Consider the following 56414-nt stretch of genomic DNA (forward strand, 5'->3'; position numbering starts at 1 on the left):
TCTGAGGTCGCTGCGCTCATTTTTGCAAGAGTCTTATGTCTTGGTTTCTTAAGCTCGTCCGTGCGACGAGAGGCGTTTTGTTATGAAGTTCGTTGATGAAGTTTCCATCCGAGTAAAAGCAGGCGACGGCGGTAACGGTTGCATGAGTTTCCGTCGCGAAAAATTCATCGAAAACGGTGGTCCAAACGGCGGTGACGGCGGTGACGGCGGTTCCATCTACATGATGGCCGACGAAAACCTCAACACCCTGGTCGACTACCGTTACACCCGGCACTTCGATGCCGAGCGTGGCTCCAACGGCGGCAGCACCGACTGCACCGGTAAAAAAGGCGAAGACCTGGTACTGCGCGTACCGGTCGGCACCACGATCATCGATTCCGCGACCCAGGAAGTGATTGGCGACCTGACCAAGGCCGGCCAGAAGCTGATGGTTGTGCAGGGCGGCTGGCACGGTCTGGGTAACACCCGATTCAAGTCCAGTACCAACCGCGCGCCACGCCAGACCACGCCGGGCAAGCCGGGCGAGCAGCGTGACCTGAAGCTGGAGATGAAAGTACTGGCAGACGTGGGCCTGTTGGGCTTGCCGAACGCCGGTAAAAGTACCTTCATCCGCTCGGTCTCGGCCGCCAAGCCGAAAGTCGCCGACTACCCGTTCACCACCCTGGTGCCAAACCTGGGCGTGGTCAGCGTAGACCGCTGGAAAAGCTTCGTGATCGCCGACATTCCTGGCTTGATCGAAGGTGCTTCCGACGGTGCAGGCCTTGGGATTCGCTTCCTCAAGCACTTGTCGCGCACCCGTTTGCTGCTGCACCTCGTCGACATGGCGCCGCTGGATGACACCAGCGCACCAGACGCCGCCGAAGTGATCGTCAGCGAGCTGACCAAGTTCAGCCCGGCCCTGGCCGAGCGTGACCGCTGGCTGGTACTGAACAAGTGCGACCAGATCCTCGAAGAAGAGCACGAAGAACGCGTCAAGGAGATCGTTGATCGCCTGGAGTGGGAAGGCCCGGTCTACGTGATCTCGGCCATCGCCAAAGAAGGCACCGAGCGCCTGACCCGCGACATCATGCGCTACCTCGAAGACCGTGCCGACCGCCTGGCGGCCGACCCGGTATTCAAGGCAGAACTGGCAGAACTCGACCAGCAGATCGAAGACGAAGCCCGCGCCCAGTTGCAAGCTCTGGACGACCAGCGTGCCCTGCGCCGCAGCGGCGTGAAGTCGGTCCATGACATCGGCGACGACGATTGGGACGAAGAAGACGTGGATGATGAAGACGGTCCGGAAATCATTTACGTGCGCGACTGATAGGTTGCGATAAACTCAAACGCCGCTCCCAGGAGCGGCGTTTTGGTATCCGGGTATAACGTTATGGGCCGCGCTGGGTCGCGGGGCCCTCAATCTAAGGTTGAAGATGATGCGGAGCAAAGTGACAGGTGCGCAGCGCTGGGTCGTAAAGATCGGAAGTGCGCTGCTGACGGCGGATGGCAAAGGTCTGGATCGCGCAGCGATGAGCGTCTGGGTCGAGCAGATGGTGGCCTTGCATGAGGCCGGTGTCGAGTTGGTGTTGGTCTCGTCCGGGGCCGTTGCCGCCGGGATGAGCCGCCTCGGCTGGACCGCGCGACCCAGCGCGATGCACGAACTGCAAGCCGCCGCCGCCATCGGCCAGATGGGCCTGGTGCAAGCCTGGGAATCCAGCTTTGCCGAGCATGGCCGCCATACAGCGCAGATCCTGCTGACCCACGACGACCTGTCCGACCGCAAGCGTTACCTCAACGCTCGCAGCACCCTGCGCGCACTGGTTGAGCTCAAGGTCATCCCGGTAATCAACGAGAACGACACGGTGGTCACCGACGAAATCCGCTTCGGTGATAACGACACCCTGGCCGCGCTGGTCGCCAACCTGGTGGAAGCCGACCTGCTGGTGATCCTCACCGACCGCGACGGCATGTTTGACGCTGACCCGCGTAACAACCCCGACGCCCAGCTTATCTACGAAGCCCGCGCCGATGACCCGGCGCTGGACGCCGTGGCCGGCAGTGTAGGCGGTGCATTGGGCCGTGGCGGCATGCAGACCAAACTGCGTGCGGCGCGGCTGGCCGCACGTTCCGGCGCGCACACCATCATCGTCGGTGGGCGCCTGGAGCGTGTGCTGGATCGCCTCAAGGCCGGTGAGCGCATCGGTACGCTGCTGTCGCCGGAACGCGGCATGCTGGCGGCGCGCAAACAATGGCTGGCCGGTCATCTGCAAACCCGTGGCACGCTGGTTCTGGACGACGGTGCTGTGTCAGCCTTGTCCCAGGGCAACAAGAGCCTGCTGCCGGTCGGCGTCAAGTTGGTGCAGGGCAGCTTCCGCCGTGGCGAGATGGTGGTGTGTGTGGCGCCCGATGGTCGCGAGATCGCCCGTGGCCTGGCCAACTACAGCGCCCTTGAAGCACAGAAGATTATTGGACAATCGTCCGACGCGATTGTCGGACTCTTGGGTTACATGGCCGAACCGGAACTGGTTCACCGCGATAACCTGATCCTGGTCTGAATAAAGGAAATACACGATGCGTGTCATGAAAGGATTACTCGGCCTGCTGCTGGCCATGCCGTTGCTGGCCTCGGCCGAAGAAATCGGCCAGGTGTCGACGGTGTTCAAGTTTGTCGGCCCCAACGACCGTATTGTGGTCGAGGCGTTTGATGATCCCAAGGTCGACGGCGTGACCTGCTACCTGTCGCGTGCCAAGACCGGCGGCGTCAAAGGCGGCCTGGGCCTGGCCGAAGACCGCGCTGAAGCGTCGATTGCGTGCCGTCAGGTTGGCCCGATTCACTTCAAGGGCGAGCTCAAGGATGGCGACGAAGTGTTCAAGGAGCGCACCTCGCTGGTGTTCAAGACCATGCAGGTGGTGCGCTTCCTCGACAAGAAGCGCAATACCTTGGTGTACCTGGTCTACAGCGATCGTCTGATCGAAGGCAGCCCGCAGAATGCGGTCACCGCGATTCCGATTTTGCCCTGGCCGACCGCGCAGTAACCGGCGGGCGAGTTTTTCAATCGGCGTCTATGATTGCAGGCTTGTGGTCTGTAATCTCGAACAGCCGCAACGCGAAGAACATGGGATATCTGGAGTTCGTCATGAGTGCTTTCCACGACCTGAAACTCAAAGCTTTGGACGGACAAGAGCTGCCGCTGGCGCCTTTCAAGGGGCAAGTGGTGCTGGTGGTCAACGTGGCCTCCAAATGTGGTTTGACCCCGCAATACGCCGCCCTGGAAAACCTTTACCAGCAGTATAAGGGCCAGGGATTTACCGTACTCGGCCTGCCGTGCAACCAGTTTGCAGGCCAGGAACCGGGCTCCGAGGAAGAAATCCAGGCGTTCTGCAGCCTGAACTACGGCGTGACCTTTCCGTTGGGCAGCAAGCTTGACGTCAATGGTCACGATCGCCATCAGCTGTATCGCTTGCTGGCGGGCGAGGGCGCTGAGTTTCCCGGGGATATCACCTGGAATTTCGAGAAGTTCCTGCTCGGCAAGGATGGGCGAGTACTGGCGCGATTCTCGCCGCGCACGGCGCCGGATGATCCGACGATCGTACAGGCCATCGAAAAAGCCCTGAGCTGAATCGTTCCTACACTGTGGCGAGGGAGCTTGCTCCCGCTGGGCTGCGCAGCAGCCCTAAACCCTCATCACTTTTACCCCTTAATCACCCAGATCAATAGTGCTACCCAGCACGCGGCACGGCTCATATTATCCACATCATAAATCCCTCTTATGTGGAGTGCTCCCATGCCCGTCCAGGCTTTGTTCAAACCCTTCCAGCTCGGTGCACTGCAACTGTCCACCCGTGTGGTCATGGCGCCCATGACCCGTTCGTTCTCGCCGGGTGGCGTACCCAATTCCAAGGTCATTGAGTACTACCGCCGCCGCGCCGCTGCGGGCGTGGGCCTGATCATCACCGAAGGCACGGTGGTCGGCCATCAGGCCTCCAATGGCTACCCGAACGTCCCGCACTTTTACGGTGAGGCCGCGTTGGCCGGCTGGAAGAAGGTGGTGGACGCGGTACACGCCGAAGGCGGCAAGATCGTCCCGCAGCTGTGGCACGTGGGCAGCGTGCGCCGTATCGGCACCGAGCCTGACGCCAGCGTGCCGGCCTACGGCCCGATGGAGAAACTCAAGGACGGCAACGTCGTCGTCCATGGCATGACCCAACAAGACATCAAGGACGTGATCAACGCCTTCGCCCAGGCCGCCAAGGATGCCCAGCGCATCGGCATGGATGGCGTGGAGATCCACGGCGCCCACGGCTATCTGGTCGATCAGTTCTTCTGGGAGGGCAGCAACCAGCGCACTGACGAATACGGCGGCAGCCTGGCCAACCGTTCGCGTTTTGCCATTGAATTGATCCAGGCCACCCGCGCCGCCGTCGGCCCGGACTTCCCGATCATCTTGCGCTTCTCTCAATGGAAGCAGCAGGACTACACCGCACGCCTGGTGCAAACCCCCGAGGCGCTGGGTGAGTTTCTTAAGCCGTTATCCGACGCCGGTGTGGACATTTTCCACTGCTCCACGCGTCGGTTCTGGGAACCGGAATTCGAAGGCTCCGACCTCAACCTGGCCGGCTGGACCCGCCAGCTCACCGGCAAGCCGACCATCACTGTCGGTAGTGTGGGTCTGGACGGCGAGTTCCTGCAGTTCATGGTCAACACCGACAAGGTCGCCCAACCGGCCAGCCTGGAAAAGCTGCTGGAACGTCTGAACAACGATGAGTTTGATCTGGTCGCGGTGGGCCGTGCCCTGCTGGTGGACCCGGATTGGGCCGTGAAGGTGCGCGAAGGTCGTGAGGGCGACATTCTGCCGTTCAGTCGTGAGGCGTTAACCAGCCTGGTGTAGCGTCTGCTCCGACGCCATCGCGGGCAAGCCCGGCTCCCACAGGAAAATGCGTTCCAATGTGGGAGCCGGGCTTGCCCGCGATAGCGATCTAACGGCCAACACAGGCATCAGATCAACCGCGACTCCCCTGCAATCACCGTCCGCTCGCCGCACACCCCGCGCAATTGGCGCTCAAACTGTTCGATAATCGCCGGCCAACCCTGGCGGCTCGCATGCTGACGAGCATTCAAGCGCATGCGGCGCAAACTCTCCGCATCTTCCAGCAGCCAATTGGCAGCGTCACAAAACGCGCCCTCATCCCCTGGCATCGCCAGCACGCCATTGTAGCCATGGCGAATATGCTGGGTGGCGGCCGCCTGGTCGTAAGCCACCACACCCAGGCCGGAGGCCATGGCTTCCAGCACCACATTGCCGAAAGTTTCGGTCAGGCTGGGGAACAGGAACACATCGCCGGACGCGTAATGCCGTGCCAGTTCTTCGCCGCGCAAGGTGCCGCAGAACACTGCCTCGGGCAGTTCCTTTTCCAGCGTCGCCCGTTGCGGGCCGTCGCCGACGATGATCAGTTTCATCTGGCGCAGTGGGTAGGTGTCCTGCAAGGTTTCAAAGCAGCGCTTGAGCAGCCCCAGGTTTTTTTCCTGTGCCAGTCGGCCTACATGCAGTACGGCGATTTGATCGTTATTCAGCGCCCAGCTTTCACGCAACGCGTTATCGCGTTTGGCGGGGTGGAACAACTGGCTGTCGACGCCGCGTGACAACATGCCCAGGCGCTCGAAGTGGCGACGTTCCAACTCCAGGCGCTGGCTCGCGCTGGGCACCAGGGTCAGGGTCGAGCGGTTGTGAAACCAGCGCAAGTAATGGGTCACCATGCGGCTGAGCAGGCTCAAGCCATATTGATTGGAGTACTGCTGGAAGTTGGTGTGAAACCCGCTGACCACGCTGATCCCCAGGCGCCGCGCCGCACGTAGCGCCGACAGCCCCAGCGGCCCCTCAGTGGCGATGTACAGCACGTCCGGGCGCTGGCGTGTCCAGCGCCGCAGCAACTTGTGCATCGACGACTGGCCCCATTGCAGCCCTGGGTACCCCGGCAGTGGCCAGCCGCGACACAGCAGCAATCCATCGTCGCTGGGCCGGCTTTGATCGGTGCCCTGGCGGGGGCGCACCAACTCGACCTGATGGCCGCGCGCGCGCAAACCCTCGCACAGGCGGCCAAGGGTATTGGCCACCCCATTGATCTCCGGCGGGAAGGTTTCGGTAATCAGGGTGATGTGGAGCGAGGCTGTCGTCATGACCCACAGTGTCACCGTGGGCCATGTCGTCATTGTGACTCTAGGATGATGGATTTATGACTTGGCTATCGCCTGCCGTGCCATCGCCTCGGCCCCTTGCTCACGCACCCAGAACAGCGTAGCCCCGGCCACGGCCGCCGGCATCATCAGCAGGTTGACCACCGGCACCAGCAGCACCAGATAAACAATGCCGCCAAAGCTCATGCTCTGCCAACGCTTCTGACGCAGCCAGGCGAGCATTTCGTTCCAGCCCAGCTTGTGGTTGTCCGCCGGGTAGTCGATGTACTGGATCGCCATCATCCACACACCGAACAGTAGCCACAGCGGCGCGGCGATCAGGTTGACCACCGGAATGAACGACAGGATAAACAGGCCGATGGCCCGTGGCAGGAAGTAACCCAGTTTGCGCATTTCCCGCGCCAGGGTGCGCGGGACCATGGCCATCAACTCGCCCCAGCTGAAGGCGGGGAAGTCGTCTGTGCCGCGCACCACTACCTCGACTTTCTCCGAGAGAAAACCGTTGAATGGCGCGGCGATGATATTGGCGAGCATGGTGAAGGTGAAAAACACCATCAACACCACCAGCACCACAAACAAGGGCCACAGGATGTAGCTGAGGAAACTCAGCCAGCCAGGCAGCGTCGGCATCAAAGTGTCGACCCACAGGCTGAACTGATGGCCGGCGAAATAGATCAAGCCGACGAACAGCACCAGGTTGATCGCCAACGGCAGCAGCACAAACAGGCGCAGGCCAGGGCTCAACACCAGTTTGAGGCCTTCACGCAGGTATTGCGGGCCAGAAAGAGCAGGGGCAGGCATGGAGAACTCCGAGCAAGAAGACGAACGCGCCGACCTTACCGGCTTTGCTTCTTCGGCGAAAGCGGCGACATCAGCGGTAACATCTAGGCAACCAGGGTGTCGATTAATCGCGGCGACTGCATAGAGACCACCTATGAGCTGGATTGTTATTCCGTATTTCCTTAATCTTGCCCCCCTCTATACGCTGCACCCATTATTTTCAGGGCCTGCGAGTTCAAGCCTTCCCCAAGTGCTTCGCGGTCCTTTTTTATTCCAGCTGCCTTGTGGTCCGGGCGGTCGATAGGAGTGAGTCATGTCTGATACCCGTCATTCGCGAGTGATTATTCTCGGTTCCGGCCCTGCCGGTTACAGCGCTGCCGTCTACGCTGCCCGGGCCAACCTCAAGCCGCTGCTGATTACCGGCATGCAGGCAGGCGGTCAGTTGACCACCACCACTGAAGTCGACAACTGGCCGGGCGACGTCCACGGCCTGACCGGCCCGGTGCTGATGGAGCGTATGAAAGAGCACGCCGAGCGCTTTGAAACCGAGATCGTGTTCGACCACATCAACCAAGTCGACTTCTCGAAAAAGCCTTACAGCCTGACCGGCGACAGCGGTGTCTATACCTGTGACGCGCTGATCATCGCTACCGGTGCCAGCGCCCGTTACCTGGGCCTGCCATCGGAAGAAGCGTTCATGGGCAAAGGCGTCTCCGCCTGCGCGACCTGCGACGGTTTCTTCTACCGCAACAAGCCGGTGGCTGTGGTCGGTGGCGGCAACACCGCCGTGGAAGAAGCGCTGTACCTGGCCAACATTGCCAGCACCGTGACCCTGGTTCACCGCCGCGAGACCTTCCGCGCCGAGAAGATCCTGATCGACAAACTGCACGCCCGTGTGGCTGAAGGCAAGATCATCCTCAAGCTCAACGCCACCCTGGATGAAGTCCTGGGCGACAACATGGGCGTGACCGGTGCTCGCCTGAAAAACAACGACGGCAGCTTCGACGAGCTGAAAGTCGACGGCGTGTTCATCGCCATCGGCCACACCCCGAACACCTCGCTGTTCGAAGGCGTGCTCGAAGCCAAAGATGGCTACCTGGTTGTGCAAGGCGGCCGTGAAGGCAACGCCACTGCGACCAACATCGAAGGCATCTTTGCCGCCGGTGACGTGGCTGACCACGTGTACCGCCAGGCCATCACCTCGGCCGGCGCCGGTTGCATGGCGGCCTTGGACGCTGAGCGTTACCTCGACGGTTTGAAGGACGCTGCGTTCTAAACCCGTTGAAATGAAAAAAACGGCTGAGAGGCCGGTTTTTTTATGCGCACGATTCAAGCCGCACCACAGTGCTGATGTGTCAACCCGATTCAATGTGGGAGCTGGCTTGCCTGCGATAGCGGTGGTGGCTGACACACCGCTATCGCAGGCAAGCCAGCTCCCACCTTAAACCGGGTTATCAGATTGAATCAGCGGCGGGTCAGGGGCTGTGCGGTGAACTTCACACCGGCCAAACCATGCACAATCAACGCGCGGATATTGCCGTGATCACTGCCCTCCGGCGTTGCCACCACCGAACGGTAATGCTCACCAAACGCCAGCAGCGCTTCCTGGTCGCTCAAGCCTTCCAGCAGCGCCAAGCCCAAGGTCTTGCATGAACCTTCGTTCTGACCAGCAGCATTTTCTACGCCGCCATTGGTAAAAGCCTGCGGCTGGTAGTCGTAACCGGCAGCTACAAAAGCCAGGGTGTCGGCAAAAACGTGTTCGCCGCTGTTGAGGCTGGCGCGCAGGGTGTTCAGATCAGTCATGGGGTTTTCCTTTGGCGAACGCCGCCTGTTGGTCGGCGCTGGCTTCTTGCTGGTATTGGGCTTTCCACTCGGCATACGGCATGCCGTACACCACTTCGCGGGCATCATCGAGGCTCAGCTCGATGTGGCGCTCGTCGGCCTCGGCCTTGTACCACTTGGATAAGCAGTTGCGGCAAAAGCCCGAGAGGTTCATCAGGTCGATGTTCTGCACATCCTTGCGGCTGTCCAGGTGGGCCACCAACCGGCGGAAGGCGGCGGCTTCGAGTTCGAGGCGTTGTTGATCGTTCATAAGGCTCACTTAACTATCAGCGGCTGGCTGCGAGGGTTATCGACACCGACTCGGCAAAGCGCAGCGCATGGGGCTTGTCCACTTCGACTTCGGCGTACAGCACGGACTCATTGCTCATCACCAGGTCCAGCAACTCTTGCGTCAGGCGTTCGAGCAGCGCAAAGCGATTGCCTTCGACGTGGGCAATAATCGCCTTGGTGATGGTGCGGTAATTCAGCGCGTGGTCGATGTCATTGTCGCGCACGGCTTCCTGGGCGGCATACAGGATAGTCAGGTTGATCAGCACGTCCTGCTTGTTGTTGATCTCATCTTCATTGATGCCAATAAAGGTGCGCAGGCACAGGTCCTTGACCCGGATGCGCGCCATGCCTGGTTGAAGTTGTGGCATTGCTACTTGCTCCGTCCGATCAGTTGCAGGAACTCCATACGCGTGGTGTTCGACTCGCGGAACGCGCCGAGCATCACTGAGGTGTTCATGGTTGAATTCTGTTTTTCCACGCCGCGCATCATCATGCACATGTGCTTGGCTTCAATTACCACCGCCACGCCTGCGGCTTGGGTGACCTGCTGGATAGCGTCGGCGATCTGCCGCGTGAGGTTTTCCTGGATCTGCAGGCGCCGCGCGTACATGTCGACAATGCGCGCCAGCTTCGACAGGCCCAGCACCTTGCCGGTCGGGATATAGGCCACATGGGCCTTGCCGATAAAGGGCAGCAAATGGTGCTCGCACAGCGAATACAACTCGATGTCCTTGAGGATCACCATCTCGTCGTTATCGGATGCGAACAATGCGCCGTTGACGATGGTTTCCAGGTCCTGCTCATAGCCATGACACAGGTACTGCATGGCCTTGGCGGCGCGCTTGGGGGTGTCGAGCAAGCCTTCGCGCTCCGGGTCTTCGCCCAGGCCTTTGAGGATCTCGCGGTAGTGTTGGGGCAGGGACAAGGTCATACAACATCCTCACAAACGGCTTACTTGATATGCCGCCCGCCGTTGACGGTCAGGGTGGTTCCGGTGACATACGGGTTGTCCAGCAGGTAACGCACACTCTGGTAGATCACCGCAGGCCCAGGCTCGATGCCCAGCGCTGACTTGGCCAGCACCTTGGCGCGGTACGCCGCATCATCGCCCGCGTTGAACATCACCATCGCCGGCGCGATGCCGTTGACCTTGATCAGCGGCGCAAACTGCGCAGCGAACGAAAGTGTAAGGCTGTCGAGACCGGCTTTTGTGGCGCAGTAGGCGATGTGCTGGCGGCTGCCCTTGCGCACCACGTCATCGCTGATGTGCACGATATCGGCGGGTGTCGAGCGTTGCAGCAAAGGTGAACAATGCAGGTTGATCAGATACGGCGCAAGCATGTGCACGCTGAACATGTCGGTAAAGGCGCGGCTTTCGTCGCCAGGTGTTTCGGCAACCCACGCCGACGCGTTGTGAATGATCGCACGCAGGCTGTCGGTATGGGTTTTCAGTTCGGCGATAAAGGCCAGAATCCCGGCCTCAGTGGAGAAGTCGGCAAACACGCCGAGCGCGCCACGCGCGCGCAAGGCCTCAACGCCTGGGCGTTCGCTGCGGTAGCTGAAAATCACCGCGTGGCCTTCGTCCAGCAGGCGCTCGGCACAATAAAGGCCGACACGCTGGCCGGCACCGGTGATCAGGATCGGGGCGTTGGTTACCGTCATGGGAGGCTCGAGTCGCTGGCAGGTTGAAACTATACCAGCGACCGGCCACGCCTGTACTCAAGCAGCGGCTTGGGTAGCCTTGGGCGTTGGTGTTGGATGCAACCAGCTCGCGAGCAGATGGGTCGATAGAGGAATAAAGAAGTAAACCATCAGCGGCGTGAGTGCCAGGGTACTGACCAGCACACGCGGGAACATGTCCAACTCGCTGAGCAGCGGCCCCAGGCCGAAGTTGAACAGCAGCGACACCGGGAAAAATGCCAGCCAGATCGCCACCGCCTGTTTCCAGCGCGGTGGTCGTGCACCCACGGCACCGAACCAGCCATCGATGCCACTGACGCGATGCTCGGACGGGTCGGCAAACAGTTCGCTGCCACGGCTTAGCCAGGCGCTGCGCGAGGCGGAGAACTCCCAGGCATGCAGGGTTTTTTCATCGGCGAAGCGGAAGATGATCTGAAACTCATCATCATTGGGCGGCGGCGCAAGCACGCCGGAACCCAGGTAGCCGGGGAAGTCAGTGGCCAATTGCTCGCCTTCGCGCAGCCAGGCCATCAATTCTTCATAGCGCCCTTTGGCCACGCGGCGCGCAACCATCAAGGTGACGGGAGAGGTAGACATTGTGTATCTCCAAGTAATCAGGTGCGCCAAGCCGGGTAGGTGGCGCACTAAGGTGGCGGTCGGGTAAGACCATCACCAAAAAGCAGGCAAGGATTATTCCTGTTTTGAAGAAATACGCCAGCGGCAGTGGTCCGAAAAGTAACGGCCTTGAAAAGGACAGGTAGAAAGGCGTTAAATGGGACCCCAAATAACGTTGGCTTTTTGGCTCAAAATGCCCGTGATTAATGTGCCCATTGATAGCATTTCGCAACTGGAATCAACCGTCTCAGATGAGCTGTTTCCGATCCGTGAAGTGTCAAGACTGACAGGTGTGAACCCGGTCACACTGCGAGCCTGGGAGCGGCGGTATGGCCTGATCCAGCCAACGCGCACCGAAAGCGGGCATCGGCTCTACTCCAGCGCCGATATTGTGACCGTCAATCGTATTCTCGACTGGATTGAACGCGGCGTGGCCGTGAGCAAGGTCGGTAAGATCCTCGCCCGTGACGATCAGCAGGCTGAGACCATTCGTGCCGAGGGCGATAAGGTCGACGAGAGTGAGTGGTCACAGTGGCGACTGCGGTTGCTGCAGGCAGTCAAAGCCTTTGACGATCGCCAATTGGAAAGCCTGTACGGTCAGGTTTTCGCGACTTACCCGCTGAACGTTGCGTTCCAGGACATCCTGATGCCCCTCTGGAGCGATCTGATGCGCCACCAGGGGCATTTTGGCCAGGCCAGTGAATGGCTTTTTTACGACACCTTCCTGCGCATGCGTACCTTTGAGCGCTTGCAGCTTGCCAGTGCCCCACTCGCGCCGCGGGTGTTGCTGGCGGCCATGCCTGGCGAATGCCGTAAATTGGAACTGCTGGTAGCGGCGCTGATGCTCAGTCACGAAGACACGCCGGTGAAAGTGCTGGGCATGGGCCAGCCCTTTGATGAACTGACATTGGTGTGTGAAAAGATCCGGCCCAAGGCGCTGGTGATTTTCTCCAACCATTGGCATAACCATGATCTGGCAGCGCGCCTGAACCGTCTGGCGTTGACCCTGGATTGCCCACTGTTCCTGGCCGGTGCCGCTGCGGACCTGGCCGAGGGTGATCTGGCCGGTTCGTCTATCGGCTGCCTGGGCAGCGAAGGGCGCCAGATGCAGAGCCGTTTGCAGCAGTTTCTTGCAGGCCAGTTGGATAGTTGATTTCAGGCGTGTACGTGCGGATGGACCAACCGGTGCTGATGCAGGATGAACTGGCGTAACCGTTCGATCTCATTCGCGTCACTCTGGCTCAGGCGATAAGCGAACAGACCCCGCGCGGTTTCCCGTTCCAGCGTGCCGCGCAAGGCAATACGCTCGTAACCGGACGGGCTGAACCACAGGGAAAAGGTTTTCGGCGGTTTGACCCGTCCGCGAATTTCCACCAGTACGCCCTTGAATGACACCTCATGCACCCATAGCGCGGCAGGGTTGCCCCTGACGTTTTCCATCGCCACGGGGGCTTCAAGCGCCAGGCGCCATGGACGGATCATCGGCCCATCTTCAAAAATGCTCGGCACGCCCAAGCGCAGATGCACCGCATGAAACTCGTCTTCCACCAAATGCAGCGGGAAGGTCAGTTGCTGGTTGTCGAACTGTGCCTGGATGGTGACGTGGTCGTGAGCGGCCAGGCGCGTGAGCAAATCGCGAATCTGCGCACCGCCATTAACGGTCAGGCTCGACCAGGCATCCCGCAGGTTGAGTTGCGGGTTGTGGTGCATGTCCTGGATAAAATCCAGCTCGTCCTGCGTCAATAGCGCGTCGCGTTGCATTGATGTAGCTCAAGGGTGAGGCATTAAAAAGCCATTATCGCTCTAAAGACCGCATTTTTTACACTTTGTTAATTCCGCTCGTCGCCTTGAGTGCCGCCAGCTCATCTTTAAGCTCGGCCACTTGGGCTTCCAACTGAGCGATGCGTTGCTGCGCTTTCACCTGAACCGTAACGTCTTTTTGCACACCGACAAAATACGTTTGCTTGTCGGCCTTGTTGTAAACCGTGGAAAGCGACAGCTCATTCCAGAAGTGCGTGCCGTCCTTGCGGTAATTGCGCAGTATCTCCCGGCAGGCGCCACCGCTGTCGAGGGCTTCACGAATGGCCATCAGCGCCGGTTGGTCACGGTCACCCGCCTGCAGGAAGCGGCAATCCTGATACAGGATGTCGTCCAGGGTGTAACCGGTCAAACGCTCGAACGCCGGGTTCACGTAGATCAGCGGCTTGTCCTGGCCTTCACGTTCGGCGACGACGATACCGTCGTTAGAAGCGTTGATCACCAGTTGCATCAGGTTGGCGTTGATCATTGAGCAATCCATCGCATGTTTTTAAAGCCTGAATTCTATGGCAACTTTTGAATGTTGCACGGTGTGCACTGAAATATTTGTGTCAGCTGCTAATATCCCACGCTTTCGCTCAACTACAGGATCAGATTGATGAAAGTCGCCATCCTTTCCGGCTCGGTCTACGGCACAGCTGAAGAAGTCGCCCGCCACGCCGCCGGTATCCTCAACGCCGCCGGTTTTGAAGCCTGGCACAACCCACGCGCCACCTTGGCCGACGTGCAAGCCTTTGCCCCCGAGGCATTCCTGGCGGTCACATCGACCACCGGCATGGGTGAACTGCCGGACAACCTGCAACCGCTGTATTCGACCATTCGTGACCAACTGCCAGCCGCCTGGCGCGACCTGCCCGGTGCGGTGATCGGCCTGGGCGACGCCAGCTATGGCGACACGTTCTGCGGTGGCGGCGAGCAAATGCGCGAACTGTTCGCCGAACTGGGCGTACGCGAAGTGCTGCCGATGCTGCGCCTGGACGCCAGCGAAAGCGTGACCCCGGAAGCCGACGCCGAGCCTTGGCTGGCCGAATTGGTCACGGCACTGCGCGCTTGACCGGGAATTCACGCAGCAAGGCCCGCCACGCCAGATAAAGGCAATGCCCCAGCGCAAGCTGATGCCGGTGTTCTGGCTCGTGCTGACGGGCTTGCTCAACCTGTTCGCCGTGCCTTTATTGGCGGCACTTCTCTGACACCGTTTGTACTATTCTCATGACTGACTCGCTCAGTCATCAAGCTGGCTGCCAAGGCAACTCCTTGCGTCATCGCGCCTGACTAGACTGGCTCCTCATCCAGAAAAATAATAAGAACGCGAACCAAGGAGGTTGTTGCCGTGAGCCTAGCCCCTGTTCTATCGCCACAGAATGTCAAAGACCAGGTCAGCGCTGCCGAATGGCAGACCCGCGTCGACCTCGCGGCCTGCTATCGCCTGGTGGCGCTGCATGGCTGGGACGACCTGATCTTCACGCATATTTCCGCCAAGGTGCCGGGCACCGACGATTTCCTGATCAACCCTTATGGCTTGATGTTTCATGAGATAACGGCGTCGAGCCTGGTCAAGGTTGATCAGGCCGGCAACAAGCTGATGGACAGCCCTTACGAGATCAACCCCGCCGGCTACACCATCCACAGTGCCATCCATGAAGTGCGCCACGACGTGGTCTGTGTGCTGCACACCCACACCGCCGCGGGCGTTGCGGTGTCGGCGCAGAAGCAGGGCGTGCTGCCGATCAGCCAGCAATCCACCTTCGTCTTGTCCAGTCTGGCCTATCACGCCTATGAAGGCGTGGCGCTCAACCGTGAAGAAAAAGCCCGCTTACAGGCGGACCTGAGCGACAACAATTTCCTCATGCTGCACAACCACGGTCTGTTGACCTGCGCTGGTTCGATCGCCGACACGTTTTTAATGATGTTCACCTTTCAACGCGCCTGCGACATCCAGGTGCTGGCGCAAAACGGCGGCGCCGAATTAATTGCCATTGAGCCGCAGATTCTGGCGGGTGCCAAGGCGATGGTGGCGGTTGTCACAAAGAGCGCGCAAGGTATGGGGGGTGCACTGGCGTGGCCGGCGCTGTTGCGTAAATTGGACCTGCAAGATCCCGGGTATAAAAGCTGATGCCGCTCGCCGAGATACCGCTCAGAGCCTGGCGCAAACGTGGCCAGGAATTTCTCTTCCGTGGCCACATGATCCGTTACTGGGTGGCGGGGCAGGGCGAGCCGTTGCTATTGATTCATGGCTTTCCCACCGCCAGTTGGGACTGGCACTACCTGTGGCAGCCCCTGGCCCAGCGTAACTTGGTGATTGCTTGCGACATGCTCGGGTTTGGCGATTCGGCCAAGCCGCTGAACCACGATTATTGCCTGCTGGAGCAGGCGGACCTGCAACAGGCGCTGCTCGAACACCTGCGTGTGGAGCGGCCGGTGCATGTGTTGGCCCATGACTATGGCGACAGCGTGGCCCAGGAATTACTGGCGCGCCATTACGACGGCCGCTTCCTGATGGCCAGCTGCGTGTTCCTCAATGGTGGGCTGTTTCCCGAGACCCATCGCCCGGCATTGGTGCAGAAACTCTTGCTCAGCCCACTCGGCTGGATGATCGGCCGTGCCTTTGGGCGCAACGCTTTGTCGAACAGTTTCAGCCAGATTTTCGGCCCGAACACGCGGCCCAGTGAAAGTGCACTGGATGACTTCTGGAGCTTGATCAACTGCAATGACGGCCCGCGTATCCTGCATAAGTTGATTGCCTACATTCCCCAGCGCCGCCGTCTGCGTGAACGCTGGGTGGCGGTGATGCAACGCAATGAAGTGCCGCTGCGGGTAATCGACGGCGAAGTCGATCCCATTTCCGGTGCGCATATGGTGGAGCGTTATCGCCAGTTGGTGCCCAATGCCGACTCGGTATTACTGACCAATATCGGCCACTACCCGCAGATCGAAGCGCCGGTGCTGGTGCTCAAGCATTATTTGGCGTTTCGCGAACGTATCGGTCAGCCGGCGCCGCGAGTGGCCTACTCCTGAGGCCAATCCCGGGCTGCTGCGCAGCCCAGCGGGAGCAAGCTCCCTCGCCACAACAGCCGGTTGATCATCGCGCTGTCTTATTGAGCACCATTCAGCCTCGGCCGTGTTTATTGTGACCAAAGGCTGCGTGCGTGACACTCAACCCATTGCCAATGTCGCCAACGGAGTTCGGTATGAGTGAGTCAGTGCAGTTCCAGGATAAGGTCGTGATCGTCACCGGTGCCGGCGGCGGGCTGGGCCGTGCCCATGCGCTGCTGTTTGCCAGGCACGGGGCCAAAGTGCTGGTCAACGACCTCGGCGGCTCGACCCAGGGCGAAGGCGCGAATGCCTCGGCCGCCGACCGTGTAGTGGCGGAGATTTGCGAGGCGGGCGGTACTGCCGAGGCCAACCATGACTCCGTAACCGAGGGGGACAAGATCGTCCAGCACGCACTCGACGTGTTCGGCCGTGTCGACGTGGTGGTCAACAACGCCGGCATCCTGCGCGACAAGACCTTCCACAAAATGGACGACAGTGACTGGGACCTGGTGTACCGCGTGCATGTCGAAGGTGCCTACAAAGTTACCCGCGCCGCCTGGCCGCACATGCGCGAGCAGGGTTATGGCCGCGTGATCTTTACCGCGTCCACCTCGGGCATCTATGGCAACTTCGGCCAGTCAAACTACGGCATGGCCAAGCTGGGCCTCTACGGTTTGACCCGCACCCTGGCGCTGGAAGGGCGCAAGAACAACATCCTGGTCAATGCCATCGCTCCCACCGGCGGCACGCGCATGACCGAAGGCCTGATCCCGCCACAGGTGTTCGAACGCCTCAAGCCGGAACTGGTCAGCCCGTTGGTGGTGTACCTGGGCAGCGAGGCGTGCCAGGACACCTCGGGCTTGTTTGAAGTCGGCGGCGGCTGGATCGGCAAAACCCGCTGGGAGCGCAGCCTGGGCGTGGGGTTTGACCCTGAGGCCGGGTTCTCACCCGACGATGTGGCGGCGCACTGGGCGCAGATCTGCGACTTCGAAGGCGCTGCGCACCCCAAGGACAACATCGAAGCGTTGAAAGAGATGATGGCCAATTTGCAGAAGTTCAGCCTCTGATCGTTGCTTGAACACAGTTGAATAATACGGGGCGCTAAAGGCGCCCCGTTTTATTTTGGGTATAAAAAAGGCCGCTGCAAACGCAGCGGCCGAAGTAAGACGTTGGATCAAGGAGCGACAAATCAACGTCAGTGAACAGCGGTAATAGATTGAAACATTAGGCCAATCTATTGGAATCAGACTTTTCCTGGATTTACCCAAGCGGGCCATCTGCCCTGAAAGTGCGTTAAGAATAGTCGGTTGTAACAAAATGAGTAATAGCAGTTCAGGACAAGGACTGTTGCAATTTCAGTAATGATCGCCGGTGCGCTATCCATCCTCCTGATAATCCGCCATCTGCCTAATCCATGGTGGCGCCCAAACCGCGGCCAGAGCGCCTGTTCATCCTTTCGAGCGACACCACGAATACCCCTTTGGTGCGCTTATCGCTCCCGAGGGGCGGCAGTAGGGTGGGGCCTTCTGTCACTCACCGGGGAAGACGCATGACAAAAACAACAATGCGCGCCATCTTCACGCCACAGGCGCTGGCCACGGCGGTTGCGCTGGGTTTCTGCGCCCAGGCGCAGGCTGTTTCATTCAACATCGGCGAGATCGAAGGGCAATTCGATTCCTCGCTGTCGGTCGGCGCCAGTTGGGGCATGCGCGATGCTGACAAGAAGCTGGTGGGCATTCCCAACGGCGGCACGGGGCAGGCGTCCACCGGTGATGACGGGCGGCTGAACTTCAAGAAGGGTGAGACCTTCTCCAAGATCTTCAAGGGCATTCACGACCTGGAGCTTAAGTACGGCGACAGCGGCATCTTTGTGCGCGGCAAGTACTGGTATGACTTCGAACTGCAGGACGAAAACCGCGAGTTCAAGCAAATCAGCAACAACCACCGCGACGAAGGCGCGCGCTCGTCCGGCTACGAGCTGCTGGATGCTTTTGTGTATCACAACTATTCCATCGGCGATTTGCCGGGCGCCGTGCGGGTCGGCAAACAGGTGGTGAGCTGGGGTGAAAGTACGTTTATCGGTAACTCGATCAACAGCATCAACCCCATCGACGTCTCGGCGTTCCGCCGCCCAGGCGCCGAGATCAAGGAAGGCCTGATTCCGGTCAACATGCTGTTCGCGTCCCAAAGCCTGACTAACCAGCTGTCGGTGGAAGGTTTTTACCAACTCAACTGGGAAAACACCGTGGTGGATAACTGCGGCACCTTCTTCGGTAACGATGTAGTGGCTCACGGCTGCAATGGCAACTACACGGTCGGCAGCCCGGCGATTGCGCCGTTGCAGCCGGTGGCCGCGGCGTTTGGCCAGGGCTTTCAGGTGACGCGCGAAGGCGTGGTGGTGCAGCGCGCCAACGACCGCGAAGCGCGCGATGGCGGCCAGTTCGGTGCGGCCTTGCGCTGGCTGGGCGATGACACCGAGTACGGCCTCTACTTCATGAACTACCACAGCCGCACGCCAACGGTGGGCACGATTACCGCCAACACCAACCTGGCCACCATAGGCCGCATCGTCAGCACTGCCAACGCCATCGCGCCCGGCAGTGGTTCGGGCCTGGCCCAGAGCACCATGCTCGGGCGTGGCCAGTATTACCTCGATTACCCGGAAGACATCCGCCTGTACGGTGCCAGCTTCTCCACCACCTTGCCCACCGGCACGGCCTGGACCGGCGAAATCAGCTACCGGCCGAATGCGCCGGTGCAACTCAACACCACCGACCTGACCCTGGCGCTGGTCAACCCGATTGCCGGCCAAACCGCCTCGCCGATCCGCAGTTCGTTCGGCTCGGATAACTCAGGTTACCGCCGTAAGGAAATCACCCAGATCCAGAGCACCATGACCCAATTCTTCGACCAGGTGCTGGGCGCCGAACGCCTGACATTGGTGGGCGAGGCGGCCTATGTGCACGTCGGCGGGCTGGAAGCCAAGACCAAACTGCGTTATGGCCGCGATTCGGTGTATGGCGCCTATGGTTTCGGCGGCGACACCGACGGCTTCGTCACCGCCAACTCCTGGGGTTACCGCGCCCGCGCGATCCTCGACTACAACAACGTGTTCGCCGGGGTGAACCTCAAGCCCAACCTGTCCTGGTCCCATGACGTCAGCGGCTACGGCCCCAACGGCATTTTCAACGAAGGCGCCAAGGCGATCAGCGTCGGCGTGGATGCGGACTACCGCAACACCTACACCGCGAGCCTGAGCTACACCGACTTTTTCGGCGGTGACTACAACACCCTCACCGACCGCGACTTTATCGCCCTCAGCTTCGGCGTGAACTTCTGACTTGGTTTAAGGAAGGACAACAACCTATGCGTAAGCTATTTGCAGTGATGGCCCTGAGTGTACTGGCCGCCCACGTCATGGCCGCCGTCTCGCCCGAAGAGGCCGCCAAGCTCGGCACCACCCTGACGCCGGTCGGCGCCGAGAAAGCCGGCAACGCCGACGGTTCGATCCCGGCCTGGACCGGCGGCATTCCGAAAAACGCTGGCGCGGTGGACAGCAAAGGCTTTCTGGCCGACCCGTTCGCCAATGAAAAACCGCTGTTCGTGATCACTGCCGCCACGGTCGACAAGTACAAAGACAAGCTCTCCGACGGCCAGGTGGCGATGTTCAAGCGTTACCCCGAGACCTACAAGATCCCGGTGTACCCGACCCATCGCACGGTCAACCTGCCGCCGGATATCTACGAGTCGATCAAGCGCAGCGCGCTGAACGTGCACGCGATTAACGACGGTAATGGCCTGGAAAACTTCACCGGCAACCGTTACTACGCGTTCCCGATCCCGAAAAATGGCGTGGAAGTGTTGTGGAACCACATCACCCGTTATCACGGCGGTAACCTCAAGCGCATCATCACCCAGGCCACCCCGCAAACGAATGGCAGCTACACGCCGATTCGCTTCGAAGAAGAAGTGGCGGTGCCGCAAGCCATCCCGGACATCGACCAGGCCAAGGCGGCCAACGTGCTGAGCTTCTTCAAGCAATCGGTCACGGCGCCCGCACGCCTGGCGGGCAACGTGCTGCTGGTGCATGAAACCCTCGACCAGGTGAAGGAGCCGCGTCTGGCCTGGATCTACAATGCCGGCCAACGCCGCGTGCGCCGTGCACCGCAAGTCTCGTATGACGGCCCGGGCACCGCCTCCGATGGCCTGCGCACCACCGACAATTTCGACATGTTCTCCGGCGCGCCTGACCGCTACGACTGGAAACTGGTCGGCAAAAAAGAGATGTACATCCCCTACAACAGCTACAAGCTCGATTCGCCGACCCTCAAGTACGACGACATCATCAAGGCCGGGCACATCAACCAGGACCTCACCCGCTACGAGCTGCACCGCGTGTGGGAAGTGGTCGGCACGGTCAAGCCGAGCGAGCGGCACATCTACGCCAAGCGCCACATGTACATTGACGAAGACAGCTGGCAGGTCGCGCTGGTGGACCACTACGACGGGCGAGGCCAACTGTGGCGCGTTGCTGAAGGCCATGCGCAGTTCTATTACGACCACCAAGTGCCGGCCTACACCGTGGAAACCCTGTACGACATCATTGCCGGGCGCTACATCGCGCTCGGCATGAAGAATGAGGAAAAGCGCAGTTTCGTGTTCGGCTTCGCGGCCAAGGCGGCGGATTACACGCCAGCAGCGCTGCGGTCCGAGGGCGTTCGCTGACTCAGATATAAAATATGGGAGCGAGCTTGTGTGGGAGCTGGCTTGCCTGCGATAGCATCACCTCGGTATGCCTGTCAGACCGAGGTGTCTGCATCGCAGGCAAGCCAGCTCCCACATAAGCCAGCTCCCACAGTTGTCTGCATTCTGCCTTTAATTAATGCCCTTCAATCACCCTGCTGAATACTTCTTCAACAACCGCCAACCACAGGACTAGGGTGGCGTCAGGTTGCATAACAATAAAAACGCAGGATGCAGCAATGACCGCCATGACCCGCTGCCTGGACCGTCCTGGATTCATGCCACGGCTGTCCGCCCATCACCTGTTACGCCCGCAATTGACCGAGCCGTTGCTCGCAGCAACCGTGAGGGTGAAGTTGCTGTGCGCGCCGGGTGGCAGTGGCAAAAGCGCGTTACTGGCCGAGTGTGCCTTGCAGGCGCCCAAGGGTTGCCAGGTCTATTGGCTGCCACTCAATGGTGCGGCTTTGAGCCCCGATGAGTTGTGCCAACGCTTGGCGCACAACCTGGGGCTGGCGTTTGTCGATGAAGCTACCTTGTTGCTTGACCTCAGCCGCTGGCAGCCCACGGCGTGGTTGTTCCTGGATGATTACTGCCGCCTGCCCGCGCCCGAGCTGGATGCTTTGCTCGACCGCCTGCTCAGTGTCGCCAGCCCGGCGCTGACCTGGTGGCTGGGCGCGCGGCGGCGACCGGCATGCAACTGGCCGCGGTTGTTGCTCGACGATGAACTGTTGGTGTGCAGCGAGCTGAACTTCAGCCCGGCGCAAGTCCAGCAACTGCTCGGCGGCGGGCAAAGCTTCGACAGCGTGATGCAGTTCAGCGGCGGTTGGTGCGCCGGTGTACGCATTGCCTTGCTCGGTGATGGTCACCCGGACAAAACCTTGCTCGACTACCTGCAACACGAACTGCTGCGCACCTTGCCGGTCGAGTTGGCTGAGGCCTGGCGGGTATTGGCGCACCTGCCGCGCTTCAACCCGGGCCTGTGTGAGCACCTGTTCGGCGCTGGCGACGGCGCCCACTACCTGCGGGAGTTGCAGGCATTGGGCGCCTTTATCCAGCCCTGGGAAGACACCACCGATTGGCTGCAGGTCTTTGCGCCGCTCGCACGCTTGCTGCGCGATGAGCCCTGGCCGGCCAAGCGCGCCTGGCATCGGCGTGCCTGCCAATGGTTTACCGCCGAGTGCGATTGGCAAGCCGCGTTTGAACAGGCCTTGCTGGCCGAAGCGTTTGAGATGGCGGTGAGCCTGTTGCAACACTTCAGTTTTGAAGACTTGTTCCGTCAGCAGAATGCGCAGCTGTTGCTGCGTCTGCATGAGCAACATGGCGATGAATTGATGCTTGGCTCCGCACAACTGGTGGGGCTGGTGACGGCCGCATTGTTGTTCGCCGGGCGCTTTGAGCAAGCCGGTGTGTGCATCGACCAGCTTGCCCGGTTTGCACCACAGCCGACGGCGGCGAAACAGCGGCATTTACTGGCGCGCTGGCAGGCGCAATGGGGCTGGTTGTTGCACCTCAATGGAGATGCCGAGCGCTCCCGCGAGCATTTTCTGGAGGCTTTGCAAGCGTTGCCCGACAGCGCCTGGACTTCCCGGCTGATGTGCCTTTCGGGCCTGACCCAGCAAGCCTTGCTGCGCGGCGAGCTGGACGTGGGCCAAGCCTTGAACCGCGAAGCGCTGTGCCTGGCGCGTGCCCATGGTTCATTGGTGCTGGAAGCGCTGCTGGAACTGGATCATGCGCAATTGCTGGAGCAACGCGGTGCACCGTATCGGGCGCAAAGCCTGCTGGAAAATGTGCAGGCGATGCTGGCGCGCCAGCGCCTCAAGGCGGGGCCACTGGTAGGGCGCATCGCCCTGCGGCGCGGGCATCTGGCGTTGCGCCAAGGCCAGGACACGCTCGCCGGTGAATGTTTCGAGAGCGGTTTGAGCCTGTGCCTGCACAGTCAGGACAAGCGCGTGCTCTATGGGTTTCTCGGCCTGGCGTTGCTGGCGGCCAACCATGGCGATTACGCCCAGGCGTTTGCCCAGCTGCGCGAAGCGGAGCGCTTGATGCAGCAACGCCATGTGCCGGACTCGGTATACCGCGCGGTGCTGCTGTTGGTCAGTGGGCACTTCTGGTTGCAACAGGGCCGTGCCGAACTGACCGTGGAAGCAGTGCGCCGGGTGCTGCGCCACTTCCGTGGGCCACAGGCCCGGCAAGCACCGCCGGCTACGCTGGAACTGATTCCACGGCTGGAGTACTTGCTGGTGCTGGCCGAGGTGAAGCTGGGTGTGGCCGTTCAGCCCATGGAGCGCCTGTATGCCTTGCTCGACACCACCCAACAACGCGGCATGCTCTGCCTGGAAACCGAGCTGCACCTGGTGCTGGGAGAAGTGGCCTGGCAGTTGGGCGACTCAGCCGTGGCCCGGCGCGCCCTGCAAACCGGGCTGGAGCTGGCGCAACGCTGCCAGGTGCAGCAGGCGATTCGCGAGCTGCGTTTGCGTGCGCCGGGGCTATTGATTGAGCTGGGTCTGGAAACCCCGGCGGCGCCCAGTGGCGTGGTGGAAAACCCGCTGAGCCAACGCGAACTGGAAGTGCTGCAGCTGATCGCCCAAGGCAACTCCAACCTGGAAATCGCCGACCGGCTGTTTATCTCGCTGCACACCGTCAAGACTCACGCGCGGCGTATCCACAGCAAGCTCGGCGTGGAGCGACGCACCCAAGCGGTGGCCAAGGCCAAGACATTGGGCTTGATGGTCTAGGCGCAGAACGCCTGGCGGTATTCCCCGGGCGTGGCGCCCATGGCCTGGCGAAAACGGTGGGTAAAGTGGCTGGCGCTGGAGAAGCCACACCGCCACGCAATCTCGCCAAGGGGCAGGGCGCCGCCACGCAACAGGGCTTGCGCACGCGCCAGGCGACGTGCCAACAGGTACTGGTGGGGCGGCAGGCCGAAGCTTTGGCGGAACATTCGCGCAAAATGGTATTCCGACAGCGCGCACAGGCCGGCCAGTTGCCCGAGGCTGATCGGGTCTTCCAGGTGGTGGTCGATAAACTCCACCAACAGCCGCCGCTGATGCGCCGCCAACCCGCCCTTCAAACGCAGGCCATCGCGTGCGCCGACTTGGCTGAGCAAGGTGTGGCTGAGCATTTCATGGGCCAGACTGCTGGTCAGCAGGCGCTCGGCGGGCTCCTGCCAGTTGAGGGCGATCAGTTGGTGAAAGCGTTGGGCCTGGCTGGCGTCTTCGAGGAAGGTGCTTTCGCGCAGTTGCAGTTCCCGCGGTTCGCGATCGAGCAACGTGACGCAGCCGAGGGCAAATTGCTCGGGACTGAAATACACGTGGGCCAGGCGGATCTCACCGTTGATCACCCAAGCCGACTGGTGCTCGGCGGGCAGTATGCAGAGTTTATCCGGGCCGCCCTTGGTGCCAGGCTGATCGCGCCGAAACGTGCCGGTGCCGCCGCCGATGTAGCAGGACAAGGTGTGATGGGTCGGCGCCTGGTAGTCCTGCGAGTCGTGATGGTTGCTCCACAAGGCCGCAGACAAGCCGTCACCGAGCTCGGCGCAGGCTTCCAGGCGTGCGTTGGGCGAGCGGTTAAGGGCTTGAAAGACTTGCAGGGATTCCAGATCTGGCATGGTTGTGCTCTCCGACGCCTTGCATCCTACTCCCGCCGGCGATGGCTGTGATCCCTGCGCCCGACAAAAGCGCAAGAATGTGCAAGAGCGCCGGCCGGCTGCCAAGGGACACTGTGCCTCAATCGACGGAGCCCGCTATGAACCTTTTCCTGTATTTACTCACCGTGCTGATCTGGGGCACCACCTGGATCGCCCTCAAATGGCAATTGGGCGTCGTGGCGATTCCCGTGTCGATCGTCTACCGCTTCGGCCTGGCGGCGCTGGTGCTGTTTGCGCTGTTGCTGCTCAGCCGCAAGTTGCAGGTGATGAACCGGCGCGGGCATTTGATCTGCCTGGCGCAGGGGCTGTGCCTGTTCTGCGTCAACTTCATGTGCTTCCTGACCGCCAGCCAATGGATCCCGAGCGGTCTGGTGGCAGTGGTGTTTTCTACCGCCACGTTGTGGAACGCCCTCAATGCCCGGGTGTTTTTTGGCCAGCGCGTAGCACGTAACGTGTTGATGGGCGGCGCGCTGGGGTTGCTGGGGCTGGGCTTTCTTTTCTGGCCGGAACTGGCAGGGCATACCGCCAGCCCGCAGACCTTGCTCGGCCTGGGGTTGGCATTGTTGGGGACGATGTGTTTCTCGGCGGGCAATATGCTCTCGAGCCTGCAACAGAAGGCCGGGCTCAAGCCGCTGACCACCAATGCATGGGGCATGGCCTATGGCGCTTTGATGCTGGCGACTTACTGTGCGGTGCGCGGCATTCCTTTCGACATGGACTGGAGTGCGCGGTATATCGGCGCGCTCTGGTATTTGGTGATTCCGGGTTCGGTGATCGGCTTTACCGCCTACCTCACCCTGGTTGGGCGCATGGGGCCGGAGCGGGCGGCGTATTGCACGGTGCTGTTTCCGGTGGTGGCGCTGAACGTGTCGGCGTTTGCCGAGGGATACCAGTGGACCGCCCCGGCGCTGATGGGGCTGGTGTTGGTGATGTTGGGGAATGTGTTGGTGTTCAGAAAGCCTCGGTCGGTTCACCCAATCTTAAAGGCGAAGGCAATCTAATGTGGGAGCTGGCTTGCCTGGGCTATTTGAGGCCCAGGCGCTTGGCCATGCGGCCGAGGTTGGCGCGGTCCAGGCCGAGTTCGCGGGCGGTGCTGGCCCAGTTGTGCTGATGGCGTTCCAGGCAAGCGCTGATGATTTGGCGCTGGTAGTGCTCGGTGGCCTGGCGCAGGTCGCCGGTCGCGGCCAGCGGCGCTTGCAGCGGTGCTTCGATAGCCGGCGCGCTGACGTCCGGCAGGTCCAGGTCCTGGGCGCTCAGGCTCAGAATCTTCGGCCGCTCGCGGCAGTTACCCAGGGCTTTGAGCGCGCTGCGCCCGATCAAATGTTCCAGCTCCCGCACATTGCCTGGCCAGTTATAGGCCAGCAGCGCGGCCTGGGCGTCGCTGGTCAGGCGCAGGCTGCCCAGGCCCATGCGCGAACGGTTCTGCTCCAGGAAGTACCCCGCCAGCAGCAACACATCCCGCCCGCGCTCGCGCAGCGCCGGCACTTGCAGCGGGTACACGCTCAGGCGGTGGTAGAAGTCGGCGCGGTAGCTGCCATTGCGCACTTCTTCGGCGAGGTCGCGGTTGGTGGCGGCAATCAGGCGTACATCCACCTGGTGTTCCTTGTCCGAACCCAAGCGCTGCAACTGGCCGCTTTGCAGCACGCGCAGTAATTTGGCCTGCACGGTCAGCGACAACTCGCCCACTTCATCCAGGAATAGGGTGCCGCCATTGGCCAGCTCGAACTTGCCACGGCGTTCATTCAACGCGCCGGTAAAGGCGCCGCGCACGTGGCCGAACAGTTCGCTTTCCACCAGGGTTTCCGGGAGCGCGGCGCAGTTGAGGCTGATCATCGGCTTGTCCGCACGCGGGGACGCGGCGTGGATGGCTTGGGCGACCAGCTCCTTGCCGACCCCGGTTTCGCCGGTAATCAGCACGGTCAGGTCGCTGCCGCCCACCAGCTTGATCTCCTCGACCAGACGCTTGTGCGCCTTGCTCTGGCCGATCATTTCCTTGTGCTGTTGGCCGCTGGCCTGGCGGTAGATCTCGGCGCGCTGATGTTCGTCTTCGGCGCGTATTGCCAGGCGCTCGATGCGTTCGGCGACATTGACCGTGGCCGCCGCCAGGCTGGCAAAGGCTTGCAAAGCATCCAGCTCAACGCGTTCGAAACGCTCGGTGTCCAGCGCGTCGAGGGTCAGCAGGCCCCAGGGCTGGTCGTCGATAAACAGCGGGCAACCCATGCAGTCGTGCACTTCCAGGTGCCCGTGCAGGCCGTCGACCAAGCCGTCGTAGGGGTCGGGCAGTTCGCTGTCGCTGTCAAACCGGGTAGGGCCAGCGCTGCTCAGCAACACTTCAAAGCGCGGGTGTTCGCTGACCTTGAAGCGACGGCCAAGGGTATCGGCGCTCAAACCATCCACAGCCAGCGGCACCAGCCACTCACCGTCCAGGCGTAACAACGCGGCGGCATCGCACGGCAACAGTGCGCGCATGGCTTGCAACAGGCGTCGATAGCGCTCGCCCTCGGGCAGTTCGCGGGACAGGTCGGCGACCAGGGGCAGCAGGGTGGTGAGCAGCGATTGTGCAGTCATAATGACTCCTTGTAGTCCTTGTGACTATAAGGTGTAGGGAGTCATACTGACTACATTATATTTAAATTATTGAATTATAACGATTAATTAGTTGGCACGAATGATGAGTAGGTAAAGGTAATCAGTAAATAGACCCAGGAGTCTGCCATGCTTAGTGCCCAAGACCGTGCCATCGTCAAATCCACTGTGCCCCTGCTGGAGAGCGGCGGCGAGGCGCTGATCACGCATTTTTACCGCATGATGCTCAGCGAATACCCAGAAGTTCGCCCGCTGTTCAACCAGGCCCACCAGGCCAGCGGTGACCAGCCCCGTGCGCTGGCCAATGGCGTGCTGATGTATGCGCGGCACATCGATCAGCTGGACCAACTGGGTGACCTGGTGGCCAGGATCATCAACAAGCATGTGGCCTTGCAGATCCTGCCGGAACACTACCCGATTGTGGGCGCCTGCCTGCTGCGCGCCATCTCTGAAGTGCTCGGCAGCGAGATCGCCACACCTGAGGTGATGAATGCCTGGGGCGCGGCCTACGGCCAGTTGGCCGACATCCTGATTGGCGCCGAAGCGGCCATCTACGATGAAAAAGCCCAGGCGCCGGGCGGCTGGCGCGGTGCGCGGCCATTCCTGTTGGTCAAGCGTGTGGAGGAGAGCGACGAGATCATCTCCTTCTACTTTGCCCCTGTGGACAACGGCCCGATCCTGCAAGCCGCGCCGGGCCAGTACATCGGCATGAAGCTGGTGCTGGACGGCGAAGAAGTGCGCCGCAACTATTCCCTGTCGGCCCTGAGCGATGCGGGCCTGTACCGCATCAGCGTCAAACGCGAGGCCGGTGGGCGGGTGTCCAACTACCTGCATGACCAGATGCATGTCGGTGCAACCATCGACCTATTCCCGCCATCGGGTGAGTTCACGCTGGCGGCCAGCGATAAACCGCTGGTGCTGATCAGCGGCGGGGTAGGCATCACCCCCACATTGCCCATGCTTGAAGCGGCCCTGGCAACCGAGCGCCCGGTGCACTTTATCCACTGCGCCCGCAACGGCGGCGTGCATGCGTTCCGTGATTGGGTCGATGCCCTGGCGGCCAGGCACCCGCAGCTCAAACGCTTTTACTGCTATGCCGAGGACGACGGCGTGAGCCCTGCGGCGGACAAGGTGGGGCTGTTGAGCCAGGAGCAATTGGCGGCGTGGTTGCCCAAGGAGCGTGACCTGGATGCGTACTTCCTGGGGCCTAAAGGCTTTATGGCGGCGATCAAACGCCATCTGCAGGCGTTGGGTGTGCCGGAGCAGCAGGCGCGCTACGAGTTCTTCGGCCCGGCGGCGGCGCTGGAATAAGTACATCTACCCTCTCCACAACAAGCCCGGCTCCCACATTGGAATGCGATTCCCTGTGGGAGCCGGGCTTGCCCGCGATGGCGTCCGCTCAGCCACAACATTTATCCCGATTAATCCGCAGTTAACCCCTCTCTGTTTTAACCATGCTCTGTGTGTAAACTTGCCGGCATTGGCACAACGACAAAGGGAAAACGGGGATGAGTGACGAATTGCGTTTAGGCAGGGAGCGGCGCTTTCTGGTGTTGCTGGGCATCATCTGCCTGGCGCTGATTGGCGGTGCGCTGTATATGCAAGTGGTGTTGGGCGAGGCGCCGTGCCCGCTGTGTATCCTGCAGCGTTACGCTTTGCTGTTGATTGCGATCTTTGCCTTTATCGGCGCCGCCATGCGCCGCAAAGGTGCGGTGACTGTGTTTGAAGGGCTGGTAGTCCTCAGTGCCGTGGGCGGCGTCGCAGTTGCAGGCCACCACGTCTACACCCAGTTCTTCCCGGAGGTCAGTTGCGGCGTCGATGTGCTGCAGCCGATTGTCGATGAACTGCCACTGGCCAAGGTGTTCCCACTGGGCTTCCAGGTCGACGGCTTCTGCAGCACGCCGTACCCGCCCATCCTTGGCTTGTCCCTGGCGCAATGGGCGCTGGTGGCGTTCGTGCTGACGGTGATTCTGGTGCCGCTGGGCATCTATCGCAATCGCCAACGCCAGGCCTGAGTCTGCTCGCCAAAACGCCCCGGTCTTCCTTGAAGGAAGTCCGGGGCGTTTTTGGTTGTAGGGATTTGTGAAAGGGCCGTGACGAGGGGCAACAATAGGTGTGCGCAGCGTGCGACATGTTGTCACACGGACGTTGCCGCAGGACGTTTCTGACCCATCAAACCGCCGCCTGAATTTGCACCCGATGGCTAAATTGTGCTGTCAGTTCATCGTTTGGGCGATGCCGCGAATGTCACGCCGTGCGAGCCATTGGGTGATGTCCGAATGCCTTGTTTTATGGGGGCTTGGATCCGTTTTGCAAGCCCTTACAAGGTGTAAGGGAAGTGGCGTTCTGCCCAATAACACGGCAATTTTTGTGGTTTTTGTTGGGAATCGAACACGATAAGATCGCGAACCTTTGCAGGATTAGTGAAGGATTGTTGCTGTAATCGATAAAAATTATTTCTTTATAAGACATGGTTTATACATCGCTAGCTAACTACAATCGCCCGCACTGAATGTCCGGTGCTGTTCAATATTTGAGCACTGGAGCGGTCGAGGGGCAGATGGACGGCTCTGTGCGACCCCAAGGTTCCGGCAGCCTTTCAACTATCCGCACCAAATGGAATTGGTCTGTAACAAGGCCTTTAACCACGAAATCGAATAAGAACTCACCGCAGGTCCGTGAAACGTACAGTTATGGCGTGACGGGCAGGCTCTTATTCAATCGAAGAGAAATGCCAACCCTTGGCAGGGTGAAGTGTTGGCGATCAAAACCCAACTGCATTGCGCAAGCTGCTTTAGAGGTCGTGAGATGAGTAAAAACAGGTACCCCCGATTACTAGGCTTTTTGCCGCTGATTGGCATGCTGTTAATGCTGGGAGGCTGCAAGTGGACCTTGATGGACCCAAAAGGACAGATCGGTCTGGATCAACGAAACCTGATCATCACCGCTACCCTGCTGATGCTGCTGGTCGTGGTCCCTGTGATCATCATGACCTTCGCCTTCGCCTGGAAATACCGCGCGTCGAACACCAGCGCTACCTACGCGCCTAAGTGGTCGCACTCCACCAAGATCGAAATCGCCGTGTGGCTGGTGCCGGTCCTCATCATCATCGCCCTGGGTTACATCACCTATAAGTCGACCCACGAGCTGGACCCGTACCGTCCGCTGGAATCCAACGTCAAGCCGATCAATATCGAAGTGGTCGCGCTGGACTGGAAGTGGCTGTTCATCTACCCGGACCTGGGTATCGCCACGGTCAACGAGATCCAGTTCCCGGAGAACACTCCGCTTAATTTCCGGATCACCTCCGATGCCGTGATGAACTCGTTCTTCATCCCTGCACTGGGCGGCCAGATCTACGCGATGGCGGGCATGCAGACTCGCCTGCACCTGATCGCCAACGAAAAAGCTGAAATGGAAGGCATCTCCGCGAACTACAGCGGCGCTGGCTTCACCGGCATGAAATTCAAAGCGATCTCGACGAGCCAGGAAGACTTCAACGCCTGGGTAGCCGCAGTCAAGGCCGCACCTAAACAGCTTGATCAAGCTGAATACGACGCCCTGACCAAACCAAGCCAGAACAACCCAGTCGCTCTGTACTCCGCGTTTGAGCCGGACCTGTTTCAGAAAATCGTCGACAAGTACGAAGGTATGAAGCCAGGCAAGCCGGTCAAGCACGAGAAGAAAGAAGTGGCCGTGGTTGAAGGTTCTGACACGGGCTCGCATTCAACTGCTGGGGCAGAGGAGTAAACGATGTTTGGTAAATTAAGTTGGGATGCGGTCCCGTTCCACGAGCCGATCGTGATGGTGACCATCGCCATGATCGCGCTGGGTGGTCTGGCACTGTTTGCTGCAATCACGTATTTCAAGAAGTGGACCTACCTGTGGACCGAGTGGCTGACGTCTGTCGACCACAAGAAAATCGGTGTCATGTACGTCATCGTTGCCATGGTCATGCTGCTGCGTGGTTTTGCCGACGCCATCATGATGCGTACCCAGTTGGCCATGGCCACCGAGGGTTCGCCAGGCTACCTGCCGCCTGAACACTATGACCAGATCTTCACCGCTCACGGTGTGATCATGATCATCTTCATGGCGATGCCATTCTTCACCGGCTTGATGAACCTGGCCTTGCCGCTGCAGATCGGTGCGCGTGACGTTGCCTACCCGTTCCTGAACTCCCTGAGCTTCTGGCTGCTGGTTTCCGGCGTGGTGCTGATCAACCTGTCCCTGGGCGTCGGCGAATTCGCCAAGACCGGTTGGGTTGCGTATCCGCCGTTGTCGGGTATTCAGTACAGTCCGGGCGTGGGTGTGGACTACTACATCTGGGCGCTACAGTTATCAGGACTCGGGACGACACTGACGGGGGTCAACTTCCTGGCCACCGTCCTGAAAATGCGCGCCCCTGGCATGAAACTGATGGACATGCCGATCTTCACCTGGACCTGCACCTGGGCCAACGTCCTGATCGTGGCTTCGTTCCCGATCCTGGCCGCTACCATGGCGCTGCTGTCGCTTGACCGTTACCTGGATTTCCACATTTTCACCAATGAACTTGGTGGCAATCCAATGATGTACGTGAACCTGTTCTGGGCATGGGGTCACCCTGAGGTGTACATCCTGATCCTGCCAGCGTTCGGTATCTTCTCTGAAGTGATCTCGACCTTTACCGGCAAGCGCCTGTTCGGTCACCACTCGATGGTTTATGCATCGGGCGCAATCTCTGTACTGGGCTTCATGGTGTGGCTGCACCACTTCTTCACCATGGGTTCGGGGGCCAGCGTCAACGCCTTCTTCGGCCTGGCGACGATGTTGATTTCGATCCCGACGGGGGTGAAGCTATTCAACTGGCTATTCACCATCTACCACGGCCGTCTGCGTATCACCAGCCAGGTTCTGTGGACCCTGGGCTTCATGGTGACCTTCGCCATCGGCGGCATGACCGGCGTACTGCTGGCCATTCCGGGTGCTGACTTCGTACTGCACAACAGCCTGTTCGTGATCGCGCACTTCCACAACGTGATCATCGGTGGTGCTGTATTCGGCTACATCGCAGGTTTCAGCTTCTACTTCCCGAAAGCGTTCGGCTTCAAGCTGCACGAAGGTTGGGGCAAGGCTGCATTCTGGTTCTGGATCTCGGGCTTCTTCGTCGCGTTCATGCCGCTCTACGCGCTGGGCTTCATGGGCATGACCCGTCGTCTGAACGCCACTACCAACCCTGAGTGGGTGCCGTACCTGTACGTCGCCATGTTCGGTGCGTTGATGATTGCTGCCGGTATTGCCTGCCAGCTGATCCAGCTGTACGTGAGCATCCGTGACCGTAAGCAGAACGCTTGCGACTCCGGTGACCCATGGAATGGCCACACCCTGGAATGGTCGACCTCGTCGCCACCGCCGTTCTACAACTTCGCTGTGATCCCTACTGCGAACACCATTGATGCGTTCACCGAAGCCAAGGAAGACGGTACTGCGTACCAGCGTCCTAAGCACTACGAGCCGATCCACATGCCGAACAACACCGCCACTGGCGTGGTGATGGGCGCGCTGTTGACCGTGTTCGGTTTCGCGATGATCTGGCACATCTGGTGGCTGGCAATCGTGGGCCTGGTAGGCACTATCGGTTACTTCATCATTCACGCTGCCCGTGATGATCAAGGCTACATGGTGCCGGTCGAGACGATCGAACGCATCGAAGCCGAGCAGCACGCTCGCCTGGTAGCCGAGAAGAAAATCCCGGCCAACCGTGTAGAAACCTCGTTGGAACAGGCTTAAACCATGTCGAACTTAGTGACCAATGCTGGACACGCCCATGTCGATGACCATGGGCACGATGACCATCACCACGACTCGGGGCCAATGACCGTATTCGGTTTCTGGCTCTACCTGATGACCGACTGCATCTTGTTTGCGTCGATCTTCGCGGTGTACGCGGTACTGGTAAACAACGTAGCGGGTGGCCCGTCGGGCCACGACATCTTCGAACTGCCTTACGTGCTCGGCGAAACCGCCTTGCTGTTGTTCAGTTCGATCACCTACGGTTTCGCCATGTTGGCCTTCTACAAGGGCAACAAGAAAGGCGTACTGAGCTGGTTGGCACTGACCTTCCTGTTCGGCCTGGGCTTCATCGGCATGGAGATCAACGAGTTCCACCTGCTGATCTCCGAAGGCTACGGCCCGCACCGTTCCGGCTTCCTGTCCGCGTTCTTCACGCTGGTAGGCACCCACGGTCTGCACGTAACTGCCGGCCTGCTGTGGATGGCGGTGATGATGTATCAGGTCAATAAGCACGGCCTGACCAACACCAACAAGACTCGCCTGAGCTGCCTGAGCCTGTTCTGGCACTTCCTGGACGTGGTCTGGATCTGCGTATTCACCGTCGTTTACTTGATGGGGACTCTGTAATGGCTAATGCACACTCCCATGACCATGACAGCCATGATGCGAGCCACGGCAGCGTAAAGTCTTACGCTATCGGTTTCATCCTGTCGGTCATCCTGACCCTGATCCCGTTCGGCCTGGTGATGTACCCAACCTTGCCGAAGTCGATCACCTTGATGATCGTCCTGGCGTTCGCGGTGATTCAGGTTCTGGTTCACCTGGTGTACTTCCTGCACCTGGATCGCTCGAAAGAGCAGCGCGATAACGTGATTGCGTTCGTGTTCGCAGGTCTTGTGATCCTGCTGCTGGTTGGCCTGTCGATATGGATCATGTTCAGCATCCATACGTTCATGATGGCGAAGTGAGGTAAGACCCGATGTCGCTTAAGCACTTTATCCAAATCACCAAACCGGGGATCATTTTCGGTAACGTGCTTTCTGTGGCAGGCGGTTTCTTCCTGGCCTCCAAGGGGCATGTCGATCTGGCCATTTTCTTGGCTGCGATGATCGGCACGTCCCTGGTGGTAGCTTCCGGTTGTGTGTTCAACAACTGCATCGACCGTGACATCGACTTGAAGATGGAACGCACCAAGAATCGTGTGCTGGTGCAGGGCCTTATCTCCCTGAAACTGGCACTGATCTACGCGACCGTCCTGGGTGTTGCCGGTGTAGCCCTGTTGTACAAGGTGGCCAACCCGTTGGCGGCGCTGTTTGCCGTGATCGGTTTTGTTATCTACGTCGGCCTTTACAGCCTGTACCTCAAGCGCAAGTCGGTTCACGGCACGCTGGTGGGCAGTCTGTCGGGGGCGATGCCGCCGGTGATTGGTTATGTGGCTGTAACCAATAGCTTCGACATGGCTGCGCTGGTGCTGCTGGTGATGTTCAGCCTGTGGCAGATGCCGCACTCCTATGCCATCGCGATCTTCCGCTTCAATGACTACCTGGCTGCGTCGATTCCGGTTCTGCCGGTTAAGCGTGGCATTCAGGTGGCCAAGAAACACATCCTGCTCTACATCCTGGCCTTCCTCGTGGCGACCTTGATGTTGACCTTCAGTGGCTATGCCGGCATGAGCTACCTCGCCGTCGCCGCCGCCATGGGCATGTACTGGTTGTACATGGCCTGGACCGGCTACAAGGCGGTGGATGACACCGTCTGGGCGCGCAAGCTGTTCGTGTTCTCGATCTTCACCATCACCGCGCTCAGCGTGATGATGTCCCTGGATTTCCAAGTGCCGAAAGAGCTGTTGCTGACCTACGCACACTGAGTCACCGAGCAACAAAAAGCCCCGCCTTCGCAAGAAGCGCGGGGCTTTTTATTGAGTGGCCTTTAAACTATTCCCACATTCTACAAATGCAGGAAGCAACGTGATGACTAAAAAAGCCGTGATGGTATTCAGTGGCGGGCAGGACTCGACCACCTGCCTGATCCAGGCGCTGGGGCAGTATGACGAAGTGCACTGCATTACCTTCGATTATGGCCAGCGCCATGTGGCCGAAGTTGAAGTCGCGCAGAAGTTGGCCAAGCAGTTGGGCGCCACCGTTCACAAAGTGATGGACGTGTCGCTGCTCAACGAGCTGGCAATCAGCAGCCTGACCCGCGACAACATTCCGGTGCCGACCGTGAACAGCTCGGGCGAAAGCCTGCCGAGTACTTTTGTGCCGGGGCGCAATATTCTGTTTCTGACCCTGGCGGCGATCTACGCCTATCAGGTCAAAGCTGAAAGCGTGATTACCGGTGTCTGCGAGACCGACTTCTCGGGTTACCCCGATTGCCGCGATGACTTTGTCAAAGCGCTGAACACGGCGCTTGAACTGGGCATGGATTACAAGCTGCGCCTGGACACGCCGTTGATGTGGCTGAACAAGGCTGAGACCTGGGCTTTGGCAGATTACCACCAGCAACTGGACCTGGTTCAGCACCAGACCCTGACTTGCTACAACGGCATCATTGGCACCGGCTGCGGTAATTGCGATGCATGCAACCTGCGGGCTCGGGGCTTGAATGAGTATTTGCAGGACAAGGCGGGTGTGATGAGCAGCCTGAAGCAGAAGTTGCAACTGAGCTAGGGGTTAGGGACCGTACTCGGTCTACTGTGGGAGCTGGCTTGCCTGCGATAGCATCAACTGAATGTCACTGACATACCGAGTTGTCTGCATCGCAGGCAAGCCAGCTCCCACATTTAGAGCGCATTACATCAGGCTGCGCTACCGGTAATCCAGCGTTTGAACAACGCACGCGCGCCATAGGCCGGCAGGATATTAAAAAACGCAAAGCCGACTTTGATCGCGATCTGCACGTAGATCATGCTCAAGATGTCGCTGGTCTGCATCGCGCCATAGAACGCAATAAAGCAGAACAGGAAACTGTCGATAATCACCGCAAAGAACGTACTGAGGAAAATCCGCAGGTACAGGTATTTGGAGTTGGTCAGTTCCTTGATCTTGCACAGCAAGTAGGAGTTTATGTTCTCCGACACCAGGAACGAGACCGAGGACGCGACCAGTACCGAGGACACCTGAATGATCACATCGTTGTAAGGGCCATCGAGTTTCCAGCCGGGCAGCCCTGGCAGAAACGTCGAGCCGTAGAGCAGGATGATGATCATCGCGTTACTGGCGAACGCAAACAAAATGGCACGTCTGGCCAGCCGCAGGCCGAATTGCTCGTTGAGCAAATCCACGATCAAAAACGTCAGCGGGTACAGAAACGTGCCTGGCGTGACGATGATGCCCATCGACTCCAGGTAAATAGGCTTGGTCGCGGCAATGCTGGTGAAGATATAAAACGTGAACAGCAACAGGTTCAGGATGATGTAGATCATCCAGGAATTTTCGTTGCGGTCGTTGATATCGTAGGCCGTCAGCGTCCCTCCCTGTGAATAAAACTTCTTGTACATGTTCTTAACTTCCATTTTATTGAGGTTGTCCATGATTTCGCTGTTGATGACTTCACTCAGCTTCATCTTGATGACCTTGCCGGTGGCGATAACCATGATCACCGCCAGGCGCTTGTCATTCTCAAAGCCCAGCAGCTTGTATGTGCTGTTTTCGATGCCCGCTTCATACGTTGTCATTGAAGCGCTCCTCAATGATGTCGCCGATTACACACAGGCGCTCTGAGCCAGCGCAGGCTTCAAGGGTGATAAACATCTTTTGGATGGCCCGGTCGTACACCAGCTTTTCTTTGCCCAGCGTTGACGTGCCTTTTTGCACGATGAGCAAATCCCCCGGCTCGTTGATGCCGGGGATGCCACGTTCCAGGCGCACGCCGATCAGGTTGTAGGAAGAGCCGAAGTAGTAGGTCAGCGGATACAGCGTGGCCAATTCGCCAATGCGCTTGTCCAGGCTCTGGATAACCAGGCTTTCCTTGAGCACCGGCACGGCTGCCGGGTTCATGTTGCCCTGTGGGGAAACACTGCTCTCGATGATTTCCTTGGCTTCAAAATCGAGGGTCTCGATTTCATCGTAGGAGACGCCGAAGAAGTCCGAGATCTTGCGGACAGTGGACTGCTGCACGTTGACGACCTTGCCTTCCAGGATGTTGTAGATGGTGGTCCTGGTCAGGCCGGCGGCATTCGATAGCGACAGCTGCGTCTCGCCGCGGCTTTTGATCAAGTACTTGATGTTGCTCTTCAAGTGCTCGGTTTTTTCGCGTCTGTGTATCACGTGCTCACCACTTCCTTTTAGTCGTTAACGTCCGTTGTTTGCGCAACCACAGCAGGGAGCGCCCGTTCCGGGGGCGCTTGTGGTTTTGCGGCGGCGGGAGTGTTGCATGCGTCGGCCCTAACAATAAAGTCCGGATGCGCTGCGGGCGTGCTTTTGATGGGGCTGGAGTCTGGAAAATGAACATTTGATTTGGAAAATGTTTAATTTCCTGTTTAATTGATCCTCTCGGTTCAGGACGGACCGGCACGCAACGCCCAGGAAGGGACCCGCACTGATGGCATTCAATACCGTACCTCTGAAAGACCAGGCCGACCTGCTGCGTCGTGGCCTGGCGGATCTGCGCGCAGAAGACTTCGAACTCGCCAGCCTGCTGGATGCTGAAGTCACTCGCCAGCATCGCACCCTCTCAATGGTGGCTTCTTCCTGCGCGGTCAAGCCCCGCACTCTGGTGGCCTGCGCCTCTGCACTGGTCAACGTGAGCGCCGAAGGCACGCCCGGCAAACGCTATCGCACCGGCTGCGAAAATGTCGATTTAGTGGAATCCCTGGCCATCCGCAGGGCGCGGGAGTTGTTCGATGCACATTACGCCGGCGTGCAGCCTCATTCGGCGTCCAATGCCATATCCCAAGTGCTTTCGGCGCTGCTTGAGCCGGGCGATACGCTACTGGGCATGGCCCACGACCATGGCGGCGAACTCACCCATGGCAGCCCGGCGGTGTTTACCGGGGCCTATTACAAGGCTATCCGCTACGGCACCACCGTCGATGGCCTTATCGATTATGAGCAAGTGCGCAGCCTGGCCCTGGCCCATCGCCCACGCATCATTATTTGCGGTGCGGGTGCGTACTCAAGGGTGGTGGATTTTGAGCGGTTTCGCGCAATTGCCGACGAGGCGGGCGCCATCCTCTTGGCGGATATTTCCGCTATCGCCGGGTTGGTGGTGACGGGGCGCCACCCGAGCCCGATCAACGCCGCCCACGTCACCATCACCTGCACGCACAAGCAATTGGGCGGCCCACGGGGCGGGTTGATCCTGTGCGGCCGCGACGCCGAGGCCAAGGTGCCTGGCCTGCGGTCGACGTTCAGCCGTGTGCTGGACCAAGCCGTGTTCCCGCGTATGCAAGGGGCGCCGGCGGTGAATATGATCGCGGCAAAAGCGGCTGCCTTCGGGTACGCGAAGTCAGCAGAGTTTGATGCCTGTATGGGGCGTGGCCGTGCGCTTGCCGATGAGGTGGCCAGTGCGTTTGCGGCCCAGGGTTACGACGTGGTGGGCGGGCGCAGTGACAACCATACGGTACTGATCCGGTTGCCGGGCGCCATGACCGGCGCCATCGCCGAGGCGGCCCTTGAGTCTTGCGCCATTGTGGTGAGCAAGCACCGCGTACCAGGCGAGACACGCTCGAAGTTGGTCACCAGCGGTTTGTGTATTGGCACCGGCTGCATGGCGCAACGCGAACTCGACGCCGAGGGTTGCCGCCAGGTGATTGCGCTGGTGTGCCGGGTGTTGGAAAACGTCACCCCGCTGGGCGAACAGGACTATCGGCTTGAGCCTGAGGTGCGCGAGCAGGTGCGCACAGCGGTAGAGGCCCTGTGCATGAACTACCCGATCGCCGACTACCTGGAGGGTTGATCACGGCGCAGGTGGCTAAATCAGCCGAGCGCCTTCTCGTCATACTTCTTTGTACGAACCGTGAGAAACCATCACCCGTCTACAAGGAGTCGCGCCATGTTCAGCGTAAGTCGTCGGTCTCTTCTCGCCTTTGGCGCGGCCCTGCCGGTGCTGGGCCGCCTGGATTGGGCGGTCGCCAGCCAGCCAGCGGCTCCGGCGGACACGGTGCGGCTTAATTACAACGAAAGCCCCTACGGTCCCTCGGACTCCGCCCGCGAGGCGATGCAGCGTGGCATCGGCCTCTCCGGGCTGTACCCCTATGGTTACATGTATGGCTTGGCCGAACAGTTCGCCAAATCGCAGGGGCTTGTCGAAGAACAGGTCGCTGTATTTGCCGGCTCCATGGCCGCCCTGCGCTACGCGGTGCTGGCGTTTACCAGCCAGGCCCGTGGTCTGGTGATGGCCACGCCGTCCTATGAAGTACCGCGTCAGGCCGCCGAGTCATGGAAGGCGCCGGTGTACGAAGTGAGCCTCAATGCCGACCACGCCCATGACGTGCCGGCCATGCTTGCCGCCGACCCTCAGGCGGGCATGCTGTACCTGTGCAACCCCAACAACCCGACCGGCACCCTGACACCCACCGAAGCGATCTGCCAGGCGCTGGCGAACAAACCCAAAGGCTGCGTGCTGGTGGTGGACGAGGCCTACATCGACTTCTGCGATGCACAAAGCTGCGTGAGTTGGGTCAAGGACCACGACGATTTGCTGGTGCTGCGCACTTTCTCGAAAATCTACGGCATGGCCGGCGCGCGCCTGGGCTTGGCGGTAGGCCACCCAGCGTTGCTGGAACGCCTGGCAGTGTTTGGTGGCGACAATGTGCCGGCGGCGTCCACGTTACTCGGAGCCCGGGCAAGCCTGGACGACCTCAAGCTGGTGCCGCAACGCAAGGCGCTCAATGCCCAACTGCGTGACGAAACCGTGGCCTGGCTCAAGGCGCGGGGTTTTACCTGCACCGCGTCGCAAAGCAATTGCTTCATGATTAACGTGAAACAACCTGCAGAACAGGTGATCGAGAAGCTGGCTGCACAGGGCGTATTGGTCGGGCGGGTGTGGAAGGATTGGCCGCAGTGGGTGCGGGTGACGGTGGGCAACAAACAGGAGATGGCGCGGTTTCGCGAGGTGTTCGCGAGTCTTTAAAGCAACACAAAACCCATGTGGGAGCTGGCTTGCCTGCGATAGCAGCACCTCGGTCTATCAGGCAAACCGAGGTGATGCTATCGCAGGCAAGCCAGCTCCCACCTTTTGAGCAATGCGTTACTGCTGCTGCGCGATGCTGTACCCATCAAACGCCGTCTGCTGCTGCAGCGCAGTAATCACACTCTTGCGGCTCAACGGCTGCTCGGCGCCGGCGTTATCCACAAAGCTCTCGGTTTCAAGCTCAGCCTCATCACCTTCACCCACAAAGCTGAAGCCTAAAAACTCGAATGCCTCACGGTCAACGTTGAGCTTGGAGCGCGGCGTGCGCAGCGGCAGGGTGACGCTGATGCCATCCTTGCTGATCACAAACACTTCGGCTTCTTTCTTGGCCCGTGCAGCCTTGCCCTTACCGGCGCTTGGGTTGCTGATGGCCTGGTGAGACTGGTTCAGCACCTTGAGGGCCAGGCCGTAGACCAGCTCCTGGAACTCGGGGTCGTCCTTGAAACTGGAGAGGATGCGGCTGATCGAGAACTTACTGCTCAAATCTTCCAGGGCGATATTGTCGGCCGCCTCGGCATCCTTGAGTTGCTTGAGCTGGCCCATCAGGTCGTAGGCTTTGTCGTCGTCGAAGGCGTCATGGGCCTGACGGATGGCCACGCGCAGTTCGCGAATCTGGTCGCTTTCCTTGGAGGTGTGGAACGCGTCCAGCACCATCTCGCTGATGATCTTGGCCGCAGGCACATGCTGTGAAAGATTGATGGCGTTTTCGTATTCGGCCTTCGAGTGCAGGGCGACTACGGATTCTTCGGCGGCGTGTTCGGTGTAAGAATCAGGCATTGAAATTTCACTACTTCAGTAAACGGGGGACAAAAAAGCGTCGCGCATTTTCGGCGGCCACGCAGGTCAGGTCAAGGCAGCACACTGCCCTTATCGCGGCGCAAGGCGCTCAGCGCCCGCTGCAATCGATCGGCCCGCCCGCAGAACAGACCAACGGTAAACCCCGACACACCGCCTACGGCCAGCAACATCTCAGGCGTGCTCAACAGCAACGGATGCACGGCCTGCTGATAGCCGAAGTAGTATTTCACCGCAAAGAACAGCTGCGAGATCAACAGGGTTTTCCAGGTACCCGCCAGCACCAGCGTTTCGCCATTGGCATCGAGCCGGGCGCCGTCGGCGTTGAACAGCAACATCCCCAGCAGGCTGCCCGCGAGCGCACCCGCGACCCAGGCGCCGCTCGACAGGATCGAGGGCGCCAGCGACATCAGCGACCACACCACCAGCACCACCGGCAAAATCAGCAGCGAGCGGCGATTCTCACGCCCGCCCATGCAGGCCTTGATGCCGTAATAACAAATCCACAGGTAGATGGCGTACACCCACAGGGGCGTGCCTTGGAGGATATCGAGCATGGGTGCTTCCTTGCGGGGTTTGGTGGCGCTGATAGTCGTTGAGCCATCATCGTTTTGTCCATCGATTTGGCGCTGACCCACATCAACACCCTCCAGCGCAAAACCCGTTACAACACAGCGGCCTGATGAACCCATAAAAACAACCGCTGGCCTGCGCCGAGGGGACTACTCCACGCCAGGTTATTAAAGGATTTATGCGATGGCCTTTTCATTGTCCCGCCTGGCCTTGCTGGGGGCGACGCTGTGTCTTGCGCTACCTCTGCACGCCGCCCCAACCGAAATTGAACTGGGTAAATACGTGGCCCAACTGGGCGACTGCATCGCCTGCCATACCGCCAGGCAAGGCCAGGTGATGGCCGGTGGGCTGGAGCTGAGCACGCCGATGGGCACGATTTATTCGAGCAACATCACGCCGGACCGCGACACCGGTATCGGTAATTACAGCTTCGAGCAGTTCGACAAGGTGATGCGTGAAGGCGTGACGCCGGCGGGCATCAACCTTTACCCGGCGATGCCGTATCCGTCCTACGCGAAGATGAGCGCAGAGGACATGCGCGCCCTGTACGCCTACCTGATGCAAGGCATCGAGCCGGTGCGACAGGCCAACCTTGAGGCGGACATGGGCTTCCCGTTCAATCAGCGCTGGGGCCTGGCGCTGTGGAATGTTGCCTTTCTCGACAAGCAACCGTTCCAACCTGACCCGCAGCGTAGCGCGGTGCTCAACCGTGGTGCCTACCTGGTCCAGGGCCTGGGGCATTGCGGCTCGTGCCACACGCCACGGGGCATCGCCTTCCAGGAAAAAGCCATGAGCGATGCGGGCCGCAGCGGCCGGCATTACCTGGCCGGTGAAACCGTCGAGCACTGGCGCGCCCTGAGCCTGCGCAACCTGTGGACGGTGCCAGACACCGTGCAACTGCTCAAGACCGGGCAGAACCGCTTTGCCACGGTCGCTGGCAACATGGCCGATGTGATCCACCACAGCACCCAGCACTTCAGTGTTGACGACCTCACGGCCATCGCCAGTTACCTCAAATCCCTGCCGCCCGGTAAAGATGATCTGCCAATGCCAGCGGTCGCCCAAGCACCGGCCGCACCGCCAGCCGACCTGTTCACCAGCCGTGGCGGCCTGGGCTATATGCAGTTTTGCAGTGATTGCCACCGCAGTGACGGCGCTGGCGTAAAAGGCCTGTTTCCACCTTTGGCCGGTAACCCGAGCATTGCCTCGAACAACCCGACTTCGCTGTTGCATATCACCCTGACCGGCTGGGAAACCGCGCAAACCGCCGCCCACCCAAGGGTCTACACCATGCCCGGTTTCAGCCGACTGGCCGATCAGGAAATCGCCGAAATTCTCACTTTCGTACGCACCCGTTGGGGCAACGAAGGCACGCCAATCAATGCGGGCCAAGTGAAGAAACTGCGTGACCAACTCAACCCTGACACCACCGATTCGTCAGCCTTCGAAACCCCAAGGCTGGCGAATTTGCTCGCCGCACCCAACGCCGACCAGGTTATTCGCGGCATGCGCCTGCACCTGCAAACCAAGGCGCTGCTGCCGGATAACGTCGGCAATTCGCTCAACTGCGCTAGTTGCCATCTCAACGCCGGCACCGTGGCGGATGGTTCGCCGTTTGTGGGTGTGTCGGCGTTCTTCCCCAGTTACGCGCCGCGTGCGGGCAAGGTGGTGACGCTGGAGGAGCGCATCAATGGCTGTTTCCGCCGTTCCATGAACGGCAAGCCGCTGGCGCCGCAGTCGGCGGATATGCAGGCGATGGTCGCCTACTTTGACTGGATGAAAAACAACACCCGCCCTGAAGATAAAGTCGCCGGGCGTGGCGTGGGCAAGATCGACCCGGCGATCAAGCCGGACCTGGACAACGGCAAGCAGGTGTATGCCAAGCAATGCGCGGTGTGCCATGGCGATAACGGCCAAGGCCTGGCGCGTGCCGACGGCGAGCTGGTGTACCCGCCATTGTGGGGCGAGCAGTCGTTCAACATCGGCGCCGGTATGGCACGGCCTTACACCGCGGCGGCGTTTGTGAAACGCAACATGCCGATCGGCTTCCACGAAAAATTCCCGCTGGGGCAGGGCGGTTTGTCGGACCAGGAAGCGGTGGATGTGGCGGCGTATTTCTCTGGCCAACCGCGCCCGGATTTTCCGGACAAGGTCAGAGACTGGCCCAACGGCGGCAAGCCCGTGGATGCGCGCTACTAGTTCAACTGCTTAAGGCAGGTCTCGAGAATATCCAGGCCTTGCTCCAGCACCGCAGGCTCGGTGGTCAGCGGTGCCAGCAGGCGGATGATATGCCGCGATTTGCCGCTGGGCATCAGCAGCAAGCCGGCATCGCGTGCCAGGCTGAGCAGTTGGGTCAGTTGCTGGGGAGCGGGCGTGCCGTCGGCATGGGCCAGCTCGATGCCGCGCATGGCACCCACGCCGGTCAGGCGGCCCAGATAGGGCGACAGCTGTTGCTCGCGCCAGGCGGCATAACGGCGAACGATGGCGGCTTCCTGCTGTGACCCCCAGGTTTTCAATTGCGCGTCGGTCATCGCATCCAATGTTGCCAAAGCAGCCGCGCAGGCAATTGGGTTTCCGGAATAGGTGCCACCGAGGCCGCCTTTGGGCAAGTTGTCGAGCAGCGCCTTGCGCCCGACCACCGCGCCCAATGGCACGCCACCGGCGATGCTTTTGCCGAGCAGGATCAGATCCGGCTCGATGCCCAGGCGCGAGAACGCAAAACGCTGGCCGGTACGCCCGAAGCCGGACTGGATTTCATCGGCAATCAGCAGGATGTTTTTATCATCACAGAAGCGGCGCAGGGCCTGGGCGAACTCGATGTCCAGGGCCAGAAAGCCGCCTTCGCCCTGCACCGGCTCGATGATGAAACAGGCCACATCGTTGACGTCGATTTCCACACTGAACAGACGGTCCATGGCCTTCAGGGCTTCGGCGCAGGTCACACCGTTATCGGCGCTGGGGTAGGGCAGGTGATACACCGGGCCGGGTAGTACGCCGACCTTTTGCTTGTAGGGCGCCACCTTGCCATTCAGGTTAAGCGTGGCCAGGGTGCGGCCGTGGAAGGCGCCGTCAAAGGCGATCACCGCCGTGCGGCCGGTGGCGCCGCGCACGATTTTCAAGGCGTTTTCCGCCGCTTCCGCGCCGCTGTTGGTGAGCATGCCGCTTACCGCGTAATCCACCGGGATAAACGCACAAAGGCGATCCATCAGCTCGATGTAGGGCGCATGCGGCGCGGCGTTGAAGGCATAGTGGGTGAGCCGGGTGGCTTGTTCGCGAATCGCTTCCACCACGCCTGGGTGACAGTGCCCGAGGTTGAGCACGCCAATGCCACCGACAAAATCGATATAGCGCTTGCCCGTGGTGTCCCAGACTTCGGCATTTTTACCGTGACTGAGGCTGATGGGGTGAACGATGGAAATCGACTGGCTGATGCTTTCGCGGCTCATGAATCGGGGACTCGGCAGTGGCGGGCGTGTATTTATCTAAGCCGCGCGCCCGGCTTTGCCGCAAACGAAATAAAGTCGCCGGGTCATTCCAAATCGGAAGGAGCTGTTGCCTAAAGGTCGTTTGTGGCCGCGCTGCAAACCTGACAATACTGCCGGGCAACCTCAGAAACCGGCGCGGGCAGTGCGGCGCCGAATAATAAAAGACTCACAGGGAGTGCCTCGCATGAACCACCTCAAAACCCTCATCGCGGCCACGGCCGTGGCGCTTGCCGGCAGTGCCCACGCGGGCGTGACCCTGGACGCGATCCAGAAAAAAGGCTTTATCCAGTGTGGCGTCAGCGACGGCCTGCCGGGCTTTGGCGTGCCGGACAGCCAGGGCAAGATGACCGGCCTCGATGTGGACGTGTGCCACGCTGTTGCCGCCGCCGTGTTCGGCGATGCCTCAAAAGTGAAGTTCACCCAGTTGACCGCCAAGGAGCGATTCACCGCGTTGCAATCGGGCGAAATCGACCTGATCTCCCGCAACACCACCTGGACCAGCTCCCGCGATTCCGGCATGGGCCTGGTGTTTACCGGCGTGACCTATTACGACGGCATCGGCTTTCTGGTCAACAACAAGTTGGGCGTGACCGCCGCCAAGCAACTCGATGGCGCGACCGTCTGCATCCAGGCCGGCACCACCACCGAACTCAACGTTTCCGATTATTTTCGTACCCACGGCATGAAGTACACGCCGATCACCTTCGACACCGCCGACGAGAGCGCCAAGGGCCTGGAAGCCGGGCGTTGCGACGTGCTCACCACCGACCAGTCGGGCCTGTATGCCCAGCGCATCAAGATGGCCCACCCGGATGAGTTCGTGGTGCTGCCCGAGGTGATCTCCAAAGAGCCGTTGGGGCCGCTGGTGCGCAAGGGCGACGATGAGTGGTTCAGCATCGTCAAGTGGACCCTGTTTGCCATGCTCAATGCCGAAGAAATGGGCATCACCTCGCAGAATGTCGAGGCGCAGGCCAAGTCCACTCAGAACCCCGACGTTGCGCGGCTGCTCGGGGCCGACGGCGATTACGGCAAAGACCTGAAGCTGCGCAAGGATTGGGTGGTGCAGATCGTCAAGCAAGTGGGCAACTACGACGAAGTGTTCGAACGCAATATCGGCCAGGGCAGCGTGCTGAAGATCAAGCGCGGGCTCAATGCGTTGTGGAGCAATGGCGGCATCCAGTACGCACCGCCGGTGCGTTGACTCAGCACTACGATAGGTGGGAGCAGGCACGCCAGCTCCCACATCATTCCGAGACCGCATCCTTGCCCGCCGCTTTGGACCGGTACAGTGCTTGATCGGCACGTGCCATCAAGGCGGCGGGCGTTTCGCCCATTCGCCGCTCCACCACGCCCAGGCTCAGGGTGACTTTGAAGTCGCCCACGGCGGGCATCTCGGCGATGGCCTGACGGATACGTTCGGCCAATTGCCTGGCGGTGTCCAAGCTGCTTTTGGGCAGGATCACCATAAACTCATCGCCACCCCATCGTGCGAGCAAGTCACCTTGGCGCATACAGGTTTCCAGGCTGTCTACCACGCTCACCAGGGTCTGGTCGCCGACGCCATGACCATGTTTGTCGTTGATCGGCTTGAAGTCGTCGATATCCATGGCCACCAAGGCCAGCGGTACGCGGAAGCGCTCGGCACGGTCGCACTCCTCCAGCAACACCTTTTCCAGGCGATAACGGTTGGCGATGCGTGTCAGGGCATCCTGTTCGGCCAGGGAGCGGTTCTCGTCCAACTGCATTTGCAGTTGCTGATTGACCCGTGACAACTCAAGGGTGCGTTCGGCCACCAGCGCTTCCAGCGACTGGTTGCGCTTTTGCAGCTGTTCGATGGAGATTTTGCGTGTATGGATATCGCGGTGTGCGCCGACCATGCGTGCCACTGAATTGTCGGGGTTACGGGCAATGACGTAGCCACGGTCCTCGATCCACAAGTAAGTGCCGTCAGCCTTGCGGCAACGATACTCGGCCTGGTAATGGGGCGCGCGTTGGCTGATGTAGTCATCAAATACGGCCATGACGCGTGGATAATCTTCGGAGTGGATCACGTTCTCCCAGGTGAACACGCTGTTCTCCAGGGAGTGGCGGGGGTAGCCAAGCATCATGTACCAGCCGGGGCTGCGGTACACGAAACCCGTGTTGGCATTCCAGTCCCAGATGCCGTCGCTGACCAGTTCCATCACCGCATGCAACATGTCGGCGTTGAGTTCGGAAAAGTTATTGCGCAGCGGTTTATTGCCGGATGTCTCGTTCATCTGTGCACTTCCCTGCCTGTGCTGGCTTCCAAGGCCAGTCTTCATTGACGCCGGTACACCGTGGCTGAGGTTACTCTACATCGCGGCTTGCGCGCTTTGAATAGGATGAGTGTGCTGCTTTAGTGGTGTGGCGATAGGCCATTAATCAGCAGGTGGGGCGACATACGTTGTGCTCGCCTGGCACGAGCTTTCACGCCCTGGCGGGCCTTGCTTGCGTGTTCGGTACCAGGCGTACTTCGACATGTTGATCCAAAGCCCTTGCCGCACTGGCCAGGGTGGACAGCGTCATGCCCGCGTCGTTTTGGTCCAGCGCTCGATCGACGGCGGTGCGGCTGGTATGCATACGTTCGGCCAGCGCTTTCTTGCTGACCTTCTGCACCTTCATCGCCTCTGCCAATTGCCAGGCAATAACACGCTTCAACGCTCCGGCAGAGACTTCTTCTATGAGCCCATCATCGCTGAGAAAATCATCAAAGTTGGAGCCGATATGCTTATTCATGGAATGTTCCTCAGAGCTTGTTTTTGCGATGCCTGGCGGTGTTCAGGTCGACTGAAGGCGTTTTCTGACTCTTTTTAATAAAGCCGTGCAGCAAAATCATCTGGCTGGCGACCAAGGTAAAAATGACGCGTGCAGCATTTTCACCAAGATCGGTTCGGACCTCCCAAAGGCGATGCTCCAGCTTCCTAACCAACGGCATCCCTTGCGGCCATCCGAGTTGGACCGATTTTATGTCAGTGCCTATAAGCTTTTTTGATTCCCTGGGCAGTTCCATCAGCCATTCACGCACGGGCTCGTTGCCAGCCTCGGTTCGGTAAAATGCGACGTTCAACACGAGAGGTAGGTCGTTCACAGAGAGTGCACCAAAATAGGTTCATAAGGCAATCAGCGATTGAAGGGTCTTTTCGCGAAGATTGGTCAGAGCCTGGCACTTATTTTGTGAGTGGCTGAGGTTGAAGCGTTTCAAAAAAAATCAGTAAAAATAAAGAGTTGTGAGTTTTCTGAATGGTATGTGCGAGATTGGTTTGCCAGGCGTAAGAAAACTCACTTCGGCGCCACCATGCGCGTTCGCGGCTTGCCATCCGCGTTGTGCTGGTAAATCCCCTCCGGCTGGCCCTGCGCATTGAAAAACACTTGGCCGATGCCCGCCGAATTCCACAGCCGTTCACCCGCCTCGGCGTGTTCCGGGATATGCGGCACTACCTGCATGGTGCGCCGGCGCGTGAAACCGTTGAGGGGCGAGCGCGGTGAGTAGAGCCAGCGGTTGAGGCGGTCGAACCATTCCAGCAAACGCGCCGGGAACTGGTTCTTGATGCCGCTGCTGGTGATCTGCCAGATTTTTGGGCCGGCGCTGCGGTGGCGGATCAGCACTTCATAGACGAACGAGTAGTGCACATCGCCCGACAGGATCACGTAGTTACCTGGCGTGCGCGAGTGGCGAAAGATATTCAGGATCACCTGGGCGGCGCCGCGATGGGCCATCCAGTTTTCCGCGTCTACCAGCAGTGGGTAGCCACACCAGCTGAAGACCTTCTGCACCGTCTCGATCAGCTTGACGCCGAAGATCGGCGCGGGCGACACGATGATGGCCGACGGGTGGTCCAGCAGAGCCTGCTGCAGTTCGCTCAACGCTTCCCAGTCCAGCAGGCCGGAAGGTTGCTTGAGCGCAAACTCACTGCGCCAGCGCCGGGTGCGAGTGTCGAGCACCACCAGTGCGGGCGTGGTGGGCAGCACGTAATGCCAGTGCTGGAATTTCAGCAGGGTTTGCACTAATTCATCGTGGGCACTGGCGTGCAAGTGGTTGTCTTGAACGTTGGCGGTCAGCGCCTGGGTGTGTTCCAACAGTTTGCCAAACACATCCGGCTGGTTGCCCCAGCCCTGGCACAGCATATAAGCGAGCAGGGCATTGCCGATGATGCGCTTGGAGAATGGATGGCCGTAGGCGGTGGCCTCCCATTGCGCGCTGAGGTTCCAGTCGTCGGTGATGTCGTGATCGTCAAAAATCATCAGCGTCGACAGGTGCGCGAAGACCCGCGCAACGCCGGGCAGGCCGTCACGGAACCGATCGACCTGGACTTGTTCGTGGTCGTAGCGCAGGTGTTCCGGCGTGCTTAATGATGGCGGCTGTGGCGTGATCAACGTCCAGGGCGTGGGCGACCACACCAACAGGTACATCGCCAGTACTTCGGCAAAGGTCACCAGGTGGTTGTCGGCGGTGCTGCTGGTAAAGATCGGTTTTTTCACACCGCCGAAAAACCGTTCGCGCAGGGTCTCGTTGCTGTCCAGTGCGGGCAGCAGATCCGCGCGGTGGTAATAGCTGGCGCGATGCCCGTAGAGGCTGGCGCTGTCATCCACCACGGCGCCTTCCAGGTATTCGTCGAACAACGCCAGGCGTGCGATAAGCGCATGAATCGCGCGCAGCATGGGGCCGGCCACATCATCGGCGTAGACCTGGTCACCGCTCATCATCAGCAGCGCCGGGCGCTCGGCCGGTGTGCGCGCGTCAGCCAGCAGGCGGTCGACGCACAGCAAACCGTCATCGGCGTGGTGATGGGGTTTGCGGCAGGAACCATGCACCAACTGGTGGATGCGGCTATGCACTAAGAAATTCGCCGATGGAGCATCGGCATACAGCAGGTGCGGCGCCCATTGCGCAATGCCACAGCCGTCGACCAGCAGGTCGTAGTCGATGCTCACGTCCAGCGGCAGGGCTTCGCTCAGGGAAACGTCGATCAGGTGGATAAAGGCGTGGCGCCCAACGGGCACGACTTGGCACTGCTGGGTGTCCAGATCGATCGTCAGCGTTTGGCCTTGAGGCACTTGCAGCTTTAAGCACAATGGCAGGACACGGCTGCCCACCAGCCAGATCACCAGACGCTGGGGTTCCAGGCGCCTGAGCAGTGGGCCGGCAATGACGGCGGGCAGTGTGTCGGATGGCGGCATGAAGCAAGCAGCTCATACAAGGTAGGACTTAAAAGGGTAACGCAGAGGATGTCAGCGTTTTGTTAAAGGCGTGCCGCAGATACCTTGCAGCCGATTACCCTTGTTGTGTTAGAGCAGATGGCCTTGTCCCAGGGATTCCAGGGACGTTCGATAAGGCTTGGGCTTGGGCGGTGCGTTTTGCATCATGGGGTTACTGTCAGGACGTGAGGGCTTTTCAGCGGACCGGGTGGCGATTTCAGCCATTTGGTTGGCCAGTTGGAAAGCTATGTTGAACTGAAAGCCGGGCAGCATGTGGACGATACTCATGGGAAAAACCTCTTGCTCAATTGGAGGGATGTTCTCGCATCAATACTCCCTTTGACTGCGCACCCACTCAGTGGCGCTGGCCGGGTTAACGTTCCCGGCCATGGGTTTCTGCATGTTTAATATCCGTAGGACTGAATGCGTTTCAGACAGACTTGGGTACCGTAAACCTGAACTCACTGCCACGCCCCAACTCACTCTCAGCCTCAATCCGCCCGCCGTGGGCCTGCACGATACCTTGGGTGATATACAGCCCCAAGCCGCTGCCGGTGGGGTTGTTTTCGGTCTGGGTCCAGTAGCGATCAAACACATGGGGCAACTGCTCAGGCGCAATGCCTTCGCCGGAGTCGCGCACCGAAAACACGATATCTTCACCATTGCTCATGGCGCTGATGCCGATATTGCCCTGGCGCGGGGTGAACTTGATGGCATTGCCGATCAGGTTCGACAGCACCTGGAACAGGCGCTCCGGGTCGGCATGGATCAGCAGGCCGGGCTCGGCGTTGAACGACAAGTCGATGCCTTTCTCCATCGCCAACGGTGCGAGCAGCGAATAGGCCTCTTCGAACATCTGGCTGACGTCCAACGACACCGGCTTGACCACATAACGCCCGGCCTCGATTTTCGAGGTGTCGAGCAGGTCTTCCAGCAGCACATTCATACGCCCGGCGGCCTGTTGCATGGTGTCGATGGCCGAGGAAATTCGCCGTGAGGTATGTGGGCCGTCGGAGCTGAAGGCTTTCTGCATCATGCCGCAGAGCATCGAGATGACCGTCATCGGGTTGCGCAGGTCGTGGGACACCACCGCCACCAGTTCATCACGGGCGCGCACGGCTTGCTGCTCGCGCAACACTTGGCGGGCCAGGTCATTTTCCAGGGCGGAACGGCGCAGGTCGTTGGCGGCAAACCGGTCGCCGTGGCTCCACTTGGTGGAGATACCGGCCATCTCGACTTTCCAGATTTCAAACGAGGTGCGTGGGCGCAGGCGCAAACCGGCGTCGGAGGTTTCCAGGTTCAGCGGCTTGTTCGGGTCACCGCTCCAGTTGATGTTCTCTTTGACGTCCGGGCGAAACCACATCACGCCGTTATCCACAGGCTTGGGCAGGCTCATGGCCAGAACGCCACTGGCCACTTGCTGGAACTCGGCGGCAGGCGGGTATACCGAGGCCAGGTTGTGACTGGAAAACACCGGCTCGTCGCTTTCTTGCAGCCATTTGTGCAGCGCACGGATCTGCGCAGGCTCGGGGCAATTGCCGTAACGGTGCAGTTGTTTGTCTTCGATGATCGCCACGCCGCCCGACAGGGTCAGGTCCATCAGCACCTGCGGCTGCTGGGCCAGGCCATCGAAGACGTTTTGCTCCGAGGCTTTCATCGCGCGGTCCAGCAATGCCAGGGCTTCGACTTTTTCTTCGCGCTGGCGGCTCAAGTCCAGGGCTTCCATGGCGCTGATCTGCAGCGACAGCACCTGGCCGATGGTCTGGCAAGCAACACGCAGGTCGTTGGGCACCAGCAAGGGCTCGCGGTTGCCGCAACTGATCAAGCCCCATAGCTTGTCGCCGGCCATCAACGAGATGCTCATGGACGACAGCACGCCCATGTTCTGCATGTATTGGCAGTGAATCGGCGACACGCTGCGCAAGGTGGCAAAGCTCAAGTCCAGCGGCTGGTCAGTGCCCGGACGCAGCTTGGGCAGCAGCGGCACCGGCTCGTAGGCAGCATTCGGGATGATGCGCAGCCAGTTGGTGCGGTACAGCTCGCGGGCCTGCTCGGGAATGTCGGACGCGGGGAAGAACAGCCCGTTGAACAGCTCCATGGACGGCGCCGACGCTTCGGCAATTACCTGGCCGTGGCCTTCTTCTTCGAAGCGATAGATCAGCACCCGGTCGTAACCGGTCATGGCCTGGATTTCAGTCACGCTGATCTCGTACAGCGCTTGCAGGGTTTTCGCCGACTGCAAGCGTTGCAGCATCTTGCCCAGGTCACTGGTGCGACCATTCAGGGCGCGAGGTTTGAAATCTTCAAGGCGCGGCTCAAATTCCAGCACCAGCACGTTTTGATGGCGATGCAGCAAGCCTTCAAATGGCGCACCATTGAGCGTGACATGCAGCGCCGGCGCGTCGAGAAACGCGTTGTTTTCGGCGATCGATTGCACGGCTTGGGCAGGTTCAACGCCAATTAACTGGTGCAGCGGTTGGCCCAACAGCGCTTCGGGTGCGTGGCCGAACAGGCTGGCCACGTTGGCGCTGACCTGAGTGATGCGCAGCTCAGGCTCCGACAACGTCAACAGCACACCGTGGGGCTGGATCGCGCCCGGGAAGCGAATCGGTTCGTCGGCACAGTTGGCAAGCAGCTCTTCAAAATCGTCGGGTTTCATAGCAGTACCTCCTGGCGGGCGAGCCAATGCTCGAAGCCACTGAATGTGGAGCGGGCCGCATCGACCGCGCGCTGTTTTGCGTCAGCATCCAGCGGCAGGCGGCCCAGGTAATCGAGAAAGTCTTTCCAGCGTCGACCGGTTTCGGCGCCGTATACATCAAGGAACGCTCCGCCGTTATCGGCGTGTATGTCCAGGCGCCGGGCCATTTCCCGGCGCAGCACTTGGCCGCCCAGGGTGGCGCCTTCCAGTACATACAGGGCACCGAGGCAGGCCGCGGGGGTGTCGAAGGTCGGGTGTTCGGTGCAGCGGGGCAAGGCGTTGATGGCGTAATCATTCAAGCCAAGGGCGCGTAAGTCGCCCAGCAGTGTGGGGGTTTTCACACGCAGTACAGCGTCATACCCGTCGGGGATCAAGCCACTGGCGTACAGCGCTGCTTCCATCGGCCCATAAAACCCGTAGTACGCCTGGAGCAAGCGCCGATACCCGCCAGCATCCAACTGATCGGAGAAAAACGGCAAGCGCTTTTCCAACGCCACATGCAGCAAACCCGTGCCTGTGCGCAACGCTTCCAGCAATGAGGGCACACTAATGTCATGGGCCTGTGAATGCATTCAATAAGCTCGAACTGTGGGCCTTAAGGCCATGAATGACGCGTGAAATGGGCGACGATTCTACACAAGTCATTGCCGTCAACTGTACGCACAAGGCGAAAAGCCTGACCGGCGGATCAGAAAAGTCGCTCCTTGCGTAATAAATGACCACAGGGCACTGCAGCAAGTTCGGTTTAAGTGATGTCGCGACGCTATTAGTGCATGGAGGCGCCTTGCTGGGTCAGTGCGGTTTGCACGCACTCAACCAAGTGCTCTGCACTCCAGGGCTTGGGTAAAAAACGTACAGAGCCGCCGAGTTGCGCCGCCAGCTTGGTATTGCCCGAGGTCAGCACCACCGGCACCGACGGCCAGCGATGCGCGACCACTTTGCTCAAGTCATAGCCATTGAGTAACCCCGGCATCTGGATATCGCTGACGATCAGGTCTACCGGATCATCGCCGCGTTCCAGGTAAATCATGCCTTCATCCGCCGAAGGAAACGACGTCACATGAGCCCCGAAGTCCTCCAATACATCCACCATTAACGCACGAATGATTTCGTCGTCTTCCAATACCAAAATCGATGGCTGAGCCATGATCCTTACTCCACCATCAGGGTTCAGTAGGGTGGAGTAGGCGCTGGCTGAATAGGTTCGATTGGATGTTTTTTAAACGATGGGTGGTCGTTTTAGAGCGGTCGCGTGGGGTTGTCCGCAGCGGCACGGCAAGGTGGATACAGGCATAATTGGCGCACCGTTGCCTGCTGTGGAGACTTGCATGAAGTACACCTTACTGACCCTCGCCCTGATCCTCAACACCGCCCCGGCCTTGGCGGCCGGCGATGCCGAGGCGGGCGGCAAACTGTTCAGTAAAACCTGCGGCGGCTGCCACAGCATCGGTGAAGGCGCACGCGGTGGCTTCGGGCCTGAGCTTAACGGCATCATCGGTCGACCTGCCGGCACCACCACGGACTATCAGTACTCCGACGCAATGAAAAACTCCGGCGTGGTCTGGACCCGCGACAAACTCGCGGCCTATATCGAAGCGCCGAAGAAGGTGGTGAGCGGTACGCGCATGATCTTCTGGGGTATCAGCGACCCGGAAAAAATCGAAAACATCTTGGCCTACCTGGAAACCTTCCAACCCAAGTAATCATTCGCGTACGTTCCTGAACAGCATCAACCGCGCACTTTCATGCAGCCCACGGGTCAGCCCCTGCAGGCGCTGAAACTCTTCGGGATGCTGCTCGGCTACATCTTCGCGCGGTGTTTGCGAAGCCAGGTCGTGCAGGGTTGGTGAGCCGCCGTCGTGCTGCATCTGCAACAGGAAGTGCTGGGTTACACCGCCGATAATCGGGAAGGTGCCTTCGTGCAGCACCAGTGGCACCACACGTTCGCCTTCCGGCGCCGGCTGCTGGATATCGCGGCCCATCGCGCCGTTGCGAAACGGCACGCCCGCCATGCCGGCCACGGTTGGCAGTAAGTCCGCCAACCCCACGGCCTCGTCAATAACGCGTGGCTCAAGCCCCGGCGCGTGGATCAGCAGTGGCACGTTGTTGCTTTCCAGGCCCAGTTGCTCAAAAGCTGGCGCCATGTGCGGGATCTGGCTGATGCGTGTGTTGTGGTCGCCGAAGAACACAAAAATGCTGTTGTCGTACCAGCCACCGGCCTTGGCGATGTCCATCAGGCGGCCGATGTTGTAATCCAGCAGGCGCACTGCGTTGTATTGCTCGACACTGCGCGAACCGGCAGCCTGGACTTGTTCCAGAGTTACGTTGTTGAGTTGGAAACCATCATTTTGCTTGGGAATGGTGAACGGCCGATGGTTGCCGGAAGTTTGCAGGTAGGCAAAGAACGGCTGGCCGTTGGGCACGGCGCGCAGCAGTTGGTCGCCTTCCTTGAACAGGTCCAGGTCAGAGATGCCCCACACGTCCACGCGGGGCGAACGCCAGTGGCTTTCGTCAAACAGCTGCACGCCGTCGATGCTCTGGCGGATCAGCGCGTTGATATTCGCCCAGCCAGCGTTGCCGCCGATCATGTAGAACTTCTGGTAACCCTCGAAGGCGTTGATCAACGTGTGTTGCCGCGTGATCAGCGGGTTGCGCGTGGCGGTCTCCTGGCGGGTCACGTCGGGCACGCCGGTGATGCTCGCCCACACGGTTTTGGCGGTACCGGTGACGGGCACATAGAAGTGTTTGAAGAACCAGCTTTGCGTCGCCAGCTTGTCCAGGTTTGGCGTGGGGTTCAGCGGGTTGCCATAGGCGCCGACCGCACTGGTGCCCAGGGATTCGAGCATGACGAAGACCACGTTGGGCGGGCGCTGGCCTGCCAGCTTGTAGGGCTGCACGCCTTGTTCGCGGATGAAGTTCAGCTGTTGCGCGTCAGGCTGGTCAACGCCCAAGTACTCGGCCACTTGTGGGTAATGCGTGCGCACCTGGGTTTCATCGAATTGCGACTGGCCAACCTTGAGCGTGTCGTACAAAAACAGCACCGGGTTCAGGCCCACGGCGGCGACCTGGCTGTTGCCGGAGAAGAACGCATCGCTCCAGCGCAACGGCACCGGGTTTTCCAGGTTGAGATTAGCCACGCGGCCGAGCAAGGCCAGCAGCACGGCGATCACGCCAATCACGGACACTAAAGCCGCTGTGGGTGTGCCGATGCTTTTGGGGGCGCGATCCAGAGTCAATCGCTCCAGGCACACCAGTGCCCACACCCACACAACCACCGCCGCCAACCAACAGGCAGTTATCCACAGCACCGGGTAGGTTTCCCACACCATCTGTTGAGAAATCTGCGCGTCTTGCAGATAGCGCAGCACCGTCGCGTTGATGCGCACACCGAGGTAGGCGTAGTGGCCGAAGTCGATGATGTAGATGAGACCCACCACCGCCAGTGCAATCACCAGATAGCCGCGTGCCAGCCAGCGCAGGGCGGGCAGGGTGATAAGGTTCCAGCGCGGTAGCCAGGCGAGCACGGCCACGGGTAGCAGGAGCAACACCGCC

The 56414-nt window shown here is 60.0% G+C and carries 54 protein-coding genes (1 of these 54 only partly in view); 28 read left to right on the forward strand and 26 right to left on the reverse strand.

The window, feature by feature from the left end:
- Positions 1–82 precede the first annotated feature (82 nt).
- The 5 genes from cgtA to GIW28_RS05685 all read left to right on the forward strand — a co-directional run bounded on the left by cgtA (position 83) and on the right by GIW28_RS05685 (position 4868).
- Positions 83–1306 carry an Obg family GTPase CgtA gene (gene cgtA / locus GIW28_RS05665; RefSeq protein ID WP_016976186.1) on the forward strand — a complete coding sequence of 408 codons (1224 nt, stop codon included), beginning with the start codon at positions 83–85 and terminating at the stop codon, positions 1304–1306.
- Positions 1307–1415: 109 nt separating this feature from the next.
- Complete coding sequence (gene proB / locus GIW28_RS05670) at positions 1416–2534, forward strand: glutamate 5-kinase (protein WP_026013771.1); 1119 nt, start codon at positions 1416–1418, stop codon at positions 2532–2534.
- A gap of 16 nt (positions 2535–2550) precedes the next feature.
- Complete coding sequence (locus tag GIW28_RS05675) at positions 2551–3015, forward strand: CreA family protein (RefSeq protein WP_017137940.1); 465 nt, start codon at positions 2551–2553, stop codon at positions 3013–3015.
- 101 nt (positions 3016–3116) lie between these two features.
- The gene (locus GIW28_RS05680; RefSeq protein WP_017137939.1) at positions 3117–3599 is read left to right on the forward strand and encodes a glutathione peroxidase; all 483 of its coding nucleotides are present in this window, start codon (positions 3117–3119) and stop codon (positions 3597–3599) included.
- Between the two features lie 165 nt (positions 3600–3764).
- Positions 3765–4868: an NADH:flavin oxidoreductase gene (locus tag GIW28_RS05685; RefSeq protein WP_017137938.1), complete on the forward strand. Its 1104-nt coding sequence runs from the start codon at positions 3765–3767 to the stop codon at positions 4866–4868.
- 107 nt (positions 4869–4975) lie between these two features.
- On the opposite strand, the gene GIW28_RS05690 is transcribed toward GIW28_RS05685, so the two are convergent.
- Both GIW28_RS05690 and cysZ read right to left on the reverse strand, forming a co-directional pair.
- On the reverse strand, positions 4976–6154 hold the full coding sequence (locus GIW28_RS05690; RefSeq protein ID WP_138453820.1) for a glycosyltransferase family 4 protein: 1179 nt from the start codon (positions 6152–6154) through the stop codon (positions 4976–4978).
- 54 nt (positions 6155–6208) lie between these two features.
- The gene (cysZ, locus tag GIW28_RS05695; RefSeq protein WP_017137936.1) at positions 6209–6973 is read right to left on the reverse strand and encodes a sulfate transporter CysZ; all 765 of its coding nucleotides are present in this window, start codon (positions 6971–6973) and stop codon (positions 6209–6211) included.
- Between the two features lie 292 nt (positions 6974–7265).
- Here cysZ and trxB point away from each other — a divergent pair, with 292 nt between their 5' ends.
- Positions 7266–8228 (forward strand): thioredoxin-disulfide reductase, encoded by a 963-nt coding sequence (gene trxB, locus GIW28_RS05700; RefSeq protein WP_017137935.1) that lies wholly within the window; start codon positions 7266–7268, stop codon positions 8226–8228.
- Between the two features lie 188 nt (positions 8229–8416).
- On the opposite strand, the gene GIW28_RS05705 is transcribed toward trxB, so the two are convergent.
- The 6 genes from GIW28_RS05705 to GIW28_RS05730 are packed head-to-tail and all read right to left on the reverse strand — an operon-like array spanning position 8417 to position 11341.
- A complete protein-coding gene (locus tag GIW28_RS05705; protein WP_099549441.1) occupies positions 8417–8755 on the reverse strand; it encodes a HopJ type III effector protein in 339 nt (112 codons plus the stop codon).
- Positions 8748–9044, reverse strand: coding sequence for a DUF1244 domain-containing protein (locus GIW28_RS05710; RefSeq protein ID WP_017135092.1), 297 nt, complete (start codon positions 9042–9044; stop codon positions 8748–8750). The genes GIW28_RS05705 and GIW28_RS05710 overlap by 8 nt, the downstream gene beginning before the upstream one ends.
- A gap of 16 nt (positions 9045–9060) precedes the next feature.
- On the reverse strand, positions 9061–9432 hold the full coding sequence (gene folX / locus GIW28_RS05715) for a dihydroneopterin triphosphate 2'-epimerase (RefSeq protein WP_017135091.1): 372 nt from the start codon (positions 9430–9432) through the stop codon (positions 9061–9063).
- Positions 9433–9434: 2 nt separating this feature from the next.
- A complete protein-coding gene (folE, locus tag GIW28_RS05720; protein ID WP_017135090.1) occupies positions 9435–9995 on the reverse strand; it encodes a GTP cyclohydrolase I FolE in 561 nt (186 codons plus the stop codon).
- A 20-nt stretch (positions 9996–10015) separates the two neighbouring features.
- Positions 10016–10726 carry a dihydromonapterin reductase gene (gene folM / locus GIW28_RS05725; protein ID WP_099549443.1) on the reverse strand — a complete coding sequence of 237 codons (711 nt, stop codon included), beginning with the start codon at positions 10724–10726 and terminating at the stop codon, positions 10016–10018.
- A 57-nt stretch (positions 10727–10783) separates the two neighbouring features.
- The gene (locus tag GIW28_RS05730; protein ID WP_099549444.1) at positions 10784–11341 is read right to left on the reverse strand and encodes an antibiotic biosynthesis monooxygenase; all 558 of its coding nucleotides are present in this window, start codon (positions 11339–11341) and stop codon (positions 10784–10786) included.
- 211 nt (positions 11342–11552) lie between these two features.
- Between GIW28_RS05730 and GIW28_RS05735 the strand changes: the two genes are divergently transcribed.
- Positions 11553–12512, forward strand: coding sequence for a MerR family transcriptional regulator (locus tag GIW28_RS05735; protein ID WP_176992544.1), 960 nt, complete (start codon positions 11553–11555; stop codon positions 12510–12512).
- A 2-nt stretch (positions 12513–12514) separates the two neighbouring features.
- Here GIW28_RS05735 and GIW28_RS05740 read toward each other — a convergent pair whose 3' ends face one another.
- Both GIW28_RS05740 and GIW28_RS05745 read right to left on the reverse strand, forming a co-directional pair.
- Positions 12515–13120 (reverse strand): hypothetical protein, encoded by a 606-nt coding sequence (locus GIW28_RS05740; protein WP_236445878.1) that lies wholly within the window; start codon positions 13118–13120, stop codon positions 12515–12517.
- Between the two features lie 58 nt (positions 13121–13178).
- The gene (locus GIW28_RS05745) at positions 13179–13646 is read right to left on the reverse strand and encodes a PAS domain-containing protein (RefSeq protein ID WP_017135085.1); all 468 of its coding nucleotides are present in this window, start codon (positions 13644–13646) and stop codon (positions 13179–13181) included.
- 129 nt (positions 13647–13775) lie between these two features.
- On the opposite strand from GIW28_RS05745, the gene GIW28_RS05750 reads away from it, so the two are divergent.
- The 7 genes from GIW28_RS05750 (at position 13776) to GIW28_RS05780 (ending at position 23688) form a co-directional block, all read left to right on the forward strand.
- The gene (locus GIW28_RS05750; protein WP_099549446.1) at positions 13776–14231 is read left to right on the forward strand and encodes a flavodoxin; all 456 of its coding nucleotides are present in this window, start codon (positions 13776–13778) and stop codon (positions 14229–14231) included.
- A 276-nt stretch (positions 14232–14507) separates the two neighbouring features.
- Positions 14508–15290, forward strand: a complete 783-nt coding sequence (locus tag GIW28_RS05755; protein WP_169988439.1) for a class II aldolase/adducin family protein — start codon at positions 14508–14510, stop codon at positions 15288–15290.
- Positions 15290–16192, forward strand: coding sequence for an alpha/beta fold hydrolase (locus tag GIW28_RS05760; RefSeq protein ID WP_169988437.1), 903 nt, complete (start codon positions 15290–15292; stop codon positions 16190–16192). The genes GIW28_RS05755 and GIW28_RS05760 overlap by 1 nt, the downstream gene beginning before the upstream one ends.
- A 173-nt stretch (positions 16193–16365) precedes the next feature.
- Entirely contained in the window at positions 16366–17277 is a 912-nt protein-coding gene (locus GIW28_RS05765; protein ID WP_236445880.1) for an SDR family oxidoreductase, read from the forward strand.
- Between the two features lie 482 nt (positions 17278–17759).
- The gene (locus GIW28_RS05770) at positions 17760–19550 is read left to right on the forward strand and encodes a DUF1302 domain-containing protein (protein WP_099549448.1); all 1791 of its coding nucleotides are present in this window, start codon (positions 17760–17762) and stop codon (positions 19548–19550) included.
- Between the two features lie 26 nt (positions 19551–19576).
- Positions 19577–20935, forward strand: coding sequence for a DUF1329 domain-containing protein (locus GIW28_RS05775; protein WP_017135078.1), 1359 nt, complete (start codon positions 19577–19579; stop codon positions 20933–20935).
- A gap of 257 nt (positions 20936–21192) precedes the next feature.
- The gene (locus GIW28_RS05780) at positions 21193–23688 is read left to right on the forward strand and encodes a LuxR C-terminal-related transcriptional regulator (protein WP_170040516.1); all 2496 of its coding nucleotides are present in this window, start codon (positions 21193–21195) and stop codon (positions 23686–23688) included.
- Here GIW28_RS05780 and GIW28_RS05785 read toward each other — a convergent pair.
- Positions 23685–24560, reverse strand: a complete 876-nt coding sequence (locus tag GIW28_RS05785; RefSeq protein ID WP_017135076.1) for a helix-turn-helix domain-containing protein — start codon at positions 24558–24560, stop codon at positions 23685–23687. The two genes, GIW28_RS05780 and GIW28_RS05785, sit on opposite strands and share 4 nt — an antisense overlap.
- A 137-nt stretch (positions 24561–24697) precedes the next feature.
- Between GIW28_RS05785 and GIW28_RS05790 the strand changes: the two genes are divergently transcribed.
- Positions 24698–25600, forward strand: coding sequence for a DMT family transporter (locus tag GIW28_RS05790; RefSeq protein ID WP_186618066.1), 903 nt, complete (start codon positions 24698–24700; stop codon positions 25598–25600).
- Positions 25601–25622: 22 nt separating this feature from the next.
- Here GIW28_RS05790 and norR read toward each other — a convergent pair whose 3' ends face one another.
- Entirely contained in the window at positions 25623–27167 is a 1545-nt protein-coding gene (gene norR, locus GIW28_RS05795; RefSeq protein ID WP_236445883.1) for a nitric oxide reductase transcriptional regulator NorR, read from the reverse strand.
- Between the two features lie 147 nt (positions 27168–27314).
- On the opposite strand from norR, the gene hmpA reads away from it, so the two are divergent.
- The 8 genes from hmpA (at position 27315) to queC (ending at position 35629) form a co-directional block, all read left to right on the forward strand.
- Positions 27315–28496, forward strand: a complete 1182-nt coding sequence (hmpA, locus tag GIW28_RS05800) for an NO-inducible flavohemoprotein (RefSeq protein ID WP_177034599.1) — start codon at positions 27315–27317, stop codon at positions 28494–28496.
- 197 nt (positions 28497–28693) lie between these two features.
- Complete coding sequence (locus tag GIW28_RS05805; RefSeq protein ID WP_017135072.1) at positions 28694–29200, forward strand: disulfide bond formation protein B; 507 nt, start codon at positions 28694–28696, stop codon at positions 29198–29200.
- A 793-nt stretch (positions 29201–29993) separates the two neighbouring features.
- Positions 29994–30935, forward strand: coding sequence for a ubiquinol oxidase subunit II (gene cyoA, locus GIW28_RS05810; protein ID WP_026013527.1), 942 nt, complete (start codon positions 29994–29996; stop codon positions 30933–30935).
- Between the two features lie 3 nt (positions 30936–30938).
- Positions 30939–32957, forward strand: a complete 2019-nt coding sequence (gene cyoB, locus GIW28_RS05815) for a cytochrome o ubiquinol oxidase subunit I (protein ID WP_017135070.1) — start codon at positions 30939–30941, stop codon at positions 32955–32957.
- 3 nt (positions 32958–32960) lie between these two features.
- Positions 32961–33587 (forward strand): cytochrome o ubiquinol oxidase subunit III, encoded by a 627-nt coding sequence (locus tag GIW28_RS05820; RefSeq protein ID WP_010206435.1) that lies wholly within the window; start codon positions 32961–32963, stop codon positions 33585–33587.
- Positions 33587–33928, forward strand: a complete 342-nt coding sequence (gene cyoD / locus GIW28_RS05825) for a cytochrome o ubiquinol oxidase subunit IV (protein WP_010206434.1) — start codon at positions 33587–33589, stop codon at positions 33926–33928. Before GIW28_RS05820 ends, cyoD begins: the two co-directional genes overlap by 1 nt.
- 11 nt (positions 33929–33939) lie before the next feature.
- Complete coding sequence (gene cyoE / locus GIW28_RS05830) at positions 33940–34827, forward strand: heme o synthase (protein ID WP_017135069.1); 888 nt, start codon at positions 33940–33942, stop codon at positions 34825–34827.
- A 103-nt stretch (positions 34828–34930) separates the two neighbouring features.
- Positions 34931–35629 carry a 7-cyano-7-deazaguanine synthase QueC gene (gene queC / locus GIW28_RS05835; protein ID WP_017135068.1) on the forward strand — a complete coding sequence of 233 codons (699 nt, stop codon included), beginning with the start codon at positions 34931–34933 and terminating at the stop codon, positions 35627–35629.
- Between the two features lie 128 nt (positions 35630–35757).
- Here the strand turns inward: queC and GIW28_RS05840 are convergent, their stop codons facing one another.
- Together GIW28_RS05840 and GIW28_RS05845 are read right to left on the reverse strand one after the other, a co-directional pair.
- The gene (locus GIW28_RS05840) at positions 35758–36636 is read right to left on the reverse strand and encodes a queuosine precursor transporter (protein WP_138450517.1); all 879 of its coding nucleotides are present in this window, start codon (positions 36634–36636) and stop codon (positions 35758–35760) included.
- The gene (locus tag GIW28_RS05845) at positions 36623–37228 is read right to left on the reverse strand and encodes a helix-turn-helix transcriptional regulator (RefSeq protein WP_236445887.1); all 606 of its coding nucleotides are present in this window, start codon (positions 37226–37228) and stop codon (positions 36623–36625) included. The genes GIW28_RS05840 and GIW28_RS05845 overlap by 14 nt, the downstream gene beginning before the upstream one ends.
- Positions 37229–37502: 274 nt before the next feature.
- Here GIW28_RS05845 and glyA point away from each other — a divergent pair, with 274 nt between their 5' ends.
- On the forward strand, positions 37503–38858 hold the full coding sequence (gene glyA, locus GIW28_RS05850; protein WP_099549451.1) for a serine hydroxymethyltransferase: 1356 nt from the start codon (positions 37503–37505) through the stop codon (positions 38856–38858).
- A 96-nt stretch (positions 38859–38954) separates the two neighbouring features.
- Positions 38955–40034, forward strand: a complete 1080-nt coding sequence (gene ptaA, locus GIW28_RS05855) for a pyoverdine biosynthesis transaminase PtaA (protein ID WP_236445889.1) — start codon at positions 38955–38957, stop codon at positions 40032–40034.
- Between the two features lie 117 nt (positions 40035–40151).
- Here ptaA and GIW28_RS05860 read toward each other — a convergent pair whose 3' ends face one another.
- On the reverse strand, positions 40152–40871 hold the full coding sequence (locus tag GIW28_RS05860) for a hypothetical protein (protein ID WP_017135403.1): 720 nt from the start codon (positions 40869–40871) through the stop codon (positions 40152–40154).
- Positions 40872–40942: 71 nt separating this feature from the next.
- Positions 40943–41446 (reverse strand): DUF6622 family protein, encoded by a 504-nt coding sequence (locus tag GIW28_RS05865; RefSeq protein WP_017135404.1) that lies wholly within the window; start codon positions 41444–41446, stop codon positions 40943–40945.
- 199 nt (positions 41447–41645) lie between these two features.
- Here GIW28_RS05865 and GIW28_RS05870 point away from each other — a divergent pair, with 199 nt between their 5' ends.
- Complete coding sequence (locus GIW28_RS05870) at positions 41646–43661, forward strand: c-type cytochrome (RefSeq protein WP_236445891.1); 2016 nt, start codon at positions 41646–41648, stop codon at positions 43659–43661.
- Here GIW28_RS05870 and GIW28_RS05875 read toward each other — a convergent pair.
- A complete protein-coding gene (locus GIW28_RS05875) occupies positions 43658–44908 on the reverse strand; it encodes a 2-aminoadipate transaminase (protein WP_099549456.1) in 1251 nt (416 codons plus the stop codon). The genes GIW28_RS05870 and GIW28_RS05875 overlap by 4 nt on opposite strands.
- 223 nt (positions 44909–45131) lie before the next feature.
- On the opposite strand from GIW28_RS05875, the gene GIW28_RS05880 reads away from it, so the two are divergent.
- On the forward strand, positions 45132–46148 hold the full coding sequence (locus GIW28_RS05880; protein WP_170040537.1) for an amino acid ABC transporter substrate-binding protein: 1017 nt from the start codon (positions 45132–45134) through the stop codon (positions 46146–46148).
- Positions 46149–46191: 43 nt separating this feature from the next.
- On the opposite strand, the gene GIW28_RS05885 is transcribed toward GIW28_RS05880, so the two are convergent.
- The 8 genes from GIW28_RS05885 to GIW28_RS05920 all read right to left on the reverse strand — a co-directional run bounded on the left by GIW28_RS05885 (position 46192) and on the right by GIW28_RS05920 (position 54009).
- A complete protein-coding gene (locus tag GIW28_RS05885) occupies positions 46192–47205 on the reverse strand; it encodes a sensor domain-containing diguanylate cyclase (protein ID WP_026013556.1) in 1014 nt (337 codons plus the stop codon).
- Positions 47206–47395: 190 nt separating this feature from the next.
- Positions 47396–47704, reverse strand: a complete 309-nt coding sequence (locus GIW28_RS05890) for an XRE family transcriptional regulator (RefSeq protein ID WP_169988415.1) — start codon at positions 47702–47704, stop codon at positions 47396–47398.
- A gap of 10 nt (positions 47705–47714) precedes the next feature.
- The gene (locus GIW28_RS05895) at positions 47715–48056 is read right to left on the reverse strand and encodes a type II toxin-antitoxin system RelE/ParE family toxin (RefSeq protein WP_017135409.1); all 342 of its coding nucleotides are present in this window, start codon (positions 48054–48056) and stop codon (positions 47715–47717) included.
- Between the two features lie 191 nt (positions 48057–48247).
- Positions 48248–50146 (reverse strand): alkaline phosphatase D family protein, encoded by a 1899-nt coding sequence (locus GIW28_RS05900; RefSeq protein WP_236445893.1) that lies wholly within the window; start codon positions 50144–50146, stop codon positions 48248–48250.
- 108 nt (positions 50147–50254) lie between these two features.
- Positions 50255–50452 (reverse strand): hypothetical protein, encoded by a 198-nt coding sequence (locus GIW28_RS05905; protein ID WP_017135411.1) that lies wholly within the window; start codon positions 50450–50452, stop codon positions 50255–50257.
- 142 nt (positions 50453–50594) lie between these two features.
- Positions 50595–52823 carry an ATP-binding protein gene (locus GIW28_RS05910; protein WP_236445895.1) on the reverse strand — a complete coding sequence of 743 codons (2229 nt, stop codon included), beginning with the start codon at positions 52821–52823 and terminating at the stop codon, positions 50595–50597.
- Positions 52820–53434: a biliverdin-producing heme oxygenase gene (locus GIW28_RS05915; protein ID WP_236445897.1), complete on the reverse strand. Its 615-nt coding sequence runs from the start codon at positions 53432–53434 to the stop codon at positions 52820–52822. The genes GIW28_RS05910 and GIW28_RS05915 overlap by 4 nt, the downstream gene beginning before the upstream one ends.
- A gap of 194 nt (positions 53435–53628) precedes the next feature.
- A complete protein-coding gene (locus GIW28_RS05920) occupies positions 53629–54009 on the reverse strand; it encodes a response regulator (protein ID WP_017135414.1) in 381 nt (126 codons plus the stop codon).
- A 181-nt stretch (positions 54010–54190) separates the two neighbouring features.
- On the opposite strand from GIW28_RS05920, the gene GIW28_RS05925 reads away from it, so the two are divergent.
- Positions 54191–54565 (forward strand): c-type cytochrome, encoded by a 375-nt coding sequence (locus GIW28_RS05925; RefSeq protein WP_017135415.1) that lies wholly within the window; start codon positions 54191–54193, stop codon positions 54563–54565.
- Here the strand turns inward: GIW28_RS05925 and GIW28_RS05930 are convergent, their stop codons facing one another.
- On the reverse strand, positions 54566–56414 hold the 3' portion of the coding sequence (locus GIW28_RS05930) for an LTA synthase family protein (RefSeq protein WP_169988403.1). The gene runs 173 nt beyond the window's last position; only the last 1849 of its 2022 coding nucleotides appear in the window; its start codon lies off the right edge, out of view — the gene reads right to left on this strand; it ends in the stop codon at positions 54566–54568. It abuts the gene before it with no gap.

Source organism: Pseudomonas sp. PA-5-4B, assembly GCF_021606215.1.
Lineage (GTDB): Bacteria > Pseudomonadota > Gammaproteobacteria > Pseudomonadales > Pseudomonadaceae > Aquipseudomonas > Aquipseudomonas edaphica.

Bases quoted from the DNA above. Each gene is read 5' to 3' on its own strand.
- cgtA (WP_016976186.1), top strand. From the start codon at position 83: ATGAAGTTCGTTGATGAAGTTTCCATCCGAGTAAAAGCAGGCGACGGC.
- proB (WP_026013771.1), top strand. From the start codon at position 1,416: ATGCGGAGCAAAGTGACAGGTGCGCAGCGCTGGGTCGTAAAGATCGGA.
- GIW28_RS05675 (WP_017137940.1), top strand. From the start codon at position 2,551: ATGCGTGTCATGAAAGGATTACTCGGCCTGCTGCTGGCCATGCCGTTG.
- GIW28_RS05680 (WP_017137939.1), top strand. From the start codon at position 3,117: ATGAGTGCTTTCCACGACCTGAAACTCAAAGCTTTGGACGGACAAGAG.
- GIW28_RS05685 (WP_017137938.1), top strand. From the start codon at position 3,765: ATGCCCGTCCAGGCTTTGTTCAAACCCTTCCAGCTCGGTGCACTGCAA.
- GIW28_RS05690 (WP_138453820.1), bottom strand. From the start codon at position 6,154: ATGACGACAGCCTCGCTCCACATCACCCTGATTACCGAAACCTTCCCG.
- cysZ (WP_017137936.1), bottom strand. From the start codon at position 6,973: ATGCCTGCCCCTGCTCTTTCTGGCCCGCAATACCTGCGTGAAGGCCTC.
- trxB (WP_017137935.1), top strand. From the start codon at position 7,266: ATGTCTGATACCCGTCATTCGCGAGTGATTATTCTCGGTTCCGGCCCT.
- GIW28_RS05705 (WP_099549441.1), bottom strand. From the start codon at position 8,755: ATGACTGATCTGAACACCCTGCGCGCCAGCCTCAACAGCGGCGAACAC.
- GIW28_RS05710 (WP_017135092.1), bottom strand. From the start codon at position 9,044: ATGAACGATCAACAACGCCTCGAACTCGAAGCCGCCGCCTTCCGCCGG.
- folX (WP_017135091.1), bottom strand. From the start codon at position 9,432: ATGCCACAACTTCAACCAGGCATGGCGCGCATCCGGGTCAAGGACCTG.
- folE (WP_017135090.1), bottom strand. From the start codon at position 9,995: ATGACCTTGTCCCTGCCCCAACACTACCGCGAGATCCTCAAAGGCCTG.
- folM (WP_099549443.1), bottom strand. From the start codon at position 10,726: ATGACGGTAACCAACGCCCCGATCCTGATCACCGGTGCCGGCCAGCGT.
- GIW28_RS05730 (WP_099549444.1), bottom strand. From the start codon at position 11,341: ATGTCTACCTCTCCCGTCACCTTGATGGTTGCGCGCCGCGTGGCCAAA.
- GIW28_RS05735 (WP_176992544.1), top strand. From the start codon at position 11,553: ATGCCCGTGATTAATGTGCCCATTGATAGCATTTCGCAACTGGAATCA.
- GIW28_RS05740 (WP_236445878.1), bottom strand. From the start codon at position 13,120: ATGCAACGCGACGCGCTATTGACGCAGGACGAGCTGGATTTTATCCAG.
- GIW28_RS05745 (WP_017135085.1), bottom strand. From the start codon at position 13,646: ATGATCAACGCCAACCTGATGCAACTGGTGATCAACGCTTCTAACGAC.
- GIW28_RS05750 (WP_099549446.1), top strand. From the start codon at position 13,776: ATGAAAGTCGCCATCCTTTCCGGCTCGGTCTACGGCACAGCTGAAGAA.
- GIW28_RS05760 (WP_169988437.1), top strand. From the start codon at position 15,290: ATGCCGCTCGCCGAGATACCGCTCAGAGCCTGGCGCAAACGTGGCCAG.
- GIW28_RS05765 (WP_236445880.1), top strand. From the start codon at position 16,366: ATGAGTGAGTCAGTGCAGTTCCAGGATAAGGTCGTGATCGTCACCGGT.
- GIW28_RS05770 (WP_099549448.1), top strand. From the start codon at position 17,760: ATGACAAAAACAACAATGCGCGCCATCTTCACGCCACAGGCGCTGGCC.
- GIW28_RS05775 (WP_017135078.1), top strand. From the start codon at position 19,577: ATGCGTAAGCTATTTGCAGTGATGGCCCTGAGTGTACTGGCCGCCCAC.
- GIW28_RS05780 (WP_170040516.1), top strand. From the start codon at position 21,193: ATGACCGCCATGACCCGCTGCCTGGACCGTCCTGGATTCATGCCACGG.
- GIW28_RS05785 (WP_017135076.1), bottom strand. From the start codon at position 24,560: ATGCCAGATCTGGAATCCCTGCAAGTCTTTCAAGCCCTTAACCGCTCG.
- GIW28_RS05790 (WP_186618066.1), top strand. From the start codon at position 24,698: ATGAACCTTTTCCTGTATTTACTCACCGTGCTGATCTGGGGCACCACC.
- norR (WP_236445883.1), bottom strand. From the start codon at position 27,167: ATGACTGCACAATCGCTGCTCACCACCCTGCTGCCCCTGGTCGCCGAC.
- hmpA (WP_177034599.1), top strand. From the start codon at position 27,315: ATGCTTAGTGCCCAAGACCGTGCCATCGTCAAATCCACTGTGCCCCTG.
- GIW28_RS05805 (WP_017135072.1), top strand. From the start codon at position 28,694: ATGAGTGACGAATTGCGTTTAGGCAGGGAGCGGCGCTTTCTGGTGTTG.
- cyoA (WP_026013527.1), top strand. From the start codon at position 29,994: ATGAGTAAAAACAGGTACCCCCGATTACTAGGCTTTTTGCCGCTGATT.
- cyoB (WP_017135070.1), top strand. From the start codon at position 30,939: ATGTTTGGTAAATTAAGTTGGGATGCGGTCCCGTTCCACGAGCCGATC.
- GIW28_RS05820 (WP_010206435.1), top strand. From the start codon at position 32,961: ATGTCGAACTTAGTGACCAATGCTGGACACGCCCATGTCGATGACCAT.
- cyoD (WP_010206434.1), top strand. From the start codon at position 33,587: ATGGCTAATGCACACTCCCATGACCATGACAGCCATGATGCGAGCCAC.
- cyoE (WP_017135069.1), top strand. From the start codon at position 33,940: ATGTCGCTTAAGCACTTTATCCAAATCACCAAACCGGGGATCATTTTC.
- queC (WP_017135068.1), top strand. From the start codon at position 34,931: ATGACTAAAAAAGCCGTGATGGTATTCAGTGGCGGGCAGGACTCGACC.
- GIW28_RS05840 (WP_138450517.1), bottom strand. From the start codon at position 36,636: ATGACAACGTATGAAGCGGGCATCGAAAACAGCACATACAAGCTGCTG.
- glyA (WP_099549451.1), top strand. From the start codon at position 37,503: ATGGCATTCAATACCGTACCTCTGAAAGACCAGGCCGACCTGCTGCGT.
- ptaA (WP_236445889.1), top strand. From the start codon at position 38,955: ATGTTCAGCGTAAGTCGTCGGTCTCTTCTCGCCTTTGGCGCGGCCCTG.
- GIW28_RS05860 (WP_017135403.1), bottom strand. From the start codon at position 40,871: ATGCCTGATTCTTACACCGAACACGCCGCCGAAGAATCCGTAGTCGCC.
- GIW28_RS05865 (WP_017135404.1), bottom strand. From the start codon at position 41,446: ATGCTCGATATCCTCCAAGGCACGCCCCTGTGGGTGTACGCCATCTAC.
- GIW28_RS05870 (WP_236445891.1), top strand. From the start codon at position 41,646: ATGGCCTTTTCATTGTCCCGCCTGGCCTTGCTGGGGGCGACGCTGTGT.
- GIW28_RS05875 (WP_099549456.1), bottom strand. From the start codon at position 44,908: ATGAGCCGCGAAAGCATCAGCCAGTCGATTTCCATCGTTCACCCCATC.
- GIW28_RS05880 (WP_170040537.1), top strand. From the start codon at position 45,132: ATGAACCACCTCAAAACCCTCATCGCGGCCACGGCCGTGGCGCTTGCC.
- GIW28_RS05885 (WP_026013556.1), bottom strand. From the start codon at position 47,205: ATGAACGAGACATCCGGCAATAAACCGCTGCGCAATAACTTTTCCGAA.
- GIW28_RS05890 (WP_169988415.1), bottom strand. From the start codon at position 47,704: ATGAATAAGCATATCGGCTCCAACTTTGATGATTTTCTCAGCGATGAT.
- GIW28_RS05900 (WP_236445893.1), bottom strand. From the start codon at position 50,146: ATGCCGCCATCCGACACACTGCCCGCCGTCATTGCCGGCCCACTGCTC.
- GIW28_RS05905 (WP_017135411.1), bottom strand. From the start codon at position 50,452: ATGAGTATCGTCCACATGCTGCCCGGCTTTCAGTTCAACATAGCTTTC.
- GIW28_RS05910 (WP_236445895.1), bottom strand. From the start codon at position 52,823: ATGAAACCCGACGATTTTGAAGAGCTGCTTGCCAACTGTGCCGACGAA.
- GIW28_RS05915 (WP_236445897.1), bottom strand. From the start codon at position 53,434: ATGCATTCACAGGCCCATGACATTAGTGTGCCCTCATTGCTGGAAGCG.
- GIW28_RS05920 (WP_017135414.1), bottom strand. From the start codon at position 54,009: ATGGCTCAGCCATCGATTTTGGTATTGGAAGACGACGAAATCATTCGT.
- GIW28_RS05925 (WP_017135415.1), top strand. From the start codon at position 54,191: ATGAAGTACACCTTACTGACCCTCGCCCTGATCCTCAACACCGCCCCG.